This is a genomic window from Chromobacterium piscinae, from assembly GCF_021129175.1.
GTDB classification, from domain to species: domain Bacteria; phylum Pseudomonadota; class Gammaproteobacteria; order Burkholderiales; family Chromobacteriaceae; genus Chromobacterium; species Chromobacterium piscinae.
Genome location: NZ_JAJOHV010000084.1, coordinates 1 through 44,196, shown reverse-complemented (window position 1 = coordinate 44,196; position 44,196 = coordinate 1). Strand labels below are relative to the sequence as shown.

At 62.1% G+C, this 44,196-nt stretch carries 34 protein-coding genes, 1 tRNA gene and 1 pseudogene; 17 read left to right on the top strand and 19 right to left on the bottom strand.

Annotated elements, in window-relative coordinates; translation table 11 throughout:
- Nucleotides 1-368 (bottom strand): annotated as a pseudogene (locus LQR33_RS19270) (biotin/lipoyl-binding protein); the annotation flags it as partial.
- Nucleotides 369-452: 84 nt separating this feature from the next.
- Between LQR33_RS19270 and LQR33_RS19265 the strand changes: the two are divergent.
- Together LQR33_RS19265 and LQR33_RS19260 are read left to right on the top strand one after the other, a co-directional pair.
- Entirely contained in the window at nucleotides 453-1,217 is a 765-nt protein-coding gene (locus LQR33_RS19265) for a response regulator (protein WP_166439372.1), read from the top strand.
- On the top strand, nucleotides 1,214-1,702 hold the full coding sequence (locus LQR33_RS19260; RefSeq protein WP_231470128.1) for a HAMP domain-containing protein: 489 nt from the start codon (nucleotides 1,214-1,216) through the stop codon (nucleotides 1,700-1,702). The genes LQR33_RS19265 and LQR33_RS19260 overlap by 4 nt, the downstream gene beginning before the upstream one ends.
- 197 nt (nucleotides 1,703-1,899) lie before the next feature.
- Here LQR33_RS19260 and LQR33_RS19255 read toward each other — a convergent pair whose 3' ends face one another.
- From LQR33_RS19255 to LQR33_RS19230, 6 genes are all read right to left on the bottom strand, one after another.
- On the bottom strand, nucleotides 1,900-4,002 hold the full coding sequence (locus LQR33_RS19255; RefSeq protein WP_231470127.1) for a UvrD-helicase domain-containing protein: 2,103 nt from the start codon (nucleotides 4,000-4,002) through the stop codon (nucleotides 1,900-1,902).
- The gene (locus tag LQR33_RS19250) at nucleotides 3,999-10,319 is read right to left on the bottom strand and encodes a DEAD/DEAH box helicase (RefSeq protein WP_231470126.1); all 6,321 of its coding nucleotides are present in this window, start codon (nucleotides 10,317-10,319) and stop codon (nucleotides 3,999-4,001) included. Before LQR33_RS19250 ends, LQR33_RS19255 begins: the two co-directional genes overlap by 4 nt.
- A gap of 38 nt (nucleotides 10,320-10,357) precedes the next feature.
- Complete coding sequence (locus LQR33_RS19245) at nucleotides 10,358-11,461, bottom strand: serine/threonine protein kinase (RefSeq protein WP_231470125.1); 1,104 nt, start codon at nucleotides 11,459-11,461, stop codon at nucleotides 10,358-10,360.
- Nucleotides 11,454-16,355, bottom strand: a complete 4,902-nt coding sequence (locus LQR33_RS19240) for an Eco57I restriction-modification methylase domain-containing protein (RefSeq protein ID WP_231470123.1) — start codon at nucleotides 16,353-16,355, stop codon at nucleotides 11,454-11,456. The genes LQR33_RS19245 and LQR33_RS19240 overlap by 8 nt, the downstream gene beginning before the upstream one ends.
- Nucleotides 16,356-16,372: 17 nt before the next feature.
- Complete coding sequence (locus LQR33_RS19235; protein ID WP_231470121.1) at nucleotides 16,373-19,237, bottom strand: DEAD/DEAH box helicase; 2,865 nt, start codon at nucleotides 19,235-19,237, stop codon at nucleotides 16,373-16,375.
- 173 nt (nucleotides 19,238-19,410) lie between these two features.
- Nucleotides 19,411-20,190: a WYL domain-containing protein gene (locus LQR33_RS19230; RefSeq protein WP_231470119.1), complete on the bottom strand. Its 780-nt coding sequence runs from the start codon at nucleotides 20,188-20,190 to the stop codon at nucleotides 19,411-19,413.
- A 281-nt stretch (nucleotides 20,191-20,471) separates the two neighbouring features.
- Here LQR33_RS19230 and LQR33_RS19225 point away from each other — a divergent pair, with 281 nt between their 5' ends.
- Complete coding sequence (locus LQR33_RS19225; protein WP_231470117.1) at nucleotides 20,472-21,404, top strand: IS5 family transposase; 933 nt, start codon at nucleotides 20,472-20,474, stop codon at nucleotides 21,402-21,404.
- Nucleotides 21,405-21,436: 32 nt separating this feature from the next.
- Here the strand turns inward: LQR33_RS19225 and LQR33_RS19220 are convergent, their stop codons facing one another.
- The 3 genes from LQR33_RS19220 to ispB all read right to left on the bottom strand — a co-directional run bounded on the left by LQR33_RS19220 (nucleotide 21,437) and on the right by ispB (nucleotide 22,997).
- Nucleotides 21,437-21,904: a tyrosine-type recombinase/integrase gene (locus LQR33_RS19220; RefSeq protein WP_231470116.1), complete on the bottom strand. Its 468-nt coding sequence runs from the start codon at nucleotides 21,902-21,904 to the stop codon at nucleotides 21,437-21,439.
- A gap of 15 nt (nucleotides 21,905-21,919) precedes the next feature.
- A tRNA-Arg gene (locus tag LQR33_RS19215) sits at nucleotides 21,920-21,994 on the bottom strand.
- A 22-nt stretch (nucleotides 21,995-22,016) separates the two neighbouring features.
- Entirely contained in the window at nucleotides 22,017-22,997 is a 981-nt protein-coding gene (gene ispB / locus LQR33_RS19210) for an octaprenyl diphosphate synthase (protein ID WP_166439462.1), read from the bottom strand.
- Between the two features lie 182 nt (nucleotides 22,998-23,179).
- Here ispB and rplU point away from each other — a divergent pair, with 182 nt between their 5' ends.
- The 7 genes from rplU (at nucleotide 23,180) to LQR33_RS19175 (ending at nucleotide 28,732) form a co-directional block, all read left to right on the top strand.
- Nucleotides 23,180-23,491: a 50S ribosomal protein L21 gene (gene rplU, locus LQR33_RS19205; RefSeq protein WP_021476842.1), complete on the top strand. Its 312-nt coding sequence runs from the start codon at nucleotides 23,180-23,182 to the stop codon at nucleotides 23,489-23,491.
- 12 nt (nucleotides 23,492-23,503) lie between these two features.
- A complete protein-coding gene (rpmA, locus tag LQR33_RS19200; RefSeq protein ID WP_021476841.1) occupies nucleotides 23,504-23,779 on the top strand; it encodes a 50S ribosomal protein L27 in 276 nt (91 codons plus the stop codon).
- 126 nt (nucleotides 23,780-23,905) lie between these two features.
- On the top strand, nucleotides 23,906-25,066 hold the full coding sequence (gene obgE, locus LQR33_RS19195) for a GTPase ObgE (protein WP_166439350.1): 1,161 nt from the start codon (nucleotides 23,906-23,908) through the stop codon (nucleotides 25,064-25,066).
- 561 nt (nucleotides 25,067-25,627) lie between these two features.
- Nucleotides 25,628-26,407 carry an ABC transporter substrate-binding protein gene (locus LQR33_RS19190; RefSeq protein WP_021476839.1) on the top strand — a complete coding sequence of 260 codons (780 nt, stop codon included), beginning with the start codon at nucleotides 25,628-25,630 and terminating at the stop codon, nucleotides 26,405-26,407.
- A 136-nt stretch (nucleotides 26,408-26,543) separates the two neighbouring features.
- Entirely contained in the window at nucleotides 26,544-27,233 is a 690-nt protein-coding gene (locus LQR33_RS19185; RefSeq protein ID WP_021476838.1) for an ABC transporter permease, read from the top strand.
- A complete protein-coding gene (locus tag LQR33_RS19180) occupies nucleotides 27,230-27,943 on the top strand; it encodes an ABC transporter permease (RefSeq protein ID WP_021476837.1) in 714 nt (237 codons plus the stop codon). Before LQR33_RS19185 ends, LQR33_RS19180 begins: the two co-directional genes overlap by 4 nt.
- Before the next feature lie 21 nt (nucleotides 27,944-27,964).
- Complete coding sequence (locus LQR33_RS19175) at nucleotides 27,965-28,732, top strand: ABC transporter ATP-binding protein (protein WP_021476836.1); 768 nt, start codon at nucleotides 27,965-27,967, stop codon at nucleotides 28,730-28,732.
- Between the two features lie 124 nt (nucleotides 28,733-28,856).
- Here the strand turns inward: LQR33_RS19175 and LQR33_RS19170 are convergent, their stop codons facing one another.
- The 3 genes from LQR33_RS19170 to LQR33_RS19160 are packed head-to-tail and all read right to left on the bottom strand — an operon-like array spanning nucleotide 28,857 to nucleotide 30,771.
- Nucleotides 28,857-29,114 carry a putative hemolysin gene (locus LQR33_RS19170; RefSeq protein WP_231470115.1) on the bottom strand — a complete coding sequence of 86 codons (258 nt, stop codon included), beginning with the start codon at nucleotides 29,112-29,114 and terminating at the stop codon, nucleotides 28,857-28,859.
- Nucleotides 29,111-29,584, bottom strand: coding sequence for an inhibitor of vertebrate lysozyme family protein (locus LQR33_RS19165; protein ID WP_231176987.1), 474 nt, complete (start codon nucleotides 29,582-29,584; stop codon nucleotides 29,111-29,113). The genes LQR33_RS19170 and LQR33_RS19165 overlap by 4 nt, the downstream gene beginning before the upstream one ends.
- 59 nt (nucleotides 29,585-29,643) lie before the next feature.
- On the bottom strand, nucleotides 29,644-30,771 hold the full coding sequence (locus LQR33_RS19160; protein WP_231470114.1) for a succinylglutamate desuccinylase/aspartoacylase family protein: 1,128 nt from the start codon (nucleotides 30,769-30,771) through the stop codon (nucleotides 29,644-29,646).
- A 121-nt stretch (nucleotides 30,772-30,892) separates the two neighbouring features.
- On the opposite strand from LQR33_RS19160, the gene LQR33_RS19155 reads away from it, so the two are divergent.
- The 3 genes from LQR33_RS19155 to LQR33_RS19145 are packed head-to-tail and all read left to right on the top strand — an operon-like array spanning nucleotide 30,893 to nucleotide 35,785.
- The gene (locus tag LQR33_RS19155; protein ID WP_166439345.1) at nucleotides 30,893-32,167 is read left to right on the top strand and encodes a hypothetical protein; all 1,275 of its coding nucleotides are present in this window, start codon (nucleotides 30,893-30,895) and stop codon (nucleotides 32,165-32,167) included.
- A gap of 49 nt (nucleotides 32,168-32,216) precedes the next feature.
- Nucleotides 32,217-32,975, top strand: coding sequence for a hypothetical protein (locus LQR33_RS19150; RefSeq protein ID WP_221667577.1), 759 nt, complete (start codon nucleotides 32,217-32,219; stop codon nucleotides 32,973-32,975).
- Nucleotides 32,975-35,785, top strand: a complete 2,811-nt coding sequence (locus tag LQR33_RS19145; protein ID WP_231470113.1) for an ATP-binding protein — start codon at nucleotides 32,975-32,977, stop codon at nucleotides 35,783-35,785. Before LQR33_RS19150 ends, LQR33_RS19145 begins: the two co-directional genes overlap by 1 nt.
- A 52-nt stretch (nucleotides 35,786-35,837) precedes the next feature.
- Here the strand turns inward: LQR33_RS19145 and LQR33_RS19140 are convergent, their stop codons facing one another.
- The 4 genes from LQR33_RS19140 to LQR33_RS19125 all read right to left on the bottom strand — a co-directional run bounded on the left by LQR33_RS19140 (nucleotide 35,838) and on the right by LQR33_RS19125 (nucleotide 40,186).
- Complete coding sequence (locus tag LQR33_RS19140; RefSeq protein ID WP_231470112.1) at nucleotides 35,838-36,839, bottom strand: ankyrin repeat domain-containing protein; 1,002 nt, start codon at nucleotides 36,837-36,839, stop codon at nucleotides 35,838-35,840.
- 52 nt (nucleotides 36,840-36,891) lie between these two features.
- Complete coding sequence (locus LQR33_RS19135; RefSeq protein ID WP_231470111.1) at nucleotides 36,892-37,926, bottom strand: ankyrin repeat domain-containing protein; 1,035 nt, start codon at nucleotides 37,924-37,926, stop codon at nucleotides 36,892-36,894.
- Nucleotides 37,927-38,076: 150 nt separating this feature from the next.
- Nucleotides 38,077-38,796, bottom strand: coding sequence for a haloacid dehalogenase type II (locus LQR33_RS19130; RefSeq protein ID WP_221663892.1), 720 nt, complete (start codon nucleotides 38,794-38,796; stop codon nucleotides 38,077-38,079).
- Nucleotides 38,797-38,935: 139 nt separating this feature from the next.
- Nucleotides 38,936-40,186 (bottom strand): alpha/beta hydrolase, encoded by a 1,251-nt coding sequence (locus tag LQR33_RS19125; protein ID WP_231470110.1) that lies wholly within the window; start codon nucleotides 40,184-40,186, stop codon nucleotides 38,936-38,938.
- 75 nt (nucleotides 40,187-40,261) lie between these two features.
- Between LQR33_RS19125 and LQR33_RS19120 the strand changes: the two genes are divergently transcribed.
- Entirely contained in the window at nucleotides 40,262-40,744 is a 483-nt protein-coding gene (locus LQR33_RS19120; RefSeq protein WP_231177011.1) for a MarR family winged helix-turn-helix transcriptional regulator, read from the top strand.
- 12 nt (nucleotides 40,745-40,756) lie between these two features.
- On the opposite strand, the gene LQR33_RS19115 is transcribed toward LQR33_RS19120, so the two are convergent.
- Together LQR33_RS19115 and LQR33_RS19110 are read right to left on the bottom strand one after the other, a co-directional pair.
- Entirely contained in the window at nucleotides 40,757-41,461 is a 705-nt protein-coding gene (locus tag LQR33_RS19115; RefSeq protein ID WP_231470109.1) for a superoxide dismutase, read from the bottom strand.
- A 164-nt stretch (nucleotides 41,462-41,625) separates the two neighbouring features.
- Nucleotides 41,626-42,069: a DUF1842 domain-containing protein gene (locus LQR33_RS19110; protein ID WP_021475143.1), complete on the bottom strand. Its 444-nt coding sequence runs from the start codon at nucleotides 42,067-42,069 to the stop codon at nucleotides 41,626-41,628.
- Nucleotides 42,070-42,343: 274 nt separating this feature from the next.
- Here LQR33_RS19110 and tpx point away from each other — a divergent pair, with 274 nt between their 5' ends.
- The 3 genes from tpx to LQR33_RS19095 form a co-directional block, all read left to right on the top strand.
- A complete protein-coding gene (gene tpx / locus LQR33_RS19105; protein WP_166439338.1) occupies nucleotides 42,344-42,841 on the top strand; it encodes a thiol peroxidase in 498 nt (165 codons plus the stop codon).
- 151 nt (nucleotides 42,842-42,992) lie between these two features.
- On the top strand, nucleotides 42,993-43,835 hold the full coding sequence (locus LQR33_RS19100; RefSeq protein WP_231470108.1) for a ChaN family lipoprotein: 843 nt from the start codon (nucleotides 42,993-42,995) through the stop codon (nucleotides 43,833-43,835).
- 89 nt (nucleotides 43,836-43,924) lie between these two features.
- On the top strand, nucleotides 43,925-44,196 hold a 272-nt coding region (locus LQR33_RS19095; RefSeq protein ID WP_231470107.1), incomplete at its 3' end, for a hypothetical protein.

Below are 44,196 nucleotides of genomic sequence, written 5' to 3'. Positions count from 1 at the left end.
GTTTGCGCGCGGGCGCGCGCCAGCGCGGCCTCGGCCCGCTGCAAGGCCGCCGCTGCGGTATCGACGTCCGCCTTGAGCGGGGCCGGGTTGATCTGGAACAGCGGCTGGCCGGCCTTGACCTCGCTGCCTTGCTCGAACAGCCGGCGCAGCACGATGCCGCCGACCTGCGGGCGGATTTCCGCGACGCGCACCGCGGCCACGCGGCCGGGCAGATCGTCGCTCAATTGCAGCGGGGCGGGGGCCAGCGTGGCGGCAGCCACCGGAATCGCCGCCGGGGCGTCTTGCGGCGCGGGCTGGGTGCAGCCGGCCAGTATCGAAACGGCCAGCGCGCAGGCGCCGCCGTAGCGGCAGGCTTGCAGGTAATTCATGGGGACTCCATCGGGTTTAAACTCGGGACGGCGGCAGTGTGCCTGCGCAGGATGGGGATTGCCGTGTGGTAGCATGGAGATTCGATGGAGATGCGCAATGAACGCGAAACCGGCAGCATGATCGACACAATCCGACCCGCGGCCCAGGCGGCGCAAGCCCTGGTGCTGATAGCCGAAGACGAACCCGAAATCGCCGAGATCCTGGCGGCCTATCTGGCGCGCGGCGGTCTGCGCAGCGCGCACGCCGCCGACGGCAGGAAGGCGCTGGAGATGCATCTGGCGCTGAAGCCGGACTTGGTGCTGCTGGACGTGCAGATGCCGCATGTCGACGGCTGGCAGGCGCTGGCCGAGATCCGCCATCGCGGCGACACTCCGGTGATCATGCTGACGGCGCTGGACCAGGACATCGACAAGCTGATGGGCTTGCGCATCGGCGCCGACGATTACGTGGTCAAGCCGTTCAACCCGGCGGAGGTAGTGGCGCGCGCGCAGGCGGTGCTGCGCCGCTCCATGGCCGCTCCGCGCCAGGCGGAGCAGCGCGTGCTGCGCGCCGACCCGTTCGAGATAGATCTGGAGCAGCACGAGGCCGCCGTGCTGGTGGGCCAGCGGCGCCACGCGCTGAGCCTGACGTTGACCGAGTTCAAGCTGCTGGCGCAGCTGGCGCGCGCGCCCAGGCGGGTGTTCTCCCGCGCCGAGCTGCTGGCCGCCTGCCTGCCGGAAGGCGACACGCTGGAGCGCACGGTGGACAGCCATATCAGCAAGCTGCGCAAGAAGCTGGAAGAGCGGGGCGTAGAGGGGATGCCGGCCGGCGTCCGCGGCGTGGGCTACAGATTGTGGAGCGGCGAATGAGGCTGGAGGGGCTGAGCCGCCAGATAGCGCTGTCGATGGCGACAATGGCTTTCTGCGTGACCGTGCTGGTGGTGGTGACCGGCTTCAATTTCTACTACGTGGCGATGACCTATTGGCCGGTGCAGTTCGACGCGCCGGGCTTGAAGATGACCGCGCCGGAGTGGGTGTGGCTGATTTCCAGCACCGTGGCGGGCCTGGCGCTGTCGGTGGTGATGGGCCTGCGCCTGGCGCGCCGCATCCTGGTGCCGCTCAACTCCGTGGCGGCGGGCATACGCCGCGTCGCACAGGGCGATCTGGACGCGCGGGCGGCGGCCGGCGACCGCTCCTTGCGCGAGGCCGCCGCGCTGGCCGACGATTTCAACGCGCTGGCGGACCAGCTGCAGCGCATGACCAAGGAGCAGGCGTTCTGGAACGCCGCCATCGCCCACGAGCTGCGCACGCCGGTCACAGTGCTGCGCGGCCGGCTGCAGGGGATATATGGGTGAAATTTTTTTCAATCGAGAAAGTTATCCGAATAGCACTTCGCCATCTAATGGCAATTACAGGTACTTTCAAAATGACAATAAACTTATTTCATAAATTACTTATGTCAAAATGGCTGAATGTCATTGCGGCCATAACCTACTCATATTGGTTTGACAGGCAAGGTACGATATCAGTCGCCAGTTCTAAACCCGCCCGGCTAGGCAACGTTGGCAACACGGTTCAACACAAAAAGATGCTGTTTTGCCCTGGTAGCCGCCACATGCAACAAGCAGCGCTCTGCCACCTCTGTTTCCTCCGCAACACCAGCATCCTCATCGCGGCTGTGAAGTGCCGCATAGGCCTCGACTCCTTTGTAAGCCGCAATAACCACCACATTGAATTCCAGGCCTTTAATCCGATGCATGGTTGAAAGCCGTACACCAGCAGCAGCTTCATCATCAGCCGTATTGGTGTCCAACTTGTGAACGGCAACATTAGCCTGTCTCAGCACAGTTGCTATCGCATCCAGATCATCATTAGTTCTGGCAGTCACGCACACTTGGCGAGCATCGATACCATCTGCAGCAAGCTCTTTGAGGATAGCGCCAACGTGTACCGCATCCTCTTGTATGGAGGTGCTATGCAATACATCAGGCAAATCGCCATGTGTTAGCGATTTGTAACCACGCAAGGAGTCCTGGTTACCGTCAAGATCGTCAATGTCGCATCCTTCCAACTGGGCGCACGCCCAGCGGCGAATTTCATCTGTAGTCCGATAGTTCACCTTCAGGCTTTTGCTACGGCCTCGTACCTCAATACCGGTACGGCTCAAAACTACCTTGTGCCGATAGATACGCTGGTGCGCATCACCGACAATGAAAAGATCATTCTCTGCCGGCGGTACCGCAATACGGATAAGCTCAAAGGCGGCGCTACTAATGTCCTGGGCCTCATCGACAACCATAGCGCGGATGCCGAGCGACTCAGCAGAGCCTGCCAACAATTGTGCCGCCTCGCGGAAAGCCTCTTCAGGCTCTTTGTACTGGGCAGCCTGTAGCTGGGCACGATACTCGGCAAAAACTGGCCAGATTGCCTTGCGCAGCTGCCGGCTCAGCTGGCCACCACGCCCGATACGACTGGCTCGCATATAGTCTTCGGCCGTCTCACAACCTTGTGGCAATACCACGCGCTCAAATTCAGCACGCAAAAATGTCGGAGACAGATCCACGCTGCCAGAAAGTGCCGACATCGCTGCGTTCCAGTACTGCCGTCGCTCTGATTCGCTATACAGCAAATTACTTTTGTAGCCAAAGCGGCGAAGCAAGCCAGAAGCCCATTGGTCCAGGTTGACAACCTGGATTTTTTCCAACTCCTGCGGGCTGCAAAGCAAGGCAAGGTGCTGCCGGATATCTTCGGCAAGCGTCTTGGTAAATGTGGTGAACACCACTGGCCGCCCGGGAATATCCGCGTATTGTTTTGCCAGCCTTGCGGCACGATGCATCGCAACAACCGTTTTACCTGTCCCCGCCCCACCCGTTACTTTTACCGGACCACTCCAGTCACGCTCGACCAGCTTACGTTGACTGCGGTGCAAAAACACTCGCCACCGCTCAAGTGGGGCGCCAAGCAGTGCCTCAAGGTCGCTGTCATCCGTCAGCACGACAAAATGTCGGCGCGACACATCTCGATCCAAGGCCGCGCTAAAGTCATGCGGGTCGATAGGCTCCTGCTGAGCCTCCATTTCCAGAAGAACCTGCTCCAGCGAGTCACCGGCCGCGAACAAAAACAAGGCTTCGTAGGCCTCATCTGGCAAGCGAGATTGCAAGGAATCCAGCTCTGCGTCATTGGCCACCGCACGTACCAATGGCAGCATCTCATCAGGCACGCCCAAGCGCCTAATCTCGCGATCTTTCAGCCCGGCAAACAAGCCAGCCGGTTGGTCAACTGCAACCGCCACATTGTTGGCTGCAGCGGCCTCTTCCACCGAAAAAATCTGAATGCTGCCTACTTCAGGGTGAATGGCAACTTTATGTCGCCTTGCCCATTGATAAGCGTCGTCATGCTGGTCCACCCACAGCAAGCAATACACATTGCCCACATCCGGTTTCAACACAATGCCACGGATATTGTCGTTTACTCGTACCGACCGCATGTTGGGGTCAGCTGCATCATGGATTCGCTCGTAATTGATACCCGTGGCCAAAGGATTTTGCCTAAACTTGGCAACAAAATTCAGCACCGCTTGCTGGTGCGAGCGCGGCACCGCGGCAAATGACTTCAGAAAGTCATCTGATATGGCGATTTTTGGGGTCAAGCTCATGCGTTCAACTCCGTCATTAGTCCAATCAGCTGATCGACATCAAAACCATCATTTAGCACAAATATATGCCAGCCATACTGCTTAAAGACTGCCACTTGGTCATCATTGTCAGGTAACAGTACTGCTACCTTGTGCAGTGGCCAAGCCAACTCAGCCTCTGCCATGACGCGTCCCTTGTCGTTGAGCAAGGCAAAACCATCTTCTGGTAGTGGTAGCCGTGCCGCCATCGTAACCAAAAATGGCTGGAGAATGGCATCGCACACCTCTGCCACACCCGTCCACTCAGCAGGCAAGTCAGCCTCTTTCATGTGCAAGGCTGGGCAGGCGTGCATGCTGTCCACACCTACCATGGCATCATTCCCTATCCAAAGGTGCCTTAAGGGCAGCAACAGATTCAGACATTGCCACAGCTGTTGCCACCGCTGCAGGCACTCAATATCCGAACCGATCTGATCCTTCCACTGCACGACAAGCACTGGCTCGTGCAAAGGCTTTGACCCACCTTGTAGAATATGCCCTAAGCTTGGGGCATCCAGGCCGATGGCCATACCGCAAGAGCCCCATAGTAAACGCATGCTCCACTTGTACTGCCGCGTATCGGGCAGCAAGGCCAGATCGACCAAGCGCCGCCACCAGTCTCCTACCTTCAATGCAGCCAACTGCGTTGCATCCCCTTCTGGCTTCATTAGGCCAATGCCCAGTACGCAGGCATGCTTGCGCATAGCCTGATGGTCGCAGGCATATAAACGGTAATGCAGCTGCTGAAATACCGGCATAGCCTTGAGGGCAGACAGATGCTCTATGCCCTGTACATTAAATAGCTTGGCCAATCCTGCTGCGGCTTGTTCATGAATCAAAGCTGGCCAGGGCGAAGGCGTTGCTGGCAGCTTACCCTGCAGCGCTTCTTCCAAATCGTCCCAGGTCAAGGTCCAAACCGAAAACTTGCCACTCTTGGCAATCGCCATGCGTTTTGCCAGATCTTGGGTGATGATATCCTTGTGGTACTGCCATCCATCCAGAAACACCGCAATTGGCTTGTCATCACTAGTGTCATCTGGCCAGAACACAAAGTCTGGCTTACTGGCTAGCACCACCCCATCTTGCGGCCCAAGGTTTACCTGTAGTTCGAGGCACCAGCGACGACCATTGGCTTTCACCAGATAACCCGGTTTGCCACGGAAAAGTAATTCGGACAATTCGAATTTGGTACCGCCATGCGAACGCCGCAGCGCTTCAATAAAACGCTGCTCCAGCACGCTATCCAGCAAAGCATTACTGGTCGATAGGGTGGACAAATTGCCTACCGGCTTGAGCGCCGCCTTATGCTGCAAGGCCTGGCCCAGCAGCTTTTGTGCTGCCCGGCGCGAAATAGCGTGGCGGTCGCTACTGTTGTGATATCGATAGACACAACGATGGCAACCATCAGCTTCGTCATCCTGGTTGCAAGGACAAGCATCCAGAGACTGCAAGGCCAGAGACATCACCTCAAACAAGGGCTCCGGGTCTCGCATCAGCTCTTTCAGATAACCCGTCCCCCCTGGCACGCTGTCGTAAATCACCAGATAAGCCCGTGGCTGATCAGACCCTGCCGCCATGCGTACATCCAGCGCAATGCGCAAGTGAGCCACCGCCCCCCTGAAGCGTTTGGTCAGACCCAGTTCCAGCGCAGCCACAAAGCTCAGCAACGCGCCTTTGGTATCGGTAAAGCCCACTTCCGGCAGGAAGATGCGAATACCCTCGCTTGTAAACTCTCGGTACAAAAACACACACTGCTGCGTATTCGCTTCGGCATCCTTGCGACGGCTGCACCAAGCCGCATGGTTACGGTACTGCTCGTCCGCTTTGCGCCGGCGCTGAATCGTGCCGCACTCCGGGCAAATCGTGAAACCCGGCCGGTTTAGCTCTTCGCCCGCAACCACCATGGGGTTTGGCTCTGGCGTCTGCTCGCCAAAGTTCACCTCGCGGAATGTCACTTTGTCGAGAAACTCGAAACCAAACGGAAACGACGGCTGGTCTACGGCAAATGCTTGCCGTACCGCCTCGGGGGCTGAGTCCACCAAGGCCTGGCGCACATAAAACCCGCGCTGACGCTCGTCACTGTCGTCTGCAATGCGGCTGTCTCGGTCCAGCGTGCGGGCAAAAACCGTTGTCAGCCTCAACATCTCGTGCACGCGCCCACTATCGCGCCACAAGGTATCGCCGCAACGCGGGCAGTTCTGATGATGATCGCCCGACGACAGCGGCTCGGTGTACGCGCACTGGCGGCAGAAACGCCAGGCCTCTGGCTTGATCTTGGACACATCCACCTGGCTCACCATCACCCGGCGCCCCTCAGCGTAGAACGTGTTATTAGGCGCTAGCTCAGTAATGGCCGCAGCACCCGGCCGCTCATACTCAAAAGTCAGCGGGTCTGGCCGCTCGGTACTCGGCTTGGCATCTCGCACGATGATGGAGCGCAGCAACACCCCCTGTTCCGGGAAGGCATAGTTGGGCAACAAGCCTTCGTCCGTCAGCACATTCAGCGTGGCCTTGCCCTCAATGGCGCCGACCAAGCGCGCCAAGGCGATTCGTTCCTGTTGCAGTTGCACCAGTTCTTCCTGCTGCTCCTCACCCAACACTTCCAGCGCCTGAAGCTTTTCGGCCTCCTTCACGGTGCGGTCGCGCTGGCGCTTGATTTCAGTTACATCATTAGCAATACCACTCAAACGATGCACCAGCTTCCAAGGCAAAGATCCTTCTTCTCCGATACCGCCATCAATGAAGGTACTGAGCCACTGCACGGTTTCTGGTGTGAGAGGGGTAAAAGCACCGGTATTGAACAGCGCGACAAAGCGACTCAGCAGGCTTTCGCGGTTTTGATCGATGAAGCTCAACCAGGGGTAAGGGAAGCGGCTAAGGTTCTGCTTTTCAATTGCCGCAAATACCGCGCGTACCTCTGCCGGAATCTGTGCCGCTTGGCCGGTTTCCCGTACCCAGCAGTCCAGCGTAAAAGCAGTAAGCTGGCGCTCCAATACTGCAGAGGCATTTAGAAACACGCCAGGTGCCTGCACACTGCCGGCAATCATGGCTTTGGGGTCTTGCCAGAAGTACAGGTCGTGCGGCTTGCTGGTGGCCATCGTCATCAGCAAGGTATTACCGGTACTACGGCCGGCCCGGCCGGCCCGCTGAATATAATTAGCCTGCTGCGGCGGCACCGAGCACAACAAGGTGCACGACAAATCGCCGATGTCGATACCCATCTCCAGCGTCGGCGTAGCGGACAGCACATTAATGGCACCAGGTTGGCCGCTGTCCGATTTGAAGTTGCGCTCGACCCGCTCTCGGGTTTCGCGTGGTAACAAACCGGTATGCTCGTGCGCCACCACTCGCTGGATATCGGCGTTCAAGTACAACTTGCGATAGTAGTCACCTAATGGCTCGGCTGCCGCCAACTGCCCACGACAATCCAACCGGCGGCAAGGTTGGCCGGCCAACGAATCATCGTGCGCGGCAAACACTGCGCTGTGGCAATTGGCGCACTGCCAATGGCTTACCCCTGGCAGCACTCTGAAGGCTTTAGGCTGCAAACCCCATACACTCACCTCTTCGGTGGTGTCACCATCCAGCTCTACTGCAAGCTTGGCCTCTACCAGCGCTCTTAACGCCAGACGGTACAAGGGGATAATCAGGGCATCCGCCCCCAGCGCCACGCTGTGCAATGCCGCAAAGGCCTTGAATGCCCAGGCGCGGAATAACTTTTCACCCGCAACACTCAGCGATTGCTTGTATGCCACCAGCGACAAAAAGCGCGGCGAGCGCGGACTCGTCAGTAGCTTGTACTGGAACGGTGTTCTCTTGTACGGCCACGGGGTAGAGCCCACCTTGGCGTAAAAATCCAGCCCCGCATCTTGCCAGGCACCGGCGCGGATCATGGTTTCAATCAGGCCACTCAAAAACACCTTCACTTCGGCGGCAGTTACCCCTGCTAGCGGGTCGATCTCTTGCGACACACGCGGCAACAGCCAATTGACCGCGCTCTCCAGCGCTTGCGGGTCGGGCTGAACGCTGGCGGTACCGGTTACCACCAGGGAGCGGCCGATTCGTGCATCCTGGCCAAACTCGGCATTAATCAGCCACGGCATGATTTGCGATATCAGCTTGGGCAGCTCGCTGTCGGCAGGCAGCGCGCCCTCGACCATCAGCGTTTCGTAATCGCGTAACCAGTGCAGAACCGGTGGCAGGAAATTTGCCAGGTAATGGCCATCGCCCAGCTGGGTGCGCCAACGTTGCTCGAAAGCCTGTGGCAAGTCGGCCAGGCTAAGCGGCAGGCCGGTTTGCGCTGCATCAACAATCACCTGCGCCAACGCGGGGCGCAGGTTGAGGCGCCAGGTTCGTGCCGCCAGGAAACCGGCACGGTGCGCGGCATCCTGCACCGAGTCCGAAAACGCAATCAGCTTCTTGTCGGGGTTAAAGCGTGACGCAAACATCTGCGCCACCATCACAGCTGCCAGGCTGGCCGCTTGCGAGCCCACAATACTCAGCGTCTTGAGGCCGCCGCAGTATGGACAATCGTGATGCGAGCGCGTGTACTTGGCGCCGTTCTTAGTGCTCTCGCGCAGGTTGGCAGTAATTTCCACCGGCAGCAGCCCCTCGTGCTGACAATGGCTGCAGCTGGTATGGCTAGCCTGGTGCAAGGTGCCGCATCCCGGGCACACCTGCTTGCGCTCAAAAACGCGTAGGTCCGGGTTTTCGCTCGGCGGAAAAATAAACCGCGTCGACACGTCTTCGGCAAAGAACGCGCTATAAAAGCCCTGCAGATCACGAGATAGTTGATTGGGGCTGGTTTTGTGCACCGTGCTGCCCCAGCCGGTAGCGTGGCAGTCGCGGCAGTGGATAACCGGCAGATAAACGTGCTCTTTTTCAGCAGGGCCCAAATCGTCATGGAACATCAGCGCCGGCTGTAAAGACAGCGGAGCCACCATGCGCCGCAGCTCGCGCAGCCAGATTTCTACCTTTACTTGCAAAAAGAAGTCCTGATGCCCCGGCTTGCGGGCGTAAGCAATCAGCGACAACAGACTGGAAAGCCACAACAAGGGATAGCACTCATCGTCAAAGGCCGGCAAGCGGCGCGGCAGCAAGGCCAGCAGGTCTTCCAGCACAACTGATTTGCTACCAAGCCGGTCCAGATCGCGCAGCAGGTTCTGAAAAGCAAAGTGGCTCCTCAAGGCCACGCCCAGCGCTTCCCGCCAGGCTTTTTCCCTCACTTCTGCCGCGGTCACCGTGCGGCCAAACCACAGGGCAAACTGGGCCGCGATATAGCTGGCGATATCACCATACTGCGCCGGGTCCAGCGCAGCCACGCTGGCCGGCTGCGGGGTTTGCATGTATTCGATCACGGCATCGGCCAGGTAGTCGCCTACCGAAACGCGGTCTTCGGCAATCACCGCCTCTTCATCCATCGCCTCGCCAAAGATATCGCCGGCAAAGCGCAACAAATCTCCCACCCCATCGTCGCCCAGGGTTGCCGACGTGCCCACGCACACCAGCTGTCCCGGCGGGGTATCCAGGCGGCCTTTCAGACGGCGCACCAGACAAGCCAAATCGGTGCCCTGTGCCCCATCAAAGGTATGCAGCTCGTCCACCACCAGATAACGCAAGGTATCCGGCTGCTGATACGCCCACAGCGGGGTATCGGCCGCGCGTACCAGCAGGAAGTCCAGCATCTTGTAGTTGGTCAGCAAGATATCCGGCGGATTGGTCCGCAGCTCGTCACGGTCGGTAATCACCGTCACGCTGCCATCGGGTAGCGTGGTCACCGCCTGCGACGTCACCTCTGGCGTTTCACCCACATACAAGCCCGCCCGCACCCCGGCCAGTGCACCCGCCTTCAGTATCTCCTTCGCAACCCGGGTGGCCTGATCGCCTGCCAACGCGTTCATCGGGTACAAAATAACGGCCTTGATGCCACGCTTGCCTGCTGCATGCTGCAGTCGGCAATGCTCCAGAATCGGGTACAGAAAGCACTCGGTCTTGCCAGAGCCGGTGCCGGTGGCCACCAGCGTAGAACGCGCATCGTCACCCGCCAGGCGGCGGAAGGCCTTGGCCTGGTGGGCGTGCGGAATAAACCCGGCCGGTAGCCACGCAAAAGCCGGTGCCTCGCCCGCCTGCTGCCGGAAAGGCAGCGGAATGCTCAGGTACGGCCCCTTGAACACATTGTCACGCTGCTCAAGAAAGCGTTCGACTACCCCGGCAAAACCGGGGCTGCTGGCGGGAAAGGCGGCGCGCAGAAAGTCGGCAATACCCTGGGTAACTTGTTGGGCGACGATGAGAGGTTGCATGTCACAAACCTGTTCTTTGAAATCGACAGATAGCAGACTCAGCGGACGAAGTAACGATAACTACTACCGTCACGAACCAGCAGGCCTTGCGCGTACATATCGGCAATCATTACTTTCAGAAACTCGATGCGGCCAACTGTCTGGTTCTTCCAACCGAAATAAGCTGCCATATAGGGGAAAGCAGCGCTGGCCAACTCATCTTTCTTCATTGCCCCGAGCAGATGGTGATGAATACTGCGCAGCAGCAGCAAATTGGCCTCATTGAGCTCAAATAGCTTCTCATCCAGCCAGGCCAGCAGGCTGCGTGCCGTGATAGCCAGCTGTGTTGCCGCCCGGGCACATTGGCGCGCCAGTTCAATCGCCAAGTTGTCGATAAACGCACTACCGGAGCTCGCAGCAGTTACAAATGTCGTGATGCGCGTCTTGTGCTCCATCGTGTGGTGAGTTGGCAAGGTGCCGCTCAGCATTTCCAGAAAGGTCAGCCCGAGTGAATACAAATCATGGCCGGGCCGGCAATCCTGCTTGTACGGGTAGTCATAGGCGGGTGTGCCGGCGTTGTTATACCCACCGCGCTGCGTACTGATGCCCATATCGATGATTTTCACCATGTCTTGGTGCGCAGGCATACGGAAAACCGTATTCGGGCGTTTTTTGGGCTGACACAGAAAAAACAGGTTGGCTGGTTTGATGTCGGCATGCACATACCGCCCTTCACGGCTATAGGGGCGGCCGTGAATCGCTGCCAGTCCGCGCAGTGCGTCGTACATCACCTCAAGACAGTCAAAGTAATGCTGCAGATCGTGTTCACGATAACGGTGAGTCTCTATCCAGCTGGACAGCGTGCGCCACGATGAGTGAAGTAGCTCCATGGAGTACGCATGCCAGCCGTTCTCACCGCGAAAATAGTCATAAATGCGAACAGTCTGCCCTTCAATGTCACGGCACAACAGTATCTCGGAGCTTAGGTCGGTCTGACTAATTTTCAACGCTACTTCACGGTCCAGCCAGCGGTCGTAAGCCAGCCATACAGCGCCAAAACCACTGGGCTCACCGATTTGCTCTTCCAGATCAAAACGCAGGTTAATTTGCGGAAAAAGATTGTGTATCTCGATCACATCCAGCTTTCTTGCTGCATTACCCATTGTCTTGCTCCTTGGCAAAGTGCGCCCACGCCACGCGGTAGTCGGCTTCGCGGTCGGCCAGGGTGAAGGGGGCGACGTACTGGATGGTGCGTTCTACCGGGCCGCTGGGCTGGGTGTCGTCGATAGTCGGGCGTTGGATGACAGTGCCGTCCGGCACTTTCGGCTGCAGCGTGCCGTCGTCGGCGCGCTTGGGCATGATGTCTTCCCAGCCCAAGCGACGGATATCGCTGCCGGTGTCAGAAAAGATCAGCTTGCAGGCGGCGTCTTTCTTGCCGGACTTTCGCGGCAGGCCTACACCCACCAGGCCCTTGCTGGCGGTAAAGACAATACGGCCACGGGCGTCGTACCAGGTGTCGCGCTCGTACTGGCGCATCACCGGGAACTGCACGCGGTAGATGGTGAGCAGCTCGTCAAGCGTTAGCCCCAGCGCCTGTGCGGCCAACACGTCGATTTCCACCAGCGCCTGGCGGCGGGCGTAGTCGCTGCGTAGCGCACAACTACGCTGCCACTCAGGCGTCAGCTTGGTGAAGAAGTCTTGCGGCAAGCGCGGGTCGGGATTGGACCATTGGTCATCGCAGAATGCGTCATCCCAACTTGCCTCCCATAGCTCCCCGTAACTACTAGTCAGTGCATTAAGCGAAAGCGTCCTAACAAGAAGTGCACTAGCCAGACCAGCCATTTCTGGCATCACCATTGTTTCGGCTAATGAATTACGGAAGTCACCTTTACCTGAGCTCTTGATAAAAAAATCGAAGGGTACAGAAGCCCATAAGCCGGCAAGCTGGGGAATAACTGTTTGATCTTTGCTCGCTACTGAGAAAACACCGTCGATGTGGCAAACACCTTTTGGCGCAATGGCCGATAGCAAAGTGCGCTCCCCTGAAATGCTCAGGCCACGACGAGAAATAGTACGGTAATACGCCGTCACCGGTTTGGCCTCTTTCTCCCCCGCCTCTACCCAGCTCACTCGCGGGGTGCGTGCCAGGTAGACGTCGGTAGCGCATTCACGCTGGTAGTTGCTACGCGGCAGATAGTCGTTGGGCAAGGCTTCGAGGTCGAGCTGGTCGTAGGCTTTGTTCGTGTCACAAACAGCGCGAGGGGTTTTATTCAGCGGGTTGCCAACATAGAAATGCGGCCCGGACAACACAAAGTCGGCGGGGCTATCGACAAAGCCGGTACCGCGGCGGATAGTCCCATCTCTTTGTGCGTAGGTTTCATCAAAACAAACAGTCGTGTAGTAATCACCCTGCAAGTCCCCCAAGCGACGCGGCACCTTGGCAAACTTTTCTAGCACCGACACCAATTCGCGGCTATGCACTGCCGGCAAACGCGCCTGAACCCAGGGGGCGCCCGGTTCGTCGTAGAGCTGTGCAAAGGTGGCAAGCATGGCGGCATCAACCTCGATCAACCGGCTAGCATGACCAGCGAGTTCCCATTTTCCTTGATCTGTTTTCATGCTAGGCACTTGCCCACCACCAGCGTGCTCAAGGCTCCTCTTAAGGGTGATGGGATCAAGTAAACTAGCCGCGGTGATGAACTTTGGCTGAGCCTTGCGTTGGCCATAAACGTTAATACTGTAACGTGTATGATTATCCACTTCAGCAAACAACAAACGCTCATTGGCAAATTGATAATGAGCAGCAAGCCTAGGGTATAGCTCTGCACGCAAGCCCCCCCCTTTCGGATCGTCATACACGCCCTCAGGGTGCAGCAAAGCCTGTACCCCCGCCCCCACACGCCACACCAGCGGCAGGAAGCATTTGTACAGATTGCTTTGCTGGCCTTTCAGCAATGGATAGTTCTGCCATGCATTCAAGAACTGCCCCATGCCTTCGCACGCCACGCACTCAGCCAGATAATCAGCGCGTGCGGCCAACTGTGCGGCAAATACGGCGTCGCGCTGGTCGGCAGTCTGCTTGGCCGACAGCTTGCGGATGGCAAAACGCGGGTCGAAGTCGGACAGCAGCGACTGCTCGCTCCACTCTACCTTGATCCACGGCGGGTTACCCAGGATGACATCAAAACCGCCGCGCGCCTTGAACAGGTCGGCAAACTCCAGCTCCCAGTGCATGAAACGCTGTTGTTGTGCCACCATGTTGGCCACTTGCAGCTGCGGCAGCGCCGCCATCAGCGCGGCCAGGTCGACGTGGCCGTGGCGGTCGCGCTCCGGGGTGAAGTCCAGCCCTTGCTGTGGCAGGGTTTCGACAAACAGATCGGTAGCCGGTTGGCTGGCCAGGCTGGCACTGCCCAGCAGCACTGTCTCTAGCACAAACCACCAGTGCTCGCGGCTGGGCAGCTCGGCAGCCTGGTCCAGCGGCCAGAACCATAGCGCGCACCAGAAATCCATTACCAGCTTCAGGCGGCGGTAGGGGCTGGCGTTTTTTTGCGCTTCGCTGAGCATTTCGCGCTGGAAGATGGCGTCTTTCTGCGCGGTGCTGGTGGGCGCATGGTTGGCCGCAGGGTCTGGCCATACGTGCAGCTGGTCGCTGGTGCCCGCACGCACGCGGGCCAGCTCGGCCGCATGCTGCTGCCACAGCTGCTCTACCGCTGCGGCCAGCGTTTGCACGCGGGTTACTTCGTCGCGGCTGAGCGGGGCGCAGAAGGTTTTGCGCCAAAGCTTGAAATCATCAACGGCTTTTGGCTCCAGCGCCTTCACCACCTTGTCGCAGACCATGCCCATGCCTTCGGCCGGCAGCAGGAAGTGGAAAATATCAGTACTGGCAGGGGTGTCAACCAGCTTGAGTGCGCGCGGCACCGCGCAGCGCCAGTCGCGTTCCGGCTGGCCACCATCGCCCTTGCCCGGCGATAGCTGGGCGGTGCTGAACACATCGCGACGGGCACCCACCAACGAGTTGCCGCTGTACAGCTGCAGGCCAAACCACGGCACGTGGCTGCCCTTGAAGATGGCGTTCAGCCACAGCGAGACCTCGGCCAACTCTACCGCCACCGGGTTCAAGTCCACGCCAAACACATTGCTGTCGGCAATGTACATTTTGACGCGCTGCTTTTCTTCGGCGTACTGCTCGTGCGGAATGCTCTGCCTCAGCTCTTTCTGCTTGGCTTGCAGATAGGCTTCGGCCAGCTGGTTGACGGCTTCGTTCAAGAACGCGGCGCTGCCCATGGCCGGTTCGCACACGGTGAGCTGCAGGATCTCGTCCGCCGATTTGCCGGGCAGGATTTCTTTCAGCGCGTGCTCGACCAGGCACTGGGTGAGCACTTCTGGCGTGTAGTAGCTGGCGGATTTTTCGCGGGCGCGGCCGGCCAGGCGGTAGATAAAGGTGCCCTTGGGATAGCGGCGCGGCTCGCCGCCAAATAGCCGCTCGGCGTCGGTGTAGAGGTGGATCTGGCTGGCCGGTACAAAGTAGGCGGCGTCCAGCGGGTCTAGCACGGCGTCTTTTTTCTTGTCGGCGGCACTGGGAGCGTCCAGGCCGGCGTCGTCGATATCGTCGGCGTCTTCGTCGCCGTCAGCGCTAGCAGCTTTCTTGCCTTTGGGGTCGGGACGGACTTCGTACAGTTCTTCTTCGGCAAAAAAGCCGCGGAACGACAGCAGCGCCTCGTATACCGCGCCCAGCTGGTTAATGCCGAGCGTGGCATAACTGATACGGCCACGGCGATTGCCCTTGCCGCTGCGCGACAGCGACATCAACTCGATAACGCGCTGCAGTACGCGGTTGCGCAGGCGTACGCTGCCCAGCAGCTTGGTCTGTGCCGGGTCGAACAAATGGCCTTGCAGCGGGGCAATGGCAAAGCCGGTTTCCAGCACGGCATCGGCTTGCAGGTCGATCTGGCCAGCGTGGGCATCGCGGCGCGGGTAACCTTGCCAGATCAGGTCGAACAGCTGCTTGAGGCTGTCGTGGAAGTAGAAGCCGTCTTGCGCCTCGGGCGTGGTCAGCGGTGTGCGTTCCAGCTCGCGCAGGTGCTCTACGCTATAGCCCTTGAGATAGGCCGGGGCATTGATGGGGGCGTAGCCCAGCTCTGGCCGGGCTTCGATATAGAGCAGGAACAGCAGGCGGTACATATAGCGCAGGCATTCGCGGCTAAGTTGCTCCGCCAGGTCGGTATCGTTGCGGTCGAACACCTTTTCTTTGGCCACTTCGCGCTTGTAGCGAATGGCTTCGTTGCCGATCAGCTCGATACACTCGCGCAGGGCGTATTTGAGGTCGGTAGACACTTCAAAGGCGTGCTTGTGCGAGCTGTCGTCCAGGGTGTCCAGTAGGGCTGCACCGCCTTCGGCGGGCAGCACTGAGGCGGCGCCTGCCAGCGCGGCAAAAGCCCGCAGCGCGCGGTCGTCGCGCGGGCCGAATAGCTCGGGCAGGTTAAAGCGCAGCAGGGCCTTGCGGCTCCATTTGCTGCGTTCGATCAGCAGCCATTCGTCGTGGTGTACCAGCAGCACCCAGCGCGGCGGGTGGTCGTCGGCAAACAGCCGGCGGCTGATGATTTCTTCCCAGTCTTCGCTACCGTGCTTGCCAGGCTGGCTCGGGCACAGCTGCAGCGGGCCGGCTTCGTCGTCGGCCGGATCGGCCACGGCGGCGGCGATCACCAGCAACGGTTGCTGACGAGCGTCGCGGTAGACTGCCAGCACAGGTAGTTCGCCTTCTACCAGCGGCAGGTCTTGCGGCGAAAGGCCATAACCGATGGCTTCCAGCAGCGGCTGCACCAGGTCGATGAACAATGCCTGGCGTTCGCTGCGTTTTTTTTCTGCCAGAAAGCGGTCGCGGGCGCGGAAGTAGCTATTGGTACCCGAAGCGGAGCGTACTTTGGCCAGCGGGCTGTTGTTGCCCTGCTCTTTCCATTTGTCGAACAGCGGCTTGAGGTCGCGCTCCAGGATGTCGTCCAGGTAGTGCTGACTGTAAAACTCGTTGGCGTTATCCAGGCCGGGAATGGCAAAACTCATGTGGCGGTTTCCTTACTTCAGGCCATCAAGGCCGCAACAATGGTGAATTGGGCGCGGTCATCCAGCTGCAGGGTGTCGCGTGTCCATTGCTGGTAGTTCTGGAACAGGTCGGCGGTGTCGTGTTCTTTTTGCTTGCGACGCGCGGCATTCACCTGCTCGATACCGCTGCTGAAATCCAGCGCCAGCTGCTGCAAGTGTTTGTCTTGCAGGGTGCGCAGCTTGGCCAGCTCGCTATCGAGGCGCTGCTGGCAGTCGGTATCAAACGCCTGTTTGATGGGACGCAGATGGGCTTCTGCCGCGGCGATCACCTGGGGCAAGGCTTGCTGCAGGGTGCGGGTGTCGGGTGCCTGGCCATCGTTGGCCAGTTGCGCGTCGGCCAGCCCGGTGCGCTGCAGTACCTCGGGCAAGGGCAAAACGCCGGCTACGTAGCCACGCGCGTCTACCTGCACCGCCACCCACTCGGCCAGCATGGCCTGGCCGCGACGGTTGGGCACTTGCGCCAGCACCAGTACCAGCGATTCGCCGGCTTGCAGGCCTTTCGACACACGCATGACCGGAGCGGACATGCGGCGGAACTGGGACATCAGCTTGTAATCCAGCCATTGCGATACCGGGTGCAGCGGCCACAGGTATTGCACTTGCGGCCAACTATTGGTATCTCGTGCTTCGGCGATGGCGCGGTTGATGATGGCCTTGTCGGCACTGAGGGCGAACTGGTTGTCGTGTGGGCGCATTTCGTCTGCCAGCTCGCGCTCCAATCGCTGCGCCAGGTCGCTACCGGGCTGGAAGCTGAGCGTGCGGCGGGCGTCGTCGTAGTCCAGCGACGGGAACTCCTTGGGCGCCTGGCTGGCCAGCAAACACAGGGCGTCGCGCAGGTAGCGGTAGTGGTCGCTAAACAAGGTGGGCAGCTCGCTGGTGGCCGCGGCAGGCGTGGGCAAAGTGGTAACGGCCGAGGCCGGTGCTTCGTCAACGGTGCTGGACCAAAGCAACTCGAAGGGATCGACGTCGTCTTGCGCCAGCAGCGCGGTAAATTCATCAGCCGTGCGCTTGCCCTCGATGGCGGCGGCCACCTCGGCCACTTCCAGTTCCTCGTCGTACAGGCCCATGAAGGCTGACGGGTCGCCAATATTGCGGGCGGCCTGCTCGTCTTTGTCGATGAGGATTTCCAGATAGCGCAGGTCGCCACGGATGCGTTCGTTGTCCGGCAACGTAAGCAAGTAGCCGATCATCGGCGTTTTGGTCTGGCCGTAGCGGTCGACCCTGCCGTTACGCTGCTGGAACACCATCAACGACCACGAGATGTCGAAGTGGACCAGGCGGTGCGACTGGTAGTGCAGGTTTAAACCTTCCGATGCCACATCGGACGCAATCAGCAAGCGCAGGGGCGAATGGGTTTTGCCGAAGTTTTCTACCGTCTGCTGGATTTCTACATCGGGTAGCTGGCCGTGCAGAATGGCGACTGAATCTGCCGCCAGGCCAAGCGCTTTGGGCAGCTCAGTTTGCAGGAATTTTAGCGTCTCGATACGCTCGGTAAACAACACCAAACGGTCGCTGGGGTCGGCACCAGTCCAGCACCACTTTGCCCCTTGCTTGAGTTGCCGTATCAGATGCTGGAACTTGCTGAATTTCTCTGGCGTGATGGCGGCAACCAATTGCTCCAACTCGCGCAGCGCCGGCAGATCGTCATGCGCGGGGTCTTTTTTCTCAACCCGTCGCATGCGCTCGCGTAGAGTTTGCAAGCAAGCGGCTGGCGACGAGAACAGCGCCTTTTCGAGCGTGGTTCGGAACAGCATTGCTCCTTCGCGCTGAGTTCCGCCATCGCTGGCCAGACGCAAACGGGCCAGGACTTCGAAGGCCGCGTTTTCCGCCGAGCTGGCCTGGGTTTCCAGCCGGTAGACTTCGCGCTCCGGGAAGTCTTGCTGCATCTGGTCGCGCACGTCTTTCTTGAAGCGACGCACAAACAGGTGGCCCACATCGTCACGGGTGTAGTCAACACGCTCACCCGCCGGCAATACGGTGGGGTCCAGCATGCGCATCAGGCTGGCAAAGCTCTCTTTTTTACCGTTATGCGGTGTGGCGGTTAGCAGAATCAGTGCGTCCGAGCGTTGGGCAAGGAGCTCGGCCAAACGGTTACTTTGCGTGCGGTTGCCTTTGTAAGAGACGTTATGCGCCTCGTCGATAATGATGAGGTCCCACCACGCTTCTTGCAGATAGTGACGGTATTCGCTGTCCCGCTTGAGGGTGTCGACCGAAATGATGGTACGGTCGTAGTAGTTGAAGGGATTGTGGTTGGTAGGAATATCGCGACGGATGCGCTGAATACCTGCCGAGTCCAGCCGAGTAAGCGGGATGGTGAAACGACTCCAGAATTCTTGCTGGAACTGGCGCATCATGCTCTTGGTGGTGACCACCAGGATACGCCGGGCTTTACCACGCCTTGCCAGCTCTGCAGTAAGAATGCCGGCTTCCAGCGTTTTACCCAAACCTACCGTATCCGCAATCAGCAAACGCGGGCGCAGCTGCTGCAGTACTTGCTGCGCAGGCTGCAACTGGAAAGGCATGGTATCCATCACCGCATGCTGCCCCATCACTACAGCATCATTGCGAATGGCAGCCTGACGTAGCCGCGCCTCTACATATAGCCGAGAAGCCATAAAGGTGGGCGACGCGTCGAACACCAGGTCGGTTTTAGCCGGGTCAATAATGGTGACCTGCTCCAGCCCGGTAAGAAACAAAGCAGTGCGGTTCCTGACTGTTTCAGATACCCCAATGCAGCTAAGCTGCCAGCCTCCCAGGCTGCACATATCGGCTTTCTGAACGATCCACTCTTCATCGCGAATCAAAACACGTGCGCCAGGCGCAGGGGCTTGTCTCAGTTGCATTCACTTTCCCTTACTACTGCTGTTGTTGCGTGCTGCTTTGCAGGCAGCACGTGACTGTTCTTCTGACACTGGCTAGCCGCCCTCTGCATTCCTTTTGAGGCGGCGACTGCATGGCTCTGTACATAGTGCTCTTGCCCATCATCACTGCACTGTGACCTTGCCTTGTTTGGCATCTACTCTTCCTCGTAGCCAGGTGCCATTGCCATGCTCTGAGCTCCCTGGATAGACTGACTATTCTTTAGCCAAAGCCTACATGCCGGATCATCCATACTGGCATTGGCAGAGCAATCGACAAACCAGCGCCGCAGCAAATAGCCGGCATTGGCTGCACGCACCGTAAGCAACAGCATGCCGTCGCGCATGTCGTAATCCAGCGTGGCGATGGTGGGGTCGGGTAATTTGGGGTGTGGCACCAGTTGCAGGGTGATGGTGTGCTGCCATTGCTGATCGCACTCAGCTTGTTGCTGTGGATCGGGGGCCTCATTTTGCACCTCAACGGCCAACATGCGGGTAAGCACTAGGTCGATAAAGCGCTGCCGCAACTGGTCGTAAGCGCGTACGTGCCAGCGCAGGCCGCTATCTACCAATGCATGTGGCGCAATCACCCGTTCCTGCTCGCCGCTGTAGGCAGAGTGGTAGCGCACTTTCAACAAGCGCCGCAGACGTATCGCCCTGCTGACTGCAGCCAAGATGGTCAGTGATGGACGGTTGAGCAGCGCGGGATAGTCGCACGACAACAGAGCCCCACCCACGCTTTCTATGCTGTAGGGATCGCCCTGCATCAGCGCGGCCATTACCTGCTCTAGGCGATGCTCAAACAGTGGATGAAAGCCGGGTGCAAGCAAATAGGCTTTGGTGGACGGGTCTAGCTCCAGGTTGGCCGCAGCCAACTGGCGGTACAGTGCAATATCTCGCGTTACCACTGCCGGCGCACAGTCAAAGCGCGCCATCATGTCAGCTCGACGCACCTCACCCAGAAAGTAAAGGCAAAATTCCAAGTAGCTCAGGCGCTGGCGCTGATTGTGGGTAAGTTGACTCAAGGAGTCGGGCGAAAGTGGCATAATTGGGTAAGCGCGTTGCTTCAATGCAACGGCATTTTGCCATGGCGCGCCCAGTATGTCATCTTTTCGATCATGTCATTCCATTGAACTAATTCACTCAATCGGTTTTTAAGTACCATAGACAGGCGCTGTTGCACAAATCCTTCTCCACCGCAGCTTGGTAGGATAGTGGCATGACCAAGCCCGCTCCAAAACGCTATCGAACGACCAACTGGAACGCCTACAACCAAGCCCTGATCCAACGTGGCTCTCTGTCCGTTTGGCTGGACACGAGCATGTCATGGCAGGCCGCTCCTCGTGGCAAACGCGGACGGGCGCAGACCTATAGCGATGTGGCTATTCAGTTCTGTTTGACTATCAAGAACCTGTTTGGACTGCCTTTGCGGCAGACCATCGGTTTCATCCAAAGTCTGCTCAAGCTGGCCGGCTTAGGCTGGGGCGCCCCCGACTACAGCACGTTGTCCAGACGGCAGCAGACGCTGCAGGTCAGAATTCCCTATCAGAAAAGTTCAGGCGCGCTGCATCTGCTGGTGGATAGCACCGGCATCAAGATGCTGGGCGAAGGTGAGTGGAAAACCAAGAAGCATGGCGCGGAATATCGCCGGCAGTGGCGCAAGGTGCATCTGGGCATCGATGCGGAAACCCTGCAGATCCGCGCCATCGAGGTGACAGATAACCGCCAGGGCGATGCGCAAATGCTGCCTTCGCTCTTGGCACAAATCCCCGCAGATGAGCCGATAGCCTGTGTGAGCGGCGATGGGGTTTTCGATACCAAGGCATGCCACGAGGCGATTGCCGCGCGGGGCGCGATCGGGTGCATTCCGACCCGCAAGAATGCGAAACCATGGAAAGGAAACTCGCTGGGTGTGCTGGCTCGCAACGAGATCCTGCGGGCGACCAAACGACTAGGCCGGGCGATCTGGAAGCGTTGGAGCGGCTACCATCGCCGCAGCCTGGTGGAAACCAAGATGCATTGCTTCAAACGGTTGGGTGAAAGGGTGACGGCCCGTCGCTTCGATAGCCAAGTGGCAGAGCTGCAAGTACGCGCTGCCATCTTGAACCGTTTCAGCATGCTGGGCCGTCCATACACGGTGGCGGTGGCATAAGTCCGCTTGGGAAAAGGGGAAACTCGCCCTGTTCAGGATTTATGCAACAGCGCCCCGATAAAGGGAAAGATGTGCGTTGCCATCGCTGACATGACCCGTACCGAGTGAGCAGCGCTCCATTCATGGCTTTCTCTGGCATGCCATTCTTTGGCGATGGCTTCGAAGTTGTTTGCCGCAGCAACTTGGGCGGTCAGCTTGTCTTCTTGCCGCTTGGCACTTGGGTCGATGCCTTCCGAGAGGAGGCGACGCGCTTCGTCGCGTTTGAGTCGGGCCTCTTTCAGAGAGACTTCAGGATATACGCCGAGAGCGAGGAGCTTCTCTTTTCCGAGAAAGCGGTACTTGAGGCGCCAATATTTGGATCCGTTGGGCATGACCCATAGGGTGAGTCCTTGGGCATCCGTGAGCTTGGCTGGCTTACAACGGGCTGTGGTGGAAGTGATTGGATGAAAAAAAGCCGCAAACCCTTGTGGGATGCGGCTTTTTTGTAACGCTTTGGACAATTTTGGAACTGGGTGTGGTGCCCCCGACAGGAATCGAACCTGTAACTGCCCCTTAGGAGGGGGCCGTTATATCCATTTAACTACGGAGACGCTACTGAAAACTGGGGCGCGGTCAGGCGCTGCGGTCCACCGATAGGCGGGCCAGTTCGATCAGGGCCTGGCGGACTTCCGAATCGGGAATGTTCTGCAAGGAGGCAATGGCTTGTTCGGCCATTTTTACGGCTTCATTCTTGGCGTATTCCAGCGCGCCGCAGGATTGTACCGCATTCAATACATCGTGGAAACGGTCGCGGTTGGCGTTTTCCAGCGCGTCGCGCACCAGCGCGGAGGCTTCCGGGCTGCCGTTGCGCATGGCGTAGATCAGCGGCAGGGTCGGTTTGCCTTCGGCCAGGTCGTCGCCCAGGCTCTTGCCGATGGTGTCGGCGTCGCCGCTGTAATCCAGCACGTCGTCGATGATCTGGAAGGCGGTGCCCAGGTACATGCCGTAGTCGGCCATCGCCTGCACCTGTTCGGCGGAAGCGTCGGCGATCAGCGCGCCGACGCGGGCGGCGGCTTCGAACAGCTTGGCGGTCTTGTACTGGATAACCTTCAGGTATTCGTCTTCGCTGACGTCGGTGTTGCCGATGTTCAAGAGTTGCAGCACCTCGCCTTCGGCGATGATGTTGGTCGCCTCGGCCATCACTTCCAGGATGGTCATGTTGCGGGTGGTGACCATCATCTGGAACGCGCGGGTGTAGAGGAAGTCGCCCACCAGCACGCTGGCGGCGTTGCCGAACAGCGCGTTGGCGGTCTTTCGGCCGCGGCGCAGGTCGGACTCGTCCACCACGTCGTCGTGCAGCAGGGTGGCGGTGTGAATGAACTCTATCATCGCGGAGAGTTCAAACAGGTGCTCGCCCCGGTAGCCCAGCGCGCGGCCCGACAACAGGGTCAGGATGGGGCGCAGGCGTTTGCCCCCGGCGGAGATGATGTATTCCGCCACCTGGCGGATCAGGACGACGTCGGAGTGCAGGCGGGCGCGGATCACGCTGTCTACCGTCTGCATGTCGTCGGCTATCAGGGTTCGGAAAAGCGGGGTGGACACGTTTTCAACCAGTTATCGTTGCGAGGGCTACGCCAAAGCTCTGGATGTTACCAGAAAAGCCCATTCCCCCGCCATGCCGCCGTGCTTGCCGCTTAAGTCGATGAAATCATTGACAAGTTGGCGGGCGGCCCGTATAGTCTCGCGTTCCCTGCGCATTAGGCGTGGGGGGATTCATTTATCAGGAGCTCATGCGAATGTATGCGGTCATAAAAACCGGCGGCAAGCAGTACAAAGTTGCCATCGGTGAAAAACTCAAAGTAGAACAGATACCTGCAGACGTCGACAGCCAGATCGTACTTGAAGAAGTGCTGATGATTGCTGACGGTGAACAGGTTGTGGTTGGCGCGCCGATGATTGCTGGCGCCACTGTTAAGGCTACCGTTGTTTCCCACGGTCGTGGCGATAAGATCCGCATCTTCAAGATGCGTCGTCGTAAGCACTACCAGAAACACCAGGGTCATCGTCAGAACTACACCGAAATCCGCATCGACGCGATTTCGAAGTAAGGATAAACAGTCATGGCACACAAAAAAGCAGGCGGTAGCTCCCGCAACGGTCGTGACTCCGAAGCCAAACGCCTGGGCGTTAAGGTTTACGGTAGCGAACTGATTCCGGCTGGTTCCATCATCGTGCGTCAGCGCGGCACCCGCTTCCACGCTGGTGAAAACGTTGGTCAGGGCAAGGATCACACCCTGTTCGCCAAGGTTGATGGCTACGTTGAATTCACCGTTAAGGGCGCGCAACAGCGCAAGACCGTTAACGTGATTCCGTACACCGGTGTAGACGGCGAATAATTCGCTTTCTAGCATCCGAGAAAGCCCTATCCTGCGATAGGGCTTTTTTCATACCGAGGGGCAAGGCGTGAGGGTTGGAGTTGTCCAGTCCTGACCCCTGACTCCTCAAGACAGAGGTTGAGTGCAATGAAGTTCATCGATGAAGCCCGGATTGAAGTGATGGCCGGTCGCGGCGGCAATGGCGTGGCCAGCTTCCGCCGCGAAAAATACATTCCGTTCGGCGGCCCGGACGGCGGCGATGGCGGCAAGGGCGGCAGCGTGTTCGCCGTGGCCGACGAGAACGTCAACACCCTGGTGGAGTTCCGTTTCGTCAAGAAATACCTGGCTGAACACGGCGAACGCGGCCGCGGCGCCGATTGCTACGGCAAGGGCGGCGACGACATCGAACTGAAAATGCCGGTGGGCACGGTGATTACCGACCACGACACCGGCGAACTGGTGGCCGACCTGACCCACCACGGCCAGCGCATCATGATCGCCAAGGGCGGCAAGGGCGGCCTGGGCAACATCCATTTCAAGTCGTCCACCAACCGTTCGCCGCGCCAATGCACGCCGGGCGAGCAGGGCGAGCAGCGCACGCTGCGGCTGGAGTTGAAAGTATTGGCTGACGTCGGCCTGTTAGGCATGCCCAACGCCGGCAAGTCCACCTTCATCCGCTCGGTGTCCGCCGCGCGCCCCAAGGTGGCCGATTATCCGTTCACCACGCTGCACCCGAACCTGGGCGTGGTGCGCATGGACGATACCCGCAGCTTCGTGATCGCCGACATTCCGGGCCTGATCGAAGGCGCGGCGGAAGGCGCGGGCCTGGGCCATCGCTTCCTGAAGCACCTGCAGCGCACCGGCCTGCTGCTGCATGTGGTGGACATCGCCCCGTTCGATCCGGACGTCGATCCGGTGCGCGAGGCGCGCGCCATCGTGGAAGAACTGAAGAAGTACGATGAAGAACTGCACGGCAAGCCGCGCTGGCTGGTGTTGAACAAGGTGGACATGCTGCCGCCGGACGAGCGCGAGCTGACGGTATCGGCCTTCCTCAACGCCTATGGCTGGCCGGCGGAGAAGCCGGACGACAGCCTGGGCTTCGACATCAAGGCGCCGCGCGTGTTCTCCATCTCCGCGCTGAACCACGAAGGCACTCGCGAGCTGACTTTCGCCATCATGGCCTACCTGGACGTGGTGCGCGCCGCCGCCCGCAAGGAAGCCGAGGAGAAGCAGCAGCAGGCCGCCGCGGCCAAGCAGAAGGTGATCGCGCCGGAAGCGCCGGCTGTAAGCGAAGGTGACGACGCGTAACGAAATCGCAGTATTTAACTGCTATGAGAAGCGGGCTGGATGCATATCCAGCCCGCTTTTTTATTCCACTTGGGCAAAGTGCGGGGTTTCGGCCGATTTTCGGCAATTAATGTCGCTTTGCTGTACACCGATCTTTTCACGCGCCGTTACTTCCCAAGTCGATTGGATGTTGTATTTTGTCATCAGGAGATTGCGCGGAAGACCAGGGCTTCTGGATGGCCGTGGCATGAATTCTGCTTGTCGAAGCCGAAGCCGGGAAGAGCCGCCGACAAAGCCGCCGGCGCCGTGCCGCGCCTTCCTGTCCAGCCGCTTCGACGGCGTAGGCGGGAGGAGCCGGTCCGGGACCAGGCGCCAGGTTTTGTCATCCGCCAGCCGGGGGCCCGGCCGGCGGAGCGGCGAAATCCGGCTTGCTAGACGAAATACTCTAACTATATAACTGGTGCAGCCGCCGCTTGGGCCGGGGCCGCACCGGGCGGCGCGGGCCAAGCGGGATCGGTCCGGAGAGAAAGTCCGGCATCGTCCGGATACCAACAAGGCAGTACGATTGATGAGGAGAAGGAAATGAAGAAAGCACTTGCTGCGCTGGCCGTGGGTCTGATGGCCGCATCCCTGGGGGCTTACGCCAAAGACTGGAAGGAAATCCGCTTCGGCGTCGACGCCAGCTACGCGCCGTTCGAGTACAAGGCGCCGAACGGCCAGGTGGTGGGTTTCGACGTCGATCTGGGCAACGAAATCTGCAAACGCATGAAAGCCAAGTGCGTGTGGGTGGAAAACGATTTCGACGGCATGATCCCGGCGCTGAAGGCCAAGAAGTTCGACGGCGTGCTGTCGTCGATGTCGATGACCGAAGCCCGGATGAAGGAAATCGCCTTCTCCGCCAAGCTGTTCAACACCCCGACCCGCATGGTCGCCAAGTCCGGCTCCGGCCTGATGCCGACCCCGGCCTCGCTGAAGGGCAAGCGCGTGGGCGTGGAGCAGGGCACCATCCAGGAAGCCTACGCCAAGAAGCACTGGGCGCCGGCCGGCGTGGAAGTGGTTCCCTACCAGAACCAGACCCTGGTGCTGGCCGACCTGGCCGCGGGCCGCCTGGACGCCTCGCTGCAGGACGCGGTGCAGGCCGACATCGGCTTCCTGAAGAAGCCTGAGGGCAAGGGCTTCGCCTTCGCCGGCAAGGACCTGGTCGATCCGCAGACCCTGGGAGAAGGCGCCGGCATCGGCCTGCGCAAGGAAGACAAGGATCTGAAGGCCGGCATCGACAAGGCGATCGCCGACATGCTGAAGGATGGCACCTACAAGAAGATCGAGAAGAAGTACTTCTCCTTCGACGTGTACGGCGGCTGATGCCGTTCCGGGCGCGCGGCCCGTCCGCCCGCCCGCGCTGTGATGCGCCCCGCCTTGCGGGGCGTATTGATCTGGAGCGTCCGTCGCCATTCAGCGCCATAAGCTGAAAGCGGCGGCCACTCGACAAGGGGAACATATGTTTCTGGATGGATTCGGTCCCATTATCTGGCAGGGGACCCTGGTGACGCTGGAGCTGTCGGTGCTGTCGCTGCTTCTGGCTTTCGTCATCGGTCTCGTCGGCGCCGGCGCCAAGCTGTCGCACAATCCGCTGCTGGGCGGCGTGTCCACGCTGTACACCACCCTGGTGCGCGGCGTGCCCGACCTGGTGTTGATGCTGCTGATCTTCTACAGCCTGCAGATCGGCATGAACAAGATCACCGAGGCGATGCACATCGACCAGATCGACCTCGATCCCTTCGTGTCCGGCATCGTCACGCTGGGCTTCATTTACGGCGCCTATTTCACCGAGACGCTGCGCGGCGCCTTCCTGTCGGTGCCCAAGGGGCAGATCGAGGCCGGCATCGCCTACGGCATGAGCGGCTGGCAGGTGTTCCACCGCGTGCAGTTCCCGCAGATGATGCGCTTCGCGCTGCCCGGCATCTCCAACAATTGGCAGGTGATGCTGAAGGCCACCGCGCTGGTGTCCATCATCGGCCTGGCTGATGTGGTCAAGGCGTCCATCGACGCCGGCAAGAGCACTTACCGCGTGTTCTTCTTCACGCTGGTGGCGGGGGCCATCTACCTAGCGCTGACCGCGCTGTCCAATTTCGTGCTGGCGAAGCTGGAGCGCCGCTATTCCACCGGCGTGCGGGAGGCCGACCTATGATAGACATCATCCAGCAATACTGGCGGGCCTTCCTGTGGAGCGACGGCTACCACCTGTCCGGCCTGGCCGTCACCATGTGGCTGTTGGTGCTGTCCATCGCCTTCGGCTTCGTCGTCTCCATTCCGCTGGCGGTGGCGCGCGTGTCCAAGATCAAATGGCTGGCGCGCTTGGTGGGCTTGTACACCTACGTGTTCCGCGGCACGCCGCTCTACGTGCAGCTGATCTTCTTCTACAGCGGCATGTACAGCCTGGACGTGGTGCGCGAGGTGGGCTTCCTCAACCACTTTTTCCGCGAAGGCTACAACTGCACCATCCTGGCGTTCGCGCTCAACACCTGCGCCTACACCACCGAAATCTTCGCCGGCGCGATCAAGGCCACTTCCTATGGCGAGATCGAGGCCGGGCGCGCTTACGGCATGAGCCCGTTCACGCTGTACCGCCGGGTGATCATCCCGTCGGCGCTGCGCCGCGCGCTGCCGGCGTACAGCAACGAAGTGATCCTGATGCTGCACGCCACCACCGTGGCCTTCACCGCCACCGTGCCGGACATCCTGAAGGTCGCGCGCGACGCCAACGCCGCAACGTACGATTCCTTCAACGCCTTCGGTCTGGCGGCCTTGCTGTATCTGAGCATCACCTTTATTCTGGTCGGCCTGTTCCGCAAGGCTGAAGCCCGCTGGCTCGCTTACCTGCATCCGACCAAGAGCTGAGAAATACTGGGGATTTATTAGATGGACAAGCTGAACATCAGCAACATTCACAAGAGCTACGGCGACCACGAAGTTCTGAAAGGCATCTCGCTGAAGGCCAAGGCCGGCGACGTGATCAGCATCATCGGCTCGTCGGGCTCGGGCAAGAGCACCTTCCTGCGCTGCATCAACTTTCTGGAAAAGCCGAATGACGGCTCCATCGCGCTGAACGGCGAGGAAATCCGCCTGTCCCGCAACAAGCAGGGCGAGCTGGTGCCGGCCGACCAGAAACAGCTGCAGACCATGCGCACCAAGCTGGCCATGGTGTTCCAGCACTTCAATCTGTGGGGCCACATGACGGTGCTGGAAAACGTGATCGAGGCGCCGGTGCATGTGCTGGGCTTGCCGCGCGAGGAAGCGGTCGCCCGCGCCAAGAAATACCTGGCCAAGGTGGGGCTGGACGAGCGCGCCCAGGCCAAGTACCCGGCCCATCTGTCCGGCGGCCAGCAGCAGCGCGTGGCCATCGCCCGCGCGCTGACGATGGAGCCGGAAGTGATGCTGTTCGACGAGCCGACTTCGGCGCTGGATCCGGAGCTGGTGGGCGAGGTGCTGAAGGTGATGCAGGCGCTGGCCGAAGAGGGCCGCACCATGATCGTGGTCACCCACGAGATGGGCTTCGCCCGCAACGTGTCCAACCATGTGATGTTCCTGCACCAGGGCCGCGTGGAGGAAGAAGGCCATCCGGACGAAGTCTTCGGCAACACCAAGAGCGAAAGGCTGAAGGCTTTCCTGTCCGGTAGTCTAAAGTAAGACTATCCCTGCCAAAGGGGGTAGGAAGCCCGCCGGAGCTGTCAGCCGGCGGGTTTGTTTTTTGGCGCGCCATCCTGCTCTGTGGATAAATCCGGATTCGAGTGATGGCTGTGGGTAAGTCGGTTTACGGCGCCGGCGCGGCTGGCTGCTGCGATCGGAACAGCGTCCATTCCTCCACCGTCCGGCCGTCGGGCAGCTGGCACAGCGCGTACTCGCCGCCGGCGGCGTCCTTTTGCGGCAGCAGCTTGCCGCCTTGTTTCACGCAATGGACCGAGGCCGGATTGGCCATGCCGACAGCTTGCGGCTGCGGCGGCGGGTTTTGCGCGCAGGCGGCCAGGAGCAGCGCCGGCAGCGCGGCGAGAGCGAGTTTCAGCGTTTTCATTTCCAGTTCGGGTCCTGTTTCAGTTGTTGCATCAGATAGGCGCGTTGCTCCTTGTCCGGCTTGCCCAGCCAGCGGTAGCTGGCGTGCTTGGCCGGATGGTCCACCGCCTCGGGCACGTCGGCCACCGTCACCAAGAGGCCCATCGCGCGGCGTTTGTCGGCGCTGAAGAGGCCGAAGAAGCGGTTGCCGGCGCAATCGTGCGGCTTGCACATCTCGCCGGCCAGGTAGCGTTTGCCGGCAATGGTGGCCGGATGGTAGGGCGCGCTGGTGGCGCGGGCTTCGCGCAGCCATTCCGGCGCGTCTTTCGCGGCGGCCGTCATGCTCATCCAGGCCGCCTGGTAGGCGGGCTGGCGCGCCAGTTCGGCGAACACCGCTTCCGCCGCGGGGGCCGAGGACAGGGACGCGGCGGCGGCCGGCGCGGCCGGCAGCAGGATGGACAGGGATAAGAGCAGGGGAGCGAGCGTTTTCATGAGCGGAATCCGGCGGCGAAACAAAAGAGTTTGGATCGTCGCCGGCGGCGAAAATTCCGTCAGGCGGTCAACAGCTTGCCGCTCTTGAACGCGGTGTCGCCGGCCACGCGGGCCAGGCCGAGGCCCGCGGTGGCGTAGGGCCGGTCGCTGGTGGCGTACAGCACGCCGCCGTGCTGGGTGCACACCTGGGTGACGGTGTCGGTCAGCGGATCGATGACGTCGGCCACCAGGTCGCCGGGGCTGAGCAGGCTGCCGGCCGCCGCGCGGTACACCACCACGCCGGCGTGGGGCGCCAGCAGGTCCTCAGACGCGGCCAGCGGAGTCGCCGGATGGCGCAGCGGCGGCAGCGGCGGCGGGTCGCCGGCGATCACGCCGCGGCGCTGCAGGAAATCGATGATGGCCTCGGCGTCCTTGGCTGCGTATTCAAGGTTGACGTCGCACTCGCCGCGCAGTTCTATCGTCACCGCCAGACAGGCCATCTCGATCGGCGCGGATAGCCCGGCCCGGGCGGCCAAGTCGCGCAGCTGCCACCACGGCTGGCTGCAGGACTCGTCGAAGGGATAATCGCCGGAGTCCTCGGCCAGCAGGCTGGCGCAGACGCCCAGGTAACGCGCCAGCGGCTCGCACTGGTCCCACAGCGGCGTGCCGGTGTACAGATGGATGTCGGCGCGGCTGTCGCAGTGCAGGTCCAGCATGATGTCGGCGTCGAAGGCCATCGATTGCAGCGTGTGGCGCAGCGATTGCAGCTCGGTCTGCGGCTGCTGTCTGGCCAGTTCGGCCCGCATCGCGGCGCGGATCAGCCGGGTGTTGGCCTTGGCGTCCGCCCCCAGCTGCTGGCGCACGGCGGCGAACACCGGCTCGGCCAGCGGCAGGTAGTGGCGGTTGAAGTTCTGCCCGCTCATCAGCTCGAAGCGGCCCATCAGGCGGCTGCTCTGGTTCTGGTTCAGGCCGATGGGGTTGGCCACCGGCAGCACGGTGATCTCGCCCAGGATGGCGCCTTCGTCTTCCAGTTGGCGCAGCCGCTGCTTCAGGTGCCAGGCCACCAGCATGCCGGGCAGTTCGTCGGCGTGCAGGCTGGCCTGGATGTGGACCTTCTCGCCGCGGCCTTCCTGGCCGAAGTGGAAGCTGGTCAGCGCGCGCTGGCTGCCCAGGCTGGGCGACAGCAGCGGATGGTGGCGGGTGAGCATGATATCTCCTCTGATGATTTGTTATGGCTCGCGGCCAGGATAAAACGCATCGCCGCGTTGACGAAGCGGCGGGCCGCCGGGACAATCTCCGCTTTGATTCACCCCAGCTTGTGGAGCGCGCTTGGATTCATTGTCCGATTTCTTCCAGCCCGGCATCGAGCCCGGCTCGCTGCAGGCCGTGTCGCGGCTGCAGGGCGCATGGGGCTATCTGTCCGTTTTCGTCACGCTGTTCCGCGGCGGCGACGAGGAAGTGCTGATGCGCCTCCTGGTGCTGCGAGAGCTGGGCGGCCGCGCCGAGGCGCCGCTGTGGACGCCGCAGGAAATCGCCCAACGCTTCTCCTACCTTAACGATACCAAACTGGCCACCATTCTGGGGCGTCTGCGCGAAGGCGATCTGCTGGTCTACGACAGCGACGGCGGCGTCTACCAGCTGTCCGAGGGCGCGCGCGTCGCGTTGGCGGCCCTGGCGACGCTGGTCGATTTCTCCGGCGACGACGTCGAGCTGGGCTATCTCGCCAGCCAGGTGGCGGCCGGACAAGCCGTCGGCCAGGTGTCGGACGAGGCGCTGAAGCATTTGCTGGCGCGGCTGAACGAGCTGTACGCCGAATTCGAAGAAGCGCTGGAGTCGCAGTCCGAATTCCGCATCCGCGCCGCGCAGCACAGGCTGGAGGCTGTGTGGCGCTGGGTGGCCAAGTCCACCGAGGTGGTGAGAAGCCTGACCCAGGACGACACGCTGAGCCTGACCGTGCTGAACCAGGCGCAGGCCATCGCGCTGGCGCAAAGCCGGATGCTGGCGCTGGCCGGCACCTTCGAGCGCCGGCTGGCCCAACTGGCCGCGCAACGCGTGCACCTGGGCAATTCCGGCCTCACCTCCACCGACATCGCCGACTGGCTGCGCCGCCAGGGCGCGGCCATGCTGGCCGGCAAGCTGGCGGGCGGCTGGTCCATCTGCCCGGAGCCGGCCTTCCTGTCGACGCCCGAGCTGGCCGACGTGGCCGAGTTCGAGTTGCTGGCGCGCGAGCGCGCCAAGGCAGGCGAGCACGTGCTGCCGGGCGGCGAGGCCGCGCCGCTGGCCGACGCGCCGGAAATGGAACGGCTGCTGGAGGCCGAGGAAATGTACGACCTGCTGCTGGAGCTGGGCATGAGCGGCAAGGCCGACGCCCACATCAGCCAGGCGGTGCTGGCCGGCAGCTACAACGAAACCGCCTACCGGCTGTCCTTGCTGTCCCTGATCGGCGACCCGGAAACCAGCAACGACCAAAGCATCGTCGCCGCGCTGGCCAAGCTGCCGTTCAGCCTGCAGGGCGGCGACGGCGTGATCGCGCCGGATCACCCGGAGGTGGCGACGCTGTCCGACGCCAGGCTGGTGGCTAACAGCGGCCGCGCTGGCCAATGATGGAGACGCCGCGCGCGGGCCATACCGGGCGGGCAAGCAAAGAATAGACATGGAACACGAAATCAAAACCCTCACCGCCCGCCTGCTGGCGCACCGTGTGGTGCCGCGCGCCGACGCGCTGGCGCGCAAGGCGCTGCTGGACGATATCTTCCGCGCCGAGCTGGACAAGAGCCTGGCCGCCGTCGGCCTGCGTCTGGTGGAGAACCCGTACGCCGAGCACATCGCCGTCGCGCTGCTGCCGGAAATGACCGAGCCGGTGTTCGGCTCGGGCGATGCCTGGCTCAACAACAATCTGGGCCTGCCGCGCGACGGCGTGGCGCTGCTGGTCATCCTGTGGGCGCTGATCATCCTGCCCAAGCGCGAGCGGCAAATCGCCCGCGTCGAGGCCGGCAAGGAGAGCCAGAGCGATATGTTCGGCGCGCAGAAGCCATTGGAAACCGGCGAGACGGTGTCCACCGGCATTTCCGAGGACGCGCTGTACGCCGACTTCGGCAAGGCCTTGGGCGGCCGCACCCGCTTCGCCGCCAATCTGGGCCGGCTGGTCAACCTGGGCTTCATTGTCCGCCGCAGCCGCTGGCTGGACGAGGGGCCGATGCTGGACCTGATGATCGATTACGCCCAGCTGGCGCCGCGCATCATCGAGGGCGCGCTGGCCGACGTGCTGCTGCGGCGCGAGGGCCGCGACGCGTTGGTGGACAAGCGCGCCGACGACGAGATTGAAGACGAAATCGCGGACGACGGCATCGCGTCGGCCGGCCCGCTGTTTGACCTGCCGCCTGACGACGCGGCCGACGGGGAGGCTCGCTGATGTTCCAGATGAAATCGGTGGAAATGGTGCACTGGGACTTCTGGCAGCGGCTGAGCGTGCCGCTGGACGCGCAGATCGTCACCATCATCGGGCCCAACGGCTCCGGCAAGACCACCTTGCTGGACGCGATGCGCACGCTGCTGGCGATCAAATGCTCCGGCAAGCGCGACTACAAGCGCTATGTGCGCAACAACAAGGAAGCCTTCGCCTATCTGCGCGGCGTGGTCGACAATCCGCGCCGCCCGTCCGGCGGCCTGTACCCGACGCCGTTCTTCCCCATCGTGTCGGAGTCGGTGACGCTGCTGTGCCGGATCAAGAAGCAGGGCGGCGACTGGGTGCGCCATTACGCGATCCTCGATGGCGATATCGCGCTGGAGCACGCCGAGGGCCAGGCGCAATGGCTGGGCGTGCAGGAATACCGCCGCCGGCTGGAGGCCGCCGGCCTGACTCCGGCGGTGGCCGAGGTGCTGGCGCTGGAGCAGGGCGACACCGACAAACTGACCGAATACAGCCCGCGCCAGCTGCTGGACCTGGTGTTCCAGGTGTTCGGCGACAAGGACGTGCTGGACAACTACCAGCGCGCCCGCGACGAGCAGCGCGCCACCGAGTTGGAGCTGGAGGCCCTGGGCCGCCAGGAAGAGGCGCTGCAGGTGCGGGTGGAGGCGATGAAGGGCCGCGCCAACCGCTACCTGGAGTGGAAGCAGCTGCAGACTGGCATCGCCCGCCTGCGCGACGAGGCGCTGCCGGTGCTGGCCTATTTGGACGCCAAAACCGCCTTCGGCAAGCAATGGGGCGATTACCGCGCCGGCTACCATGTGCTGAACCAGGCGCGCGCCGAGCATGCCGACACGCTGGACCTGGTGGCCAAGCTGAAGGCGGCCGAAGTGAGCGCCGCCGACGCGAGGGGTGCGGCGGAAACGGTGCGCCAGGCCGCGCAGGACGCCTTCATGAAGGCCAAGGGCGAACACGCCGGCGTGGCCGGCCAACTGAAGGAGCGCGACCGGCTGCAGGCGCTGGCCGGCAAGGAGTACGGCGCCGACGCCGCGCAGTTGGCCGACAAGCTGTCCGCCTTGCGCGCCGAGGCGGATCAATTGAAGGACGGCCTGCGCGATCTGAAAAAACAGCGCCAGGACAGCTCGGAGCATCTGCAAGCGCTGGAGATCGGCCGCGGCCGCTCGCCGGAGGACGTGCGACAGTTCAAGGCGGCGCTGGATGAGGCAGGCATCCCGCACGCGATGCTGTCCGACATCGTCGAGGTGATGGACTCTAACTGGCAGGGCGCGGTGGAGGCGCTGCTGCGCGGCTACCGCCACGTGGTGCTGCTGGATAGGGAGTCCGATCGCCGCGAGGCCTGGAAGATAGGCGAAAAGCTGCGCTACCGCCATTTCGTGGTGCCGGAGCGCGCCGCGCCGCCGCGCGCCAACAATGGCAGCCTGCTGGAAGTGGTGCGCTTCTCCGCCGACGCGCCGGAATGGCTGTACCGGCAGATGAACAGCGTGACGCGGGTGGAGAACGCGGAGGCGGGCGCCAACGCCGACGGCGATTGGATCACCCGCGACGGTTATTTCCGCGAGCGCCGCGGCGCGCGCCACATCGGCGTGCCCATGCATGAGTACGCCTTCGGCGAGGCGGCGCGGCAGTCGCGGCTGCTGGCGGTGCGCGACGAATTGAAGGCGTTGAACGTGCGCATCCTGGCCGGCGAGGAGCGGCTGGTGGCCGCCACCCGCGAGGCGGCGGGCTTGGCCGAGTACCTGGGCGGCATGGACGCCATCCGCCAACTGGACAGCCGCGCCGACGAGTTTTCAGCGCTGGAGTCGCGCAAGGCCGAGCTGGAGGCCGAGATCGCCCGCCAGGGGGCGGCGCTGGCCGACGCCGGCGCGGAGAAGGACGCGGCCGACCAGCGCCACGGCGATGCGCGGCTGGCGCACGACCGCGTTTGCCAGCGCGAGATGGAGAGCCTGTCCAAATACAATCAGAAGCTGCAGGAAGTGGAGCTGGCGCGCCGCCAGCTGCGCCGGCTCAGCGGAGAGCTGCGCGAATGGGCGGAGAGATTGTCGGCCGACGCGCTGGCGCCGGAACATGTGGCGTCGCTGGAGGACGAATTCGACACCGCCGCCGACGCCAAGCACCAGCTGAACTACCTGGAAGAGAAGCTGCAAAGCGGCGACTGGGAGCAGGACGACTCGGTGCTGGCGCTGAAGGACAAGCTGGTGGAGGATTTGACCCAGCTCGACCGCGAGCGCCAGCGCCGCCAGGGCGAGGTGGACCGCTCGCGCGAGCTGACCGATGAGGCGCGCGCCGCCTATATCGGCAAGTTGCGCGCCACGGTGCGCGCCTACGGCCAGAATGTGAAGCGCCTGGGCGAACTGGCCGGCATCCAGGTGGAAGTAGAGCTGCCGCAGCTGTCCAACGACGATGTGGTGCTGGCCCAGGCCGGCCTGGTGCTGAAGTTCAACTTCGACCAGAAGGGCATGATGGGCATGAACGACGGCGAGGCCTCCGGCGGCCAGCAGGTGATGAAGTCGCTGATCCTGCTGATCGGCCTGATGATGGACGAGTCCAATCCGTCCGGCTTCGTCTTCATCGATGAGCCGTTCGCCCACCTCGACATCTTCAACATCGACCGGGTCGCCGGCTTCCTGAAAGCCACCGAGGCGCAGTACCTGATCACCACGCCCAACACCCACAACATCAATATCTTCGCCCCGTCCGAGCTGACGCTGGCCACCCGCAAGAAGCGGCCGGGCGAAACCTGGGCGCCGCCGATTCTGCAGACGCGGCGCCGAGTGGATGGCGGCGAGCAGGCGTAAATAAAAAACGGGACGGCCAGGCCGTCCCGTTTTGATTGCGCGGATGCCGGACTCAGCGGCGGAACAGCGCCATCATCTCGCCATCCAGCTCTTCTGCGCGGTTCTGCACGTATTGGCGGATGCTGGGGTTGTCCAGGCCTTCCGCCTCGGCTTTCTCCGCCGTCAGATGGGCGAATACCGGCAACTCGGCATCGGCGCCTTCGGCCAGCATCGCCTTGACGCAGTCGCGGTTGCCGCTTTCCACCGCGGCGGCCAGCGGCATCACGATGTAGTCGCCGTTGGCTGCGGGCGGCTGCTGGTTCAGGCTCAGGCCGGCGGTCTTGAACAGGCGGATGCGTTCCCCGGCTTGCGGATCGGCTTGCTCCTGCTCGGCCTCGGGCCGCGAGCAGACCTGGTGCAGCGCGGTTTCGCCGCTGTCGCTGCGGTTGTCCAGCCGGGCGCCTGCGGCCCGCAACTGCTGGATGGCGTCCATATTGCCGGCGGCCATGGAGTTGATCGCGCTGGCGTTGTCCATATTGGGGCGATTGGCGTCGGCGCCGGCTTGCAGCAAGCGTCGCAGCGATTGCGGCTTCAGATCGGCGCCGTAGCCTGCCGCCAGCATCACCGGCGTGACCAGCCGGTTGGGGCCGGCGTTGTTGATGTCGGCGCCGGCCGCCAGCAGCAGGGAGACCACTTGCAGCATGTCTTCCGACTCGGCCTCGTCGTCGACCAGCGCCAGTTGCAGCGGCGTCAGCGGATTCTCGCGGGTGACCGGGATTTCCAGATCCGGTTTTCGGGCGAGGAACAGCCGGACCAGTTCCGGGCTGGGCGCGGCGATCGCGAAAGGCAGGGCGGAGAGGCCGGCGTCCCCCTCGCCGGTCTGGGCGTGGTGCGGGCGCGCGCCCTTGGCCAGCAGCGTCTGGATGCGCTGCATTTTCTTGGCGGAAGGTTTGTCCAGATAAGCAGAGGTGGCCTGGGTCAGCTGGTCATCCAGCGAGGCGGGCTTGGCGGCGGCGGTTTGGCCGGTCAGCGCCAGCGCGCAAGCCAGGGCGGCGGTTTTGACTATGCGATGCATGTGATTTTCCTGAGCGGGGGGACGCGGCCCCGAAAGGCCGCGAAAGGCGGGATCAGCGGCGTAACAGTTTGACGAGTTCGGCCGGGTACATGCCTATGGTATCGGACAGGACTTCCTCACGTACGGTCAGCGGCGCTTTATCGTGCTTCCATTCCACGGAGTGGGCCGGGTTGGCGTAGGCTTGGCCATCCGGATCGGCACCCAATTTCAGCAGCGCTTTCACGCAGTCGGGATTTTTGTTGATCATCGCGGCCATCAGCGGCGGGCCGAGGGGGATGTCGGCATCCGGGCTGGCCATGCCGTTGATGTCGGCGCCTGCCTTTTGCAGCAGGCGGATGCGGGCTTCCGCGTCTGGATCGGGTTTGCCCGTCAGCGCGAAGTCGCGCTCGCACACATAATGCATCGCGGTGGCGCCGTTGCGGTTTTTCAGCTTGGCGTCGACGCCAGCGTTCAGCAGCAGTTGCAGCGCCTGCAGGTTGCCGGCAGAGGTCGACATCAGAGCGGTGTTGCCTTCGTTGTTTTGCTGGTTGGGCAGGGCACCCGCTTTCAGCAGCGCCTCTTGCCAATCGACGCGAACCGGAAAGGGCTGCATATTGCCGGAGGCGAACAGAAGCGGGCTGAGTGCGCCGTCATGGTCGAAGGCGTTGACATTGGGGCCGGCGGCCAGCAGTGCGGCGACGATCTTGTTGTCATCGGCGCTGGGCTTGTCCGCGTCGGAATGCTTCATCGCATACAGCAGCGGCTGTTCCAGCACTTCGTCGTAGACCGGGATATTCAGGTCGGGCTTTTGTTCCAGGAAGATCTGTACCAATGTGTAGTTGCGGGCAAACAACGCGAGATTCAGTGGGGAGATGTTTTGCGTTTTTTGGGTGGGCGACAGCGCGAAATGGACTTTGGCGCCTTTGGCGATCAGCGCCTTCACCTTGTCGAGTTTCTGGGCGCTAGGCTTGGTGTCGTAGGCGATCGAGGCGGCAAGCAGTTGGTCTTCCAGCGTCTTGGCTTTTGCGGCGGCGGGGTAAGGCAACAGCAGAGCGCCGCAAGCGATGACGGCGGCGGCGAGCGTTTTAAGGCGGAGTTGTGATTTCAAGAACGGATCCAGTTTTAATTGTTTGAGCGAAGTTGCGGGCCGATGGCGAAAGCCATGGTTAGCAAGGTGGGGAATTCTAGACGCTCAAGGTCAGGTGGAGCAGATATGAGTAACTGTCAGAAAGGACAGTTACTGCCGTCATCGATGCGTTCATGCCTGGAATTGCGCCGCCAGCTGGATCAAGTCATTGGCGACCCAATCCCAATCCTGCTCCGCGGCCAGATCCGTCTGCTGTTCCGGGCCGAATTCGCGCGGCCGCGGCACGAAGGCGGTTTTCAGCCCGCATTGGCGGGCCGCGGCGAGGTCGCCGTTGTGCGCCGCCACCAAGCAGATCCGTTCTGGCGGCAGGTCCAGCAGCTCCGCCGTTCGCAGATAGGCCTGTGGCATCGGCTTGTAGGCCTGGGCCGCTTCGGCGCCGAGTATCGCGTCCCAGGGCAGACCGGCGTATTTGGCCATATTGAGCAGCAGGCTGGTGTTGCCGTTGCTGAGGGTGGCGACGATGCAGCGCGCTTTCAGCCGAGTCAGGCCGGCCACGCTGTCCGGCCACGGGTCCAGCCGGTGCCAGGCGCGGTTCAGCCATTGCAGCTGATCCTCAGGCACTAAAGCCGGATCGATGCCGAAGGCCGGCAGCGTGGCCGCCAGGTTTTCGCGGTGCAGCTGGTCCAGCCGGGTGAACGGGCGGCGGCCGGCGCGCACCACTTCCATTGATGGAGAATAGCGGCCGCGCCAGGCGTCGGCGAAGGCGTAAGCGTCCTGCCTGGCGCCGGGATGGCGCTGCAGGAAGGCGGCGGCGTCGCGGGCCACGCCCTCGCGCCAGTCCACCACGGTGCCGAACACGTCGAACAGCAGGGCCTGAACAGACTGGCTCATGACATGCCTCCATGTCTTTGGCATGAAGGCAGTCTGGCGATGGGGCCGGACGGCGTCAATCGTTCAAATGCTTATAGCCGCCGGCTCGCCGCTTGGCATCGCCGACAAAACTTCGCCGAGCGCCGCGAGCGTCGCCGGATCAGGCGCGCTGTCCGCCCACCGGGTCTGCGCCCTGCCACCAGTCCGGCGCGGCGCTGCCATCGCCGATATGGCCGTCGCGGCGCAGATAGTGGCGCACATCCCGGCCCGGCTCGCGCAGCGCGGGATCGCTGGACAGCGCGCGCTCCAGCCATTCCGCGCCGTAGCGGAAGACTTCCGCCGCCACGCCGCCCAGCGGGTGGAATTCGTTTTCGTAGACGCGCATCTCCTTGGGCGCGCGGATGCGCTGGTAACACGCCAGCGCCTGTTCCAGCGGCGTCAGCTCATCGAACTCGCCGATACCCAGCAGCACCGGGATGCGGATGTCGGCGGCCATCGCGTCCAGCGGCATGCGGTCGCGCATTTCGCGATCGAAAATGGCCTCGTCGCGGTAGCCGCTCATATACATGTAGTTTTTCTTGAAGCTGGGCTGAGCGCGCTCGAAGATGGTGAGGAAGTCGCCGCACACCGCTTCGTAGGCGGCCAGGGCGGCCAGCCGGGTGGCGCCGGCGGCGGCGCGCAGTCCCCAGTAGCCGCTCATGCTGATGCCGAACATGCCGATGCGGCCTGCGTCCACTTCGGGCAGGCCGGCGAGGTAGCCGGCATAGGCTTCCAGGGCTCGCTCATAGTTGTCCAGGGTGACGGTCAGGCCGCCGGCGCGGCTTTCGCCCTGGCCGGGGCCCTCTATCGACAGCGCCACCATGCCGCGCGAGGTGTAGTAGCGCTCGGCGGCGTACAGGTAGTCTTCCTTGATCATGTCCATGCCGGGGCCGAGGATCACGGCCGGCGCCTGGCGGACTTCGCCGTCCGGCAGGTGCAGCAGCGCGTGGATGGCGCCGCCCTCGAACGGAATCTCCACTCGCCGCACCTGGCCGCCGCGCAGTTCGCCGATGCGTTCGACACAGTGGTTGCAGCGCGCGCGCAAGGAGGCCTTGCGCGGATCGGCGGTGTCGAAGATCGAATACTGCGCGCGGCCCCACATCACCGCGGCGCGCAGATAGAGGTCGGCGGCGGTGCGGCGGTAGCCGTCGCGCTCGTAGTGGGCGGCGCGCCGTTCGGCGCGGGCGGCCACTTCCGCCCAGGCTTTGGGCAGCATCGCGCCGCTTTTCACTTGTTCGAACACGGCGTCGAAATCGGCCGGATCGTGCCCCAGCTGCAGCAGGGTGTTTTTGCCCTCCGGATGCAGGGCGTCGAAACCGCCCTGGGCCAGCGCGATGTCCAGCGACCAGCTTTGCGCTTCTGAACGTGACATAATTTTCACCTCGTTAGATTGATCGTACCTGAAATTAACTAAGTACTTAGTTATATTATTGTGGAGTCGGAACGCATGTCAACCAAGCCCCAGGGGGATGCCTTGTCCAGCGAGGCGGGAGAAGCGCGCCAGCAGGCGCTGGCGAGGCTGAGCCGCGCCGCCTACAGCCTGAGCGCCGCCGACGCGCGGCTGCGCGGCCGCGCCACGCGCCAGGCTGGCGCGTTGTCGCTGTCGCACGCGAGAGTGCTGCGGATATTGGCGGAGGAGGGTGCCTTGCCGGTGGCGCGGCTGGCGGAATTGACCGAGACCACCGGCGCCGGCGCCACCCAATTGGTGAATGGCCTCAGCGAGCAGGGCTATGTGGAGAAAGCGAAGTCGCTGGCGGATAAGCGCTCGGTGCTGGTGGGGCTGACCGAATTGGGCCTTGCGCGCCACCGAGAGCGCGAACGCCTGCTGGCCGAGGTGCTGGAGCGCGAGCTGCGGAGCATGGACGACCAAGCGCTCGACGCCGCCTCCGAGGTGCTGCGGGCCTTGGGCGGCGTCTACAATCAGCTTTGAGCCGGACGGATCTCAGGCTTTTAGGTTCCGTTGCGCGAATTCCCAGTCGATCAGCTTGTCCAGCACTGCGTTGACGTAATCGGCGCGGCGGTTCTGGTAATCCAGATAGTAGGCGTGTTCCCAGACGTCGACATTCAGCAGCGGGGTCAGGCCGGAGGTGATCGGATTGTCGGCGTTGCCGGTCTTCACCACCCTCAGCTTGTTGCTGTCCTGAACCAGCCAGGCCCAGCCGCTGCCGAATTGGGAAATGGCGGCGCCGGCCAGCTGCTGCTTACAAGCTTCCACGCTGCCGAACGAAGCCTCTATCCTTTCCCGCAATCCTTGCGGCGGCACGCCGCCGCCCTTGGCTCGCATGCTGCGCCAATAGAAGGTGTGGTTCCACAGCTGGGCGGCGTTGTTGAACACGGCGGTGTCGCCGGCGGGGCCGAAGGAACGGGTGATGATGTCTTCCAGCGGCAGGTCGGCGTAGTCGCGGCCGGCGATCAGCTTGTTCAGATTGTCGAGATAGGCCTTGTGGTGCTTGCCGTAATGGAAGCCGATGGTGCGAGCCGAGATCACCGGCTCCAGCGCGTTGTCGGCGTAGGGCAGCGGCGGCAGCGTGTGCGCTGACGAGGCGTGGGCAAGGCCGGGCAGCGCGGGCAGAGCGAGCGCGGCGGCGCCGGCGGCTGCGGCGAGCAGGAAGCCGCGGCGGTTCAGTTCGGCGGGCAAGTCGGTCATGGCGGATCTCCTGAAGAGAGGACGCAAGCGGGGCGCATGCGCTGTCGATCCCGCATCCAAGCACGGCAGGCGCCGTTTGCGTGATCGCCATGGCCGTATGGACAGGCGGAAGACGAACAAACCGCCGGGCCTGGGGCGCCGGCGGTTTGCGCGGACGTGGGTGCTTAGCGCAGGTTCAGCGCTTTGACGGTCTGCCGCACTTCATCGGACAGCTGGATCTCTTGGCCGTATTCCTCGATCCAGTGGCCGGCCTGCAGGAAGGCGTAGCGGGCGCGGGAGCCGTTTTCAGCCTGCCAGCCGCCCTTCAGGTGGCCGTCGAAGTGGAAGTCGCCGACGCGCGGAGAACCCGGGTCGATAGGCAGGCGGAAGCCGTTCAGGAACAGTTCGATGTCGCCGCTCTTTTCCTCGTAGTGGCCTTGCACCGGGTTTTCGAAAACCAATGGGTGCTGCAGCGCCTGGGTGATGATGGCGCGGCCGCTGACCTGGCGGGCCGGCGGATAGACCGACAGCTGCAGGTGCAGGTTGTAGCCGCCGGCTATGCCGGGCTTGAAGACGTTGTAGCTGACGATGAACAGTCCGGACTTCTGATCGCGATCTTGGCTAGCCATGAGAGACTCCTTTAAATCCGATGACAGTTGACGACGCCGGTAAGCGCGCGTCCCGAATTGCTTATTCGCGGCGCCACGGTAGCGGCGCCACCTGCACTTTATATAACGGATAAAAATAAAAATCTCCGTCATTTAGAACAGTTTGGAATTTGGTGCGCATCGGGAAGGTAGGCTGGCGGCCGGTAGCGATGACAACCATGCGCCGCGCGGGGTTGCATTCCACCCGCTTTGCTCCACACTATCGCCATCTCCAACCCTGATGAGGATTCAAGACATGGCAACCGTAACCCTGCGCGGCAATCCGGTGGAAGTGGCGGGCAAGCTGCCGTCCAAAGGCGAGCAAGCTCCGGCGCTGCAACTGACCGGCGGCGATCTGGCCGAGGTGTCGCTGGCCAGCTACGCCGGCAAGCGCAAGATCCTCAACATCTTCCCCAGCGTGGATACCCCGACCTGCGCGATGTCGGTGCGCAAGTTCAACGAGAAGGCCGCCGCGCTGAGCGACACCGTGGTGCTGTGCGTGTCCGCCGACCTGCCGTTCGCGCAGAAGCGCTTCTGCGGCGCCGAAGGCATCGAAAACGTGGCCACGCTGTCCACCTTCCGCAATCCGGCTTTCGCCGAAGCCTACGGCGTCAAGCTGGCCTCCGGCCCGCTGGCCGGCCTGACCGCGCGCGCCGTGGTGGTGCTGGACGCCGGCGACAAGGTGCTGCATAGCCAGCTGGTGGGCGAGATCGCCGACGAGCCGGATTACGACGCCGCCCTGGCCGCGCTGTAAGCCCGTTCCTTTTGTTTCGATACAGGCCGGCTGCGATTGATCGCAGCCGGCTTTGTTTTTGGCCGCGCGTAAAGTTCAGCTATCTTGTTGTTATTGATAATCGTTATCAATTAATATGCCGGCTTGGCAAAGAAAGCAAGGCGGGAAAGACATGAAGCGATGGATGGCGGCGGTTTTATTGCTGGCGAGCCTGGCTGGCTGCGCGGCGCAGCCAGCGGCGGAACCGGAAGGGCCACCGGCGGGCCGGATCGTGGAGACGGCCAGCGGCAAGGCGCTGAGCCCTGACGAGTTGCTGGCCAGGCTGGCGCCGGCGGAGATGCTGCTGGTGGGGGAGAAGCACGATAACCGCCACCACCACCGGATAGAAACCTGGCTGGCGCAGCGCCTGGCCGCAAGCCGGCCGCAGGGCAGCGCGCTGCTTGAAATGCTGACGCCAGGCCAGCAGCCCAAAGTGGACGAAGTGAAAGCCTGGCTGCAAGGCAATCCCAGCGTGCGCCCGTCGCGGGTGAGGGAACTGGTTGCCTGGCAGAGCGGCTGGCCGTGGGAGCTATATGGCCAGCTGGTGATGACCTTGTTGCGCGCGCCGTATCCGTTGCTGGCGGCCAATCTGGACCGGGAGCAGATGCGCGCCTACTACGCCAGCAAGGAGAGGCCGCAGGGGCGGGCCTCGCGCGATCCGCGGGCGGCGAGCCGGCTGGAGGAGGTGATCCGCGGCGAGCACGGCGGCAAGATGGATGAGGGCATGATGGCCTCCATGCTGGCGGTGCAGCAGCAGCGCGACCGCCGCATGGCCGAGCGGCTGCTGGCCGCGCCCAAGCCGGCGATGCTGATCGCCGGCGCCTATCACGCGCTGCGCGACATCGGCGCGCCGCTGCATCTGGCCGATCTGGCGCCGGAGCGGCCGGCGACGGTGCTGGTGCTGGCCGAAGAGGGCGTGGAGCTGGGCCGCGAGCAGGCGGACTACGTCTGGCACACCGCAAAAGCTGGTGAATGAAGGAAGTGGAATTGTTTCTGTTCCGTTAATTGATAATGATAATCATTAATGATAGAGTGGCGCATCTCCACCCAAACTCTTAGCCACTGATGAAGACCAGCATTCCTTTCAGGCCGTTGCCCGGCATCGCAGGCAGCGGCCTTTCGCTTTATTCCGTCCAGGCGTTGGCGGCCCAGCCGGCTGCCGACGCCGGTTTGTCGCCGCTGGCGATGTTCGTCGCCGCCGATCCGGTGGTGAAGGGCGTGATGTTTGCTTTGCTGGCCGCCGCCTTCGCCTGCTGGCTGGTGTTGCTGGTCAAAGGCGCGGCGCTGTGGCTGGCCGCCGGCGAAGGACGCCGCGGCCAGGCGGCGCTGGCCGAAGC

Excerpts from the sequence above, each read along its gene's own strand:
- LQR33_RS19140 (WP_231470112.1), bottom strand. The coding sequence starts at position 36,839 with ATGCATCGCATAGTCAAAACCGCCGCCCTGGCTTGCGCGCTGGCGCTG.
- obgE (WP_166439350.1), top strand. The coding sequence starts at position 23,906 with ATGAAGTTCATCGATGAAGCCCGGATTGAAGTGATGGCCGGTCGCGGC.
- LQR33_RS19230 (WP_231470119.1), bottom strand. The coding sequence starts at position 20,190 with ATGATGGCGCGCTTTGACTGTGCGCCGGCAGTGGTAACGCGAGATATT.
- LQR33_RS19255 (WP_231470127.1), bottom strand. The coding sequence starts at position 4,002 with ATGAGCTTGACCCCAAAAATCGCCATATCAGATGACTTTCTGAAGTCA.
- LQR33_RS19130 (WP_221663892.1), bottom strand. The coding sequence starts at position 38,796 with ATGAGCCAGTCTGTTCAGGCCCTGCTGTTCGACGTGTTCGGCACCGTG.
- LQR33_RS19265 (WP_166439372.1), top strand. The coding sequence starts at position 453 with ATGGAGATGCGCAATGAACGCGAAACCGGCAGCATGATCGACACAATC.
- LQR33_RS19165 (WP_231176987.1), bottom strand. The coding sequence starts at position 29,584 with ATGAAAACGCTCGCTCCCCTGCTCTTATCCCTGTCCATCCTGCTGCCG.
- LQR33_RS19245 (WP_231470125.1), bottom strand. The coding sequence starts at position 11,461 with ATGGGTAATGCAGCAAGAAAGCTGGATGTGATCGAGATACACAATCTT.
- LQR33_RS19100 (WP_231470108.1), top strand. The coding sequence starts at position 42,993 with ATGAAGCGATGGATGGCGGCGGTTTTATTGCTGGCGAGCCTGGCTGGC.
- LQR33_RS19260 (WP_231470128.1), top strand. The coding sequence starts at position 1,214 with ATGAGGCTGGAGGGGCTGAGCCGCCAGATAGCGCTGTCGATGGCGACA.
- rplU (WP_021476842.1), top strand. The coding sequence starts at position 23,180 with ATGTATGCGGTCATAAAAACCGGCGGCAAGCAGTACAAAGTTGCCATC.
- LQR33_RS19240 (WP_231470123.1), bottom strand. The coding sequence starts at position 16,355 with ATGAGTTTTGCCATTCCCGGCCTGGATAACGCCAACGAGTTTTACAGT.
- LQR33_RS19145 (WP_231470113.1), top strand. The coding sequence starts at position 32,975 with ATGTTCCAGATGAAATCGGTGGAAATGGTGCACTGGGACTTCTGGCAG.
- LQR33_RS19150 (WP_221667577.1), top strand. The coding sequence starts at position 32,217 with ATGGAACACGAAATCAAAACCCTCACCGCCCGCCTGCTGGCGCACCGT.
- LQR33_RS19115 (WP_231470109.1), bottom strand. The coding sequence starts at position 41,461 with ATGACCGACTTGCCCGCCGAACTGAACCGCCGCGGCTTCCTGCTCGCC.
- LQR33_RS19160 (WP_231470114.1), bottom strand. The coding sequence starts at position 30,771 with ATGCTCACCCGCCACCATCCGCTGCTGTCGCCCAGCCTGGGCAGCCAG.
- tpx (WP_166439338.1), top strand. The coding sequence starts at position 42,344 with ATGGCAACCGTAACCCTGCGCGGCAATCCGGTGGAAGTGGCGGGCAAG.
- LQR33_RS19120 (WP_231177011.1), top strand. The coding sequence starts at position 40,262 with ATGTCAACCAAGCCCCAGGGGGATGCCTTGTCCAGCGAGGCGGGAGAA.
- LQR33_RS19110 (WP_021475143.1), bottom strand. The coding sequence starts at position 42,069 with ATGGCTAGCCAAGATCGCGATCAGAAGTCCGGACTGTTCATCGTCAGC.
- LQR33_RS19170 (WP_231470115.1), bottom strand. The coding sequence starts at position 29,114 with ATGAAAACGCTGAAACTCGCTCTCGCCGCGCTGCCGGCGCTGCTCCTG.
- LQR33_RS19190 (WP_021476839.1), top strand. The coding sequence starts at position 25,628 with ATGAAGAAAGCACTTGCTGCGCTGGCCGTGGGTCTGATGGCCGCATCC.
- LQR33_RS19180 (WP_021476837.1), top strand. The coding sequence starts at position 27,230 with ATGATAGACATCATCCAGCAATACTGGCGGGCCTTCCTGTGGAGCGAC.
- LQR33_RS19225 (WP_231470117.1), top strand. The coding sequence starts at position 20,472 with ATGACCAAGCCCGCTCCAAAACGCTATCGAACGACCAACTGGAACGCC.
- LQR33_RS19175 (WP_021476836.1), top strand. The coding sequence starts at position 27,965 with ATGGACAAGCTGAACATCAGCAACATTCACAAGAGCTACGGCGACCAC.
- LQR33_RS19235 (WP_231470121.1), bottom strand. The coding sequence starts at position 19,237 with ATGCAACTGAGACAAGCCCCTGCGCCTGGCGCACGTGTTTTGATTCGC.
- LQR33_RS19250 (WP_231470126.1), bottom strand. The coding sequence starts at position 10,319 with ATGCAACCTCTCATCGTCGCCCAACAAGTTACCCAGGGTATTGCCGAC.
- LQR33_RS19185 (WP_021476838.1), top strand. The coding sequence starts at position 26,544 with ATGTTTCTGGATGGATTCGGTCCCATTATCTGGCAGGGGACCCTGGTG.
- rpmA (WP_021476841.1), top strand. The coding sequence starts at position 23,504 with ATGGCACACAAAAAAGCAGGCGGTAGCTCCCGCAACGGTCGTGACTCC.
- LQR33_RS19125 (WP_231470110.1), bottom strand. The coding sequence starts at position 40,186 with ATGTCACGTTCAGAAGCGCAAAGCTGGTCGCTGGACATCGCGCTGGCC.